Below are 57,671 nucleotides of genomic sequence, written 5' to 3'. Positions count from 1 at the left end.
TCTTGGAAAAAAATAATAAATAGAAAGATATTTTATATATTTTTCTTTAATATATGAGAAAGCATTGGATTCCTATTTGTTAATAACAACAGAAAAGTATTATTTATGGTAAAATATCGTTCTTTTTTATCTTTCGGGATAATTTTTCTCTTCATAACGATTGTACAAAACAGTGTAACAGTTGCTTTAGCGCGTGATCCCAAACCAGTGGCAACAACTGTTGATATGGCAGAGCTTCTCCAATCGGGTAAAGTAAAGGATCGCTTTGAGGGAGAGGCGGATGCACCAGTCGTCATTGTTGAGTATGCTTCGTTGACATGTACCCATTGTGCGCATTTTTATAATGATATACTTCCCCAAATTCGTAAAAAATATATCAAAACAGGAAAAGTAAAACTTATTTTCCGAGAATATGCTTTTGATCCTCGGGCAACAGCAGGTTTTATGTTGGCACGGTGTGCACCAGAAGATCGCTATTTTCCTTTGATAGAAGTTTTATTTCAAAAACAAAATGAATGGGCTTTCGGAAAAAATGCTCTAACACCATTGAAAAAAATTGGCTTAATGGCTGGTTTTACAGATGAAAGTTTTACTGCTTGTTTGAAAAATCAGTCCATTTTAGATGAAGTAAATGCATCTTTTGAACGCGGTAAAGAGCTTGGTGTCACAGCAACACCTACTTTCTTTATTAATGGTAGTAAATATGAAGGTGCCATGAAAGTAGAAGAATTTTTTTCGGTGATTGATAGTTTTCTTAAAAACTGAATCTTAATCTTCCAGAAGATGGATAGTGATACTTTTGGCCATTATCTCCTTTGGAAGGATTAATATTATGCATTTATGAAGCGATATTGTTTTTGAGCCAATTTTGAATCAAATTATTGCTTTTAAATGAGCCTCGGTTGAATGATGTTTTGATGCTGATATGGGAGGATTTGTACAGTGAAAAAATGGGTTTATAGTTTTGGAGATGGAAAGGCAGAAGGAAGTGCAAGTGAGCGTAACCTTCTCGGAGGTAAAGGGGCTAATTTGGCAGAAATGAGTAATCTTGGTTTGCCCGTACCGCCAGGATTTACGCTGACAACAGAAGTTTGTAATTTTTATTACGCCCATGACAAATCATATCCAGAAGAGCTACAGGAATCTGTTAAGCAAGCACTAAGACGTGTTGGTGAACAAACAGGACGTGAATTTGGGAGTGAGCAAAAGCCACTTTTGCTGTCTGTTCGTTCAGGGGCTAGGGCTTCTATGCCAGGGATGATGGATACAGTGCTTAACCTTGGCATGAATGATGAGACTGTAAAAGCCATTGCTTTACAAGCCAATAATGAACGTTTTGCTTATGATAGTTATCGGCGTTTTATCCAAATGTATTCTAACGTTGTTTTGGGGCTAGACCATTCGTATTTTGAAGAGATTCTTGATGAAGCAAAGGCATGCAATGGTTACACTATTGATACAGAAATGACAGCAGATGATTGGAAGAATGTTATTATTTCTTATAAAGCCTATGTTGAAGAAAAATTAGGAACCCCTTTTCCACAAGATCCTGAACAACAGTTATGGGGGGCAATTGGAGCCGTTTTTTCAAGTTGGATGACGGCACGCGCAGTTACTTATCGCCGTTTACATAGCATTCCTGAAAGTTGGGGAACGGCAGTTAATGTGCAAGCTATGGTTTTTGGTAACATGGGAGAAGATTCGGCAACAGGTGTTGCTTTTACACGCAATCCATCGACAGGGAAAAAAGAACTTTATGGTGAATTTTTAGTTAATGCGCAAGGGGAAGATGTTGTGGCGGGCATTCGAACGCCTCAAAATATTACAGAAAGTGCGCGTATTGTTGCTGGTTCAAATAGACCGTCGTTAGAAAAAATTATGCCTGAGGCTTTTTTGAAATTATGTCAGATTGCGCAGAAGCTTGAGCAGCATTATCGGGATATGCAAGATCTCGAATTTACCATTGAAAAAGGTAAATTATGGATGCTTCAGACTCGTTCAGGAAAACGCACGGCTCGTGCGGCTCTCAAGATGGCAATTGAAATGGTTGAGGAGGGGTTAATAAACCGTGAAGAGGCTGTGATGCGTATTGATGCAAAGTCGCTGGACCAACTTTTGCATCCAACACTTGATCCTAAAGCAGAACGTTTTGTTATAGGACGTGGTTTACCTGCTTCTCCTGGAGCCGCAACTGGTGAAATTGTTTTTACTTCAGAAGAGGCAGAAACTGTGTCGGCGGAAGGTCGCAAAGTTATTTTGGTCCGTGTAGAAACAAGCCCAGAAGATATTCATGGTATGCATGCTGCAGAAGGAATTTTAACAACGCGTGGCGGTATGACAAGTCACGCTGCTGTTGTTGCGCGGGGGATGGGAAAACCATGTATTTCTGGTGCTGGCAGTGTGCGGATTGATTATAACACAAATACGTTGTTTGCCTCAGGAGAAAGCTTAAAAAAAGGTGATGTTATCACAATTGATGGTGGAAGTGGAGAAATTTTCAAAGGGAAAGTTGCAATGTTGCAGCCTCAGCTTTGCGGAGACTTTGCAAAATTAATGGAATGGGCTGATGGGATGCGACGTATAAGAGTTCGCGCTAATGCTGATACACCATCTGATGCCCGTATGGGGCGATCTTTTGGGGCTGAAGGTATAGGTCTTTGCCGTACGGAGCACATGTTTTTTTCTGATGAACGTATCGTTGCTATGCGTGAAATGATTTTAAGTCATGATGAAAGTGGTCGTCGTAAAGCACTAGATAAGCTTTTGCCAATGCAGCGTTCAGATTTTAGTGAATTATTTGAAATTATGTGTGGTTTACCTGTTACTATCCGCTTGCTAGATCCACCATTACATGAATTTTTGCCTAAAACGAAAGCAGAAATTCTTGATGTTGCAACAGCTATGGGGGTTTCTGCTGAAGTTCTTGCTGAACGCGCTCAGCAGTTGCACGAATTTAATCCTATGCTTGGATTACGAGGATGCCGTTTAGCTATTACTTATCCTGAAATTGCAGAAATGCAAGCGCGGGCGATTTTTGAAGCAGCAGCAGAAGCTGCCCAAAAATCTGGATCTCCTGTTATGCTTGAAATTATGGTGCCACTGGTTGCGCTTAAATCTGAACTCGATTTTGTAAAAGCGCGTATTGATCAGGTTGCTGAAGAAGTGATGAAAGAAAAGGGAAGCACTATTCAATATATGGTTGGGACGATGATTGAACTTCCAAGGGCGGCGCTTCGAGCAGATGAAATTGCTGAAACTGCTGAATTTTTTTCATTTGGAACAAACGATTTGACACAAACTACTTTTGGGATTTCCCGTGATGATGCTGCTCCTTTTTTAGCAACCTATTTTCAAAAAGGTCTTTTAGAGCAAGATCCTTTCGTGTCTATTGACCGTGATGGAGTAGGGGAACTTATTACCATTGCTGCACAGCGTGGACGTTCAAAGCGTGCAAAAATAAAATTGGGAATTTGCGGTGAACATGGAGGCGATCCTGCTTCTATTACTTTATGCGAAGAAAATAACTTAGATTATGTTTCGTGTTCTCCTTTTCGAGTACCAATTGCTCGTTTAGCAGCAGCTCAGGCCGCAATAGCAAAAAGGATGTAATGGGTTAATATTTTTTGTTGTATCGTTATTACTGAAATAAATTTTTATATATTCTTTTATTTTCTTTAATAAAGGGAATAAAAATGCTTCTAAAATGCACGATAAGTTATGTTACGCGAGAAAGTGCTTTTTTTAGAAGTTTATAAGAAAAAATATAAAGCAGGATAGACAAAGATGTATTATTAATACACTTTCTATTGAAGAACCTCTTGATAGAGAGAAACGTGTTATTGTGCAGTCAATTTACGCGTTTGCTTTTTTATGGGGGAATGAGCTCCTCACGCAAAATAGAATGCTCCAAACAAATGTATTTTTTTTGCACATCATGCTGTTTGAGATAGACATCTCTCAGTGGATGTCCATTTCACATTGACATTCGTGGAATGGGGATTATGTAAACTCCCCGTAAGTTTATAAACTCCACTATACGCTACCATCTTTACCTTTATGAAGGAATATCAAAGTTATACAATATGTTGATTTATAATGATATTTTTTTATTTCTTATATTGAACAAAAGCTGTAAATATCATAAGATCTTCTCATTTCAACCTCTTTTATAATGAATCAATCAAAACCATGTTTTTTGCATGTTATAGGCGGGATGAGCGTCTGTGGATAAAAAATAAAGCAAGGATATGCCTCTTATGAATCGTCTCAAGTGTCAAGAGCTGTCACAAATTGAAGGTAGGTACAGTGTGTAATGGTGCTGGCTTGCTTTTTCACAAGTGTAAAAATGATAGCGCGCGCGCAGTAGGGGCTGCTATTATTCACGGGCGTTGTTGTGAAATGGTCTTGGGTGCTTTAAGAGATGTTTTTTTAAGAAAGCCCGTGAATGGCAATCCAAGTGTATTTCGTTTGGGACATTTTGTTTTGCGTGAGGGGGGGGGTGAGTTCAAAAAGACATGTGATAAATAAAAGCATGAGGCAATAGGTAATCTCCATTATTTTAAAGATATTGCTTTAGATGTCTTTGAAAGGCGTAAAGCTGAATTAAAAGGAAATGGCAAAGATGAAAACTGGTTTTTACCTTAAAATTTCATATTCTTCCCAAATTAGGCTGTCTCCCTGTTTTAAGAGATTATACAAACAGAGATGCGCAATATTCTTGCCTCCATTTGGCATACAAAAGCTATAACAGCTGAGAAAAGTACTAAACTGTCTTAACATTTGTTTCAAATATACTGCTGCGTTAAATTTAGATGTTGATTTATAGGCAATATTAAATACACACGCTATTTTAGGAAAACAATGTCATAAAACACATAATTTTCCAGCAATAGATTGGAGAGAAGTGCTGTTTTTTTCAGATACTTTGCAAAACAACAACCATAACACAACTAGCTTTACGTCTACTTATCCTTACAGGTGTTTGCATAAATTCTTTGCATCATATTTATAAAGATCAAATTGACGATAATATATGGACAATTCGTGGTTCGATAATATGAAAGGTTTACGTGATACTACAAAAATTTTGTGTCCTTTTATCATCAGAAGCAATAAAAATGCTAGAACAAGCGCGTTTTCTATTTTGCAATATTTCTTTTTTCTGCAATCGGTTGTGGTTTTCTTGCAGCAAATTATACGGCTCAATATGTAATGTGTAAGAAAACCATTCTGATTGATTGAATATAAGAGGGCTTGAGATGAAGGAATGTTTGAGGGGAGCATTAAACAAACGAAAGATGAATTATCATTATAAATTAAGAGATTATTTTTATAATGTAGATGATTAGCTTCAATTAAATAAACCAATTTCACGCATTTTCATTAAAATTGTGTGATTAATTTTACCTGTTACAGGAAGATCAAATATTTTTTGAAACTGTTTTAAAGCTTCTATCGTCTTTTGATCTTCTATTCCTGTGACAATAACCTCTTCATTCCCAAAAATATGTAAAGCTTTTTGCACTTGTATAATATCTTCAACAGAAGGTTCTAAAATAGCTTCTTTTAAGTGTGTCATATTTTTTGTATTGTTTGTTTCTATTTCGCTTTGCTTAATTAATATCGCGATTTCATCTGTTGCGGGATTAGATAGAACATTCTTTTGCATTCTCTGAGCAGTTTGCTGTTTCCATAAAGTGATGGCTCGGCGTGTTTTAGGTCCTTCCAATCCATCTAAGGGTCCATCATAAAGGCCTAATTTTGCTAGTTCTTTTTGCTTTTCCAGCATGCTTGCTGATTGAGAGGATAAAGATGAATTTGTGTGGTTATGATTTTGAGAATGTACAGAAGTTACACGGGAGAGTTCTTGTGATTTTTCTTCTTTTTCCGATAAAGTAGAGCTCTTACCTATACTTTGAACAGAGGAAAATTTCATTTGAGTTAAAATATTTTGATGCGTTGTCATTTGCGAAAATAAAGCATTAAATGAAATAAATAAAAAACTAATGCTAAAAAGAAGAGATCCAACAAAAAATAAAGTATTTTTTCGCGTATAGAAATAAAGAGTTTTTGCACTCCAAAAAATAAAATGAAAAATTATAAGAAGAAGTGTTATAACAATACTACTATAGTATTTACGGTGTTTTACAGTTTTTTTTCGGTATGTCTTTCGTTTTGTTGCCATTACTTTTATTTTCAGTTGCGTTTATTTTTTACAAAGAAACAAATATAAATTAGGAAACGAATATGAATCAGTTCTTACTTCCAGCCAGAGAGAAGTGCATTGATATTATTGATTTTTCCTTTCAAACTCCTAAAATGAGCAGCTTCATTATATCAATTTATAAGTTGATAAATCAACAAGAGTTCTTGGCAACTTTTATTCATTTCATTTTGACAAGTCTTTAATGTGTATAAAGAGAGCACCAAATGATTAGCATTCAAGATCATTTTGGTGTTTGCAAACTGCATTATCACATATAATTATCTAAACAATAATGCCACGTTATTCTTCATTTTGGGGCATATGTTTGCCTATTATTTAAAATAAAATTGAAAATATTTGCCTATAACACTAAACAGATGACAATCATTATCTATTCTTTATAATTTACATATAGATGGTTACTTATCCATAAACGGTTTGGTAAAATATAATTATCTCTTAATATAATTATATTTTAGTGTAAATAACTTCGTATCAATTAAATTGATTTACAATGTTATAGAAAAACTGGTCTTGAGATCTTTAGATGGAGTTGTAAGAGATGCATCTATTGTTTAATATTTTGATCGACATGTTGATCATGTTTATGATGTGCTAGTAAAAATTTTATAGATAATATAAATATTTTATCGACACTAGAGTCAGAATAACAGAATTTTACTCTTTTTAGCTTTTTCAACTAAGCTAAGATGGTGAGCTATTATCTAAAATAAGTATGTACACGACATAATTATATCTCTCATTTTTTACCATAGTATGTTCATTAACATGATCAGCCTGTAAGTGTATAATTTTGATGTTAATTTTTTACTGAATAGACAATGTATCCTATTTTATACGGCGGAATTGTGCCATATTTATAAAAAAGCCAATGATATAGACCCAATACATGAATACTCAATTTTATAAAAAGCACATTTTATAAATTGTTTATAAAGCAACAGTATATAAAATGCTTCTTTTATTGTATTTACCACTGCGCTACATTGATTATCCATGATACGTTTTTTAATCAAATTATTATTATTATTATTTTTTATTTTTGTCATTATTTCATTTTTTGTAGCAGATCCAAGCAGTAATCATTCTTCTAGCCCCAAAAATAATGAGACAACAACGAGCGATGTGATTATTGCTTTTAAGGAAGCCTTAAATGATTTAGGCGCATTTTGTGACCGTAATATAAAAACCTGTAAAGTAGGAAAATCTTTTTTAAGTTCACTTGGCGAACGCGCATATTACGGTGCAAGAGCTGCTTATGAATATTTAGGGAACATATTAGGGAACAAAAATAATATCAGAGACTTCCCCTAATGTTTCTTACAAAATAGAAATACAAGAGTTCTTACAAAACCATGAAATGTTATCTTGAAATAAGGATTTTTAACGTTCTTCGTGTTATTTATGTTAGGAAGAATAAATATTTATTTTTTATAAGTGTATTCAAGAATGATTATTCAAACGAAACAGGACTAAAATAATGGCGGAAAAAATCGGTACTATTATAGAGAACTTTTCGCTTTTGGATAATTGGGAAGATCGTTATCGTTATGTCATCGAGCTTGGCTATGAATTGCCACCTTTTCCGGAAAGCGCTCGAAATGATGCTCACAAAGTTCCTGGTTGTGTTAGCCAAGTGTGGCTTTTATCTTCACGTAATAACTCAGAAGATCCAATATTGACGTTTCAAGGTGATTCCGATGCTCATATTGTGCGTGGACTCATTTATATACTTCTTGCTTTTTATTCAGGCAAAAAAGCTTCTGAAATTCGCAATTCTGATGCTCAAGAGCTCTTTGAAAAACTTGGTTTAAATGAAAATCTTACACCACAACGATCAAATGGTTTGAAATCAATGATTAAACGGATTCGTAACGAAAGCTATATGTAATCCCCTTGATAGAAATTGCTATATATACAAAAGCTTCACACAACACATGTATACTAAAATCAACTTTATACACGAAACCATTTTTTCGCAAAATAAGATTATTTAGTTTTTTTCCGTTTGCTTTTGCGTCCAAGACCCATTTCTTTGGCCAAAGCCGATCGTGTTTTTGCATAATTAGGCGCCACCATAGGATAAGAACTATCTAACTGCCATTTTTCACGATATTCCTCTGGCAACATTCCATAATGTGTCATGAGATGACGCTTTAGAGATTTAAACTTCTTTCCATCTTCAAGGCAAATGAGATAATCAGGAAATACTGAACGTTTTGGATTAACGGCAGGCCTTTGTTTTTCAACTTCGACTTCTGTTAACTCTAGATTCCCTGCTTTACGAAAAGCAGCATGGACATCAGCAATTAAACTTGGCACTTCAGTCGGTCGAATAGAATTATTACTCACGTAGGCAGCAACAATATCAGCAACCAATGTAATAACTAAATTGCTTTCAGTCTCTAAGACTGCACGATGTTCCATTCTTGTTTCCTTTAATTTAAAATTGAGTAATTCAAAATCGAGATATAGTGCATATACTCATGATATAAAGATCTCATGCACATGAGTTTCATATTGTACAAAAATCTTTTTTGTCAATTCAATTATTCTATAAAATTGCCAAAACACAAAAAAATCAAATAAATACCCATTTTTTGTCATAATATACAATAAGAAAAACGAAATTATTACATGCTAAAATATATTTTTAGCCTATAATATATCATACATAATATATAATACATCACAAATATAAAAAGATATAGGATGAAATTTATTTATTTTTTTGAGAACGTAAAAATAAAATTACTAATTATAAAAATATAATATATAAATTATTATTTTATGTTTTGAATACTTATAATTTAGTAAGTTTATTTTTTAATAAATTTCAAATTTATTTTTATTATTTATATTTATTAAATTTAATAATAAAAAACAATATATATTACAAACATGACACAATAGCATTGTTTATAATATAAAACTATTCATTAAAACGACATAGAATATTTTTATTTTTTATAAAGTAATAATAATATTTATGATATATTTATTCATTTCTATAAAATTATGCGATTATACTGTTTCAAAAAAAATCAATTCTTTTTCTCATAGTTTAATTGTTTTACCAGTCACTTTCATTATAAAAGTGGTATTATATCCCCAGAAAACAATAGCTGTGATATGTAATGAACAGAAAGGTATTAGTTTAAAAATTATCATGGCACTATTTTTGCAAGTGAATAGAACTTATAGATTTGTACACTTGCATCAATAATTGTGATTCTAACATATAAATGAAGCTGTTAACATATTTTAATATAGGATTGTGTATGACTCGCACTTTTGCAATTCCTCCCAAAGCATCTAGAATCACTCATAAGGAAATATATCATGGTATTTTTCGTGATGATCCCTATCATTGGCTACGTGCGTCTAACTGGCAAGATGTTTTTAAAAATCCTAACTGTCTTGATCTCAATATTCGACATTATCTTGAAAAAGAAAATGCTTATCAATCAGCTCAAATGGCTGATACAAAACCACTACGAGATTTGCTTTTTACCGAAATGAAAAACAGGATCCAAGAGAATGATAGTTCTGTTCCTATAAAACATGGTCCTTTTGCTTACGGATTCTCTTATGTTACCGGAGGCCAACAACCACATTATTTTCGGACACCAAGGAATGGCGGAGAAAAAAACGTGTACCTTAATGGTGACGTCTTGGCAGAAGGCAAAGAATATTTCAAATTTGGTTCAGTTCAAGAATCTCCTGACCATACACATGTGGTATGGACCTATGATGACAAAGGATCAGAATTCTATACAGCTAAAATTCGTAATTTTGAGACATTGTCTGACTGTATGGACACAATTACTGATACATCTGGTCAAATTGTATGGGATGCTAGATCTGAAGGTTTTTTCTATACTAAGATGGATAAAAACCACCGACCTTCAGAGCTCTATTATCACCAATTAAACACAGATCAATCACAAGATAAGCTTATTTTTCGTGAAGACAATCCAGGTTTTTTCTTAGATGTAAGCGGTTCTAAGCTTAATGATGTTATTTATATTAATATTCATGATCATGAAACATCCGAGATCTGGTTAATTCCTGCTGAGGCGCCTTTTACTATTCCCCAATGTGTACGGAAACGACAAAAAGGTATTGAATATTCACTTACAGAAGGTGGTGATGTCTTTTATATTCTGACCAATTTAGATAATGCAAAAGATTTCAAAATTATGGTAGCGCCATATACATCTCCACAATCAGAAAATTGGTCTGAGTTTGTCCCACATCAGCTTGGGTGCCTAATATTATCCCATGATGCTTATCAAGATTTTCTTGTCTGGATCGAACGTTTTGAGGGGCTTCCACGTATAAAAGTAATGGAACGTACCACTAAACAAGTTAATTCCATTGCTTTTACTGAAGAGGCTTATTCTTTAGGTCTGCAAGGAGTTGCAGAATATAACAGTCCAACTATTCGTTTTTCCTATTCGTCTATGACAACACCTGATCAAGTGTTTGATTATGAGATGAAAAGTTGTAAACGGATGCTTTTAAAAACGCAAATAATTCCCTCTGGGCATAATAAAGATGCATATGTAACACGACGTATTACAGCAATAGCAGACGATGGTGAGAAGATTCCTATTTCACTTTTTTATCACAAAAATACTCCCCTTGATGGTGGTGCGCCTTGTCTGCTTTACGGTTATGGTGCTTATGGGATCTCTATACCTGCCAGTTTCAATAGTAATGTACTTTCTCTAGTAAACAGAGGTTTTATTTACGCTATTGCTCATATTCGCGGAGGAAAAGAAAAGGGAGTAGAATGGTATGAGAAAGGAAAACATCTCTTTAAGTACAATACATTTACAGATTTTATTGCTTGTGGGCGTTACCTTGTAAACAATAAATTCACTTCTCACGACCGGCTGATTGCTCATGGTGGTTCAGCAGGGGGGATGTTGATGGGAGCCATTGCCAATATAGCTCCACAGGATTTTGCTGGGATCGTAGCAAATGTGCCTTTTGTTGATGTCTTAGCAACAATGTTAGATGCTTCATTGCCACTCACTCCTCCAGAATGGGCCGAATGGGGGAATCCTCTTGAATCAGAAGAAGATTATAAGCTTATTGCTTCCTATTCCCCTTACGATAATGTCAAAGCTCAAAACTATCCCCCTATACTTGTGATGGCAGGATTAACAGATCCTCGTGTAACTTACTGGGAGCCTGCAAAATGGGTGGCAAAATTACGAGACCTAAAAACAGACGATAATGCAATTTTATTACGTATTAATATGGATTCAGGGCACGCTGGTGCAGCTGGACGTTTTTCAAAGCTAGAAGAAGTTGCCTATATCTATGCATATATTCTAAAGATAGCAGGAAAAGACTTTTGCTAATCCATAATACCTCTGTATGAAAGTCTCCGATAATTTATTGGATTATAGGGACTTTCATACACTAAAAAATTATTGAGACAGTTTAAAATTCACATTCTTCATAAAGTTTCAAAACATAGTCCCAATTAATTAAATGGTCTACAAAGGCTTCGAGGTACTTCGGTCGAGTATTGCGATAATCAATGTAATAGGAATGTTCCCACACATCGACACCCAAAATAGGTCGAGCATTGTGAATTAAGGGATTTTCGCCATTAGGCGTTTTCATAATTTCAAGCTTGCCATCTTTAACAGCAACCCACGCCCATCCAGAACCAAATTGGGCACTAGCAGCAGCAATAAAATCAGCGCGGAATTTGTCGTAACCACCTAGATCAGCGTCAATAGCTTTTGCTAACTTTTCAGGAAGTTTTTGGCCACCACCATTTTTTTTCATCCAAAGCCAAAAGTGGTTATGATTGTAATACTGCGCTGCATTATTAAACAAACCAATATTTTTTCCAAAACTTTTTTTAACAATATCTTCAAGGCTTTCATTTTCTAAGCCTAACTCTTTCACAAAATTATTGGTGTTGGTAAGATAAGCGAGGTGATGCTTATCATGATGATATTCAAGCGTTTCGCGTGACATATAAGGCGAAAGGGCATCGTAATCATAAGGCAACGGGGGCAATTCAAAAGCCATTTAAAAATCTCCTCGATTCTAATTGTTAAGCTTATTTCATAAGCCTAATTTGCCATTTACCGCATTTAAAAGCAAATGTTGAATACCTAGTTTGTATGAAATAGTTTTAATGTCTCTCTTTTTGTAAAAGAAGCTTTTAGGAAATGTATATTCATCAATCAAAAAGGGTATTGGTCTACATCAAGATTGCTTCTGAAGATTTTTTACATCTATGAGTGGGTAATAAATATCATTATCTTTTGAATAAAAAGTAAATGGAAATAGCTATTATTCCTTGTTTTTGTATCTCTATTTTTTCAAATACCATATAAAATGTTTTTAATTTTTGCAAAACTCTTCCAGTTTATGGGTGTATCATAATGTTTTCAACAGAATAATAAGTGTTATTTTTTAGGAAATATTTTTCAATGTGCTTGATTTTATTTTATGGTGCTACCCATGAATAATATAATGTAAAAATTAGTGGACATTACCATCTTTATGCTTAATGCAAGAGCACAGCAGCACTATCATACACTTACCGGTTGCCAATGTGGTGACAGCTTTTATCTTAATTGAGCAAGATGAGATTTTAGATATCAAGAAAAGTAAATCATATGCAAATTTATTAGAATGAGTAAACTGCAAGATTTTCATTTTCTGTTCCTAAAAAATCAATACAAAGAGTAAAATAATTGGTGGATAAATAGTTTCTACTTGTGTTAAAAGCACAACTGTATATCAGTTTCTGCTACGAATTTGTATTGATGCAATGCCATACAAGACTCAGAAATTTTATGATAAAAAAAGTAAGGTCTTTGATTTTCAGATATTGCGTCCAATCACAGGAATCGCTATAAGGTGCAAGAGTCGCTATAGAGCGTGTCTTTTTGGGGTATAGCCAAGCGGTAAGGCACCGGTTTTTGGTACCGGCATTCCCTGGTTCGAATCCAGGTACCCCAGCCAATTCTAGTGAAATTAGTTAATCAAAGTTCAGCTTGAGAGTGGATTAGCCCTCTTAACCATCTATTGCTATTCATAGCAAGTTTTGTAAGCTGAAAAATACCCATTTGTAGCGGGTTAGCTCTAAATATGGTAAGGTTTTCTTTTACTATAGCTATCGCTTAAAGAGCTCTTTTAAAAGATTCTTTTCTATAAGACGAGGGGTAAATGATTTATGCGCACTTGCTTTAGAAAAACTATTTGGCTGGATTTTGCGCTCTATAGCAACACCAGCGTGCAATTTTTCGTATTCCACCATCTTCATTACGTCGTACAGCATAACAATAACGCTGATCAGGAAATATATTTCGTTGCATATCGCGTACAATATGAGCATTATGGCCATAGGGTGCTACACAATCAATAAACCATACGTATTTTCCATTCTGCCAATTGACATCGGGTAAAAGCTCTCCCTTTTCAAGCATAGATTGATGATTTTTCTCATCTAAAAAAGCCCAAGTGATAAAGGCACAAAATTCTCCACGTTCATTTTTATAGAGTTTATATTGCCCAGTCTGTAAGGTGGGTCCTATGTTGCGTTCAATATCCCAGATTCGCCAGCGGCGGTATAAGGGAGATGTAAGCATTAAAACAACCATGGCACCCAAAGCCGTAAGAGGATCTATGAGTGATGGTGATGGATTTTCATTTACAGACATCATCTTTCCTTTAGAGATTGTTCTAAAATTTTGGTGATAGGTTCAAAGAAATAAGAAATGAGACGTCGTTTTGAGGTAATGACATCCGTTGTTACAGTCATGCCAGGGATAAATTTAAGTTGTTTGTTATTCAAAGTGATGTGATCTTGGTCAATTTTGATTAAAACAGCGTAGACACCATTAATTTCTTTATTATAGCGCGCTGTAGCGCCTACATTAACGACTGTACCGTGGATAACACCGAAACGTTCAGGAGGAAAGGCAGAAAACTTGATGTAAGCACGTTGGCCCTTTTCTAAAAAACCAATATCTCGATTATCAAAAAATGCTTCAATAATGAGACCACCCGCACCAGGGACAATGCGCATGAGAGTTTTACCAGCCTCTACAAAGCCGCCCAAAGTATGGATACTTAAATCATCGATACGTCCATCAACAGGTGCATAGAGTGATAAGTGGTCAAGATGGTATTGAGTGCTATCAAGCTTTGCTTTTAATCCTTGAAGATTCAGTTCTGTTTCACGCGAAAGTTGCCGATAGCGGGCGATTTCATCGGAAATGAGACTTTTCCGTTGTTGGCGGAGGGTGTTTATTTCGGCGGCATTTTCTTCCAAACGTCTTTGATTGGTTAAAATTTCATGCTCGACATTTTTAAAATCATGTAAACGCTCTAAATAAACGGCTTGGCTAATGACTTTTGTTTCCATTAGGCTTTTTGCAGCCTTTAATTTTCCTTGGCTTAATTGACGATCATCTTCCAACCTATCTAATTGCGCATGTTGTGTTGCACCGCTGCGCTCGACGCGGTCCGCTTGTGCTTTTAGCGCTCTTAATTTATCTTGGAGAGATTGAAGGGTAGCGCTAATGAGTTTTTCCCCTTCTATTCTTGCAGTCTGATTGCCAGAAGGAGGAACTGGCAGATAGGCAAGCCCTTTGGTCACAAAATCTTTATCCAAAGGATCACTTTCGTGCAAAGCTGTTAAAATAGCTGTTGCGATTTGTGCTTGAAGGGTTTGTTGCGCGATATCTGCTTGAACACGTGCGCACTCATTGAGGGCTTCACGAGGATCTAATTGAATAAGGAGATCACCTTGATGAACAAATTGCCCTTCTTTTACAAGGATTTTCTCAATGCGTCCTGTATTTTGCGCTTGGACCAGCTGAACGTAAGCGGTGGGAATAACACTTCCTTGCCCCCGTGCAACAATCTCTGTTTTTGCGATAAAGCTGCCGATCACAATAAAGAGAAATAAGGTGATCAAAACAGCAACAACCATATGAAGAGTTGGTGACAAAGGGCGCAAATAGGGAGCTTTATCTGCCATTTTTTGCCTCCAAATCAGTAAAGTTTAAGACGGTTGCATACTGAGGGAAGAGATCACGTTTGTGGGTAATAACAAGAACAATACGATCTTGTGAAAGTTTATATAAATGCTCAACAATTTGTGCACTGACAGTGTCATCCAATGCAGAAGTAGGTTCATCCAAAATAAGAAGGCTTGGATTTATCAGAAAGAAACAAGCCAAAGCCAAGCGTTGGCGCTGACCACCTGATAAAAAACCACCTTGCTCTCCTACTTGAGTATTGAGTCCTAGAGGCAACTGAGCAATCAAATCATGGCAAGCACTAACATATAGTGCAGAGTCGATTTCATCTTTAGTGGCATCTGGTTTAGCAAGAAGCATATTCTCAAGAATGGTTCCGGAAAAAAGGCAAGGATTTTGGGGAAAATACGCGATTGTGTCACGCACGCTACGGACATCAAAATTCTGTAAAGGTTGGGCGTTAATCAATATCTTTCCGCTTGTTGGGGGGTAGAGTCCACAAAGGAGCTTCGCCAAGGTTGTTTTTCCGCACCCTGAAGGACCAAGTAACATAATTGGTTGCCCAGGTTGTAAACAGACATCAAGATGATTGATAATGGACTTATCTCCATAAGAAAAACAGAGATCGTTGGCTTCAAGATGAGGAGGAGCGCTGAGTTGAAGAGGCGGCTTTTCTTCTTCCCATTCTGAAGGGGAGTTAAGAATATCGCCCAAACGAAGACGAGAGATTTTCAAATGCTGCCATTCTTCCCATAGGGATGCAAGGCTTAAGATAGGACCAGAAACATTTCCAGCGAGGAGATGAAAGGCAATAAGTTGCCCTAGCGTAATCTGGTTTTGAAGAACTGCCTGAGCACCAAAAAAGATAATAAAAATAGTGAAAAGATCACCAAAAATATGGCTCATGGCTCCATTGAGAAGATGCAATTTACTGGTTGTAAGGCTTTGATCTAAACTACGGGCTAAAGTTTCTTGCATGCGTATTGTATGGGCTGGCTCCTTTACATGCGCTTTAATGGCTTCAAGATTGGTAAAACTTTCAATAAGGCGCGATTGATGGGCAGCTTGCAGAGTGAAAGCACGGCGTAATTGGCGGCGCAAGAAGGGACCGACCAACGCTAAAGAGCCCATTTGCAAGGGTAAAATGATAAGGACAATGAAGGTCAGTTTCGGACTAATGGAAAAGAGTGCCGCAAGATAAATGATTGCGAACAGAACATTTAGCACAGTGGTGGCGATGGTTCCTGTTAGAAACCCGCGAATTGTATCAACCTCTCCGATTCGCGTGAACAGTTCCCCCACTTGCCAAGTGCGTAAAATAGGCAAGGAAAGGCTTAACACATGGGTGTAAATGCGCCGTCCAAATTCTAGCGTAAGCCGATTGGCTAAATAAGCTCCTAAGTAGCCTGATAGAGTGCTAAGAGCCGTGCTAAACAACATAATAGCAACCATCAAGACAACGATAGCATAGAGACTTTCAATACGCTGAAAAGGGAGAATACGGTCGATAATCGCTTGAAAAATAAAAGGATTCACCAAGCCAAGTAAGCGCAAAACGACAGCAACGCAACTAAGTTCGATGACATAATAGATATATTTCTTTGTTGTTCTTGTAAACCAAGAGAATGATACTAGTTTTTCTTGTGAATGACTCATTTGAATTTATGATTTTGTTTAAGAGAAAGAGCGATTGATGTCGCATATTTAAACAGTATTGTAAATAGTATTATATTCACACAAAATATACATTTTGTGTGAATGCAATATAAACATAATGTATTTATTGTTTATACAGTATTTTTATTGTTATTTATACAAATTATATTTGACATTTGCTAAAATGAACAATAATGAATTTTCCACTGTATCGTTGTGATACAGTTATTTTTAACAATAAAAGAGGTTTTATATGTTTCGTTCATTTGGTTCTAGTTTTTCTAATGGTTGGTCTCATGTTTCATCAATGAATTTTTCAAGCAGTGGATCACGACCTGGGTGTACTGTTGGAGATTATCTCTCAGCAGGATTTTCAATGGGACATAGGGGACATGATATGGGAGTGGTAATTGGTGGAGTTATGGGGTGGTCAGTTGGAGGACCAATAGGCGCTTTGGAAGGTCTATCATTAGGAGGAGGAGTTGGCTCTACAGTAGGATTTGGTACAGGTTTGGGATATACAGGCTATGAATGTTATCGCTAATATAAAAATTAGCAGATATTTCTAAAATGAACAAGCTTGTAGGCATAATTATGTGTCTACAAACTTGACAGGAAGGTTTAGGTGCATAATTTTACAAAATTATATATTTAATTTGGATTTTTTTTATGAATGAGCTTATTAGTATTATTGTAGAATTATTATTTTCTATAGGTGCTTTATTTATATTTTTCTATACATTGTTTTCATATTATAAATCTAAAGGTTATAGTAAAAAAGAAATTTGGAAAAAAATTTTGTTAAGAATATTTTTGTTCTTTATATTATTTTCTATGATATTTTTTATTTATATACGTTATTTCTATGAACAATGATTATTCATTATTAATTTATAATTATAGATTAATTTGGAAATTTTATTTGTTATCTATATTTTTAATATATTTTATGAATTGTTTTTTGCATTTTTTGTTTAATTATATTTATTTAAATTGTATTATGTATCTAAGGTATGTAATGAAAAAAATATTAAAATTAAATCATTAATTAAGAATAAATTCGTTTTTTATATTATTTTAAATTATTAAGTTTTATATGATATAATATATATTAATGTTTATTGTTTTTATATATTTTTAATTTGGATTTTTTATGAGTGATATTATTCGTATTATTGCAGAATTATTATCTTCTACATGTTTTTTATTTATATTTTTCTATGCAATGTTTTTACAGTATAAATTTAAAGGTTATAGTAACAAAGAAATTGTGAAAAAAATGTTTTTAAGCACATTTTTGTTCATTATATTTGTTATATTACTTTCTATAACAGTTTTTATTTGTATACGTTATTTATATGAAAAATGATTATTTATTATCTTTATATAATAATGTTTTTTATATGAGTTTTATAATAATTTATTTAATATTAAACTTTAAAAAATATTTACTGATTACAGTTATACAGAGACTTTAATATTATTATCAATATTTCTGTTTTTTATTTCCTATTTTTTTAATCTTTTTCATTATTTCAAGAATGGTTAGGTTTGAGAATATTATCCTTTTGTATAAGAATTTTTAGTTTATAGCTTTTGAAAAGTGATTGTTTGCTTATGTATCATGTTTATTGAAAAATAAGCAATTTTTGTGAAATAAAGTGTCTTCTCTCTCGCTCTTGATCGTTATTCATCGTCTTGTGAAAGAGGAAGGGAAGCGATTTCCGTATCAAGGGCATCCATAAAATCGATAATAAAAGCAGCATTTGTCCCCAAATCTCTTGGCAAATAACGAGAAGCAGAACGCATATCAACAAAAGTTGTATCCCCTTCATCAGTTAAGCGTATCACGATATCCGAAATAAACCCAAGGTAAAAAGTTTTAGCTCTCGTTTCAATATAAAGCGCATTTTCTTCACCTTTAAACTCTCGTTGAGCCACAACAGGCCAATCATAGGCTGCTAAAACATTGAGAACAGATTCGCGAATACGGTCAGGTGAACCATCATAACGGCGCCCCGATATTTCTGGCCATTGTGACATCTGTAATGTTGCTTGTTCAGTCAAAACACTTTTGAGCGGTAAAGCATCGCTGGGACGTATTGTGCGAAAAAAAGCCGGCGGGCTTTGTGTATCGGTAGAAATATCGTAAAGAGCCGGTAAGGTAAACCAAAGTCCAAAAAAGAGCATCAATGGTGTAGTCGTTATTACCGAATAAATGATCCCTTTTAAAGCTTTCATTCCCCCTAGGGCTCCATAGACCCATAAGCTGTAAAGTGCTTTTAAAGCAAGAAAAAGAGAAATAATCACACAGCCAGTAGAGATTCCGATCAAAATTATGAAGTCGGTTACGTTAATGACGGAAAAACGTTGTAAAATGACTGAAAATAATAAAACAAAGAACGACAATCCACCAAATCGAGGGGACCATACTGCTGCTCTTGAAATGAACCGAACATATCTCTTCTTCATGAAGTTTTTCCCCTCAATTGTAAACTATAAGCCAAGTTTTTCAGAGTGCATATCTTACAAAAAGCTTATGCTCATAAAACAAAAATAAAGCACTTATTTTGGAGGTCAAGGATGCATAATGTCTTATAAGTTTTCAGCGGTTATTTTAGCACTTCATTGAAGGTAATCAGTATTTCTTCTATAGTCTATCATGTTGTTGATGCGAACTTTATGGGAATGTTTGTAAATAAAAAGAAGTAAACTCAAATAACAAGTTTTACGGTTGTTAGCAGCATATTTTTCTAGAACTTTACTCTTGATTTTCTCTTCTGATTTCTGGGAGTTTTTTCTGTCAGATAATGCGTAATCAAATAGGATATGATGATGTGCAATAGAGATTTCATTCTATCTCAATAAAAAATTGAGGGATTTATAATCAGATAAATCTGAATTCGAAGATTCAATTAATAGAGAAAAAAGATAACCATTTTGATAGGCTTCATGTATTTTGTATAGAAAGTAAGGTATTGTACAAATGAGAGGTTACTCCGTTTTTATTCATAAAATATGCGGCAGGTCGCAGATGAAAGAAAAGCTTCATTTTCTTTTTTTGCAAGTGAAGAAGGGGCAAAAATACGTAAAATGACAAAACCTTCATTCAAATTTTTAGCAACCAAAACTGAATTGGCATTTTTTTTAGGTTTTGATTTTTTGAGTTCTATGATTTGTATTGGTTTTCCAATAATAAGATCGAGTGTATTATCAGGGGCTGTTCGGTCATTAAGGCTATAGAAAATAATTCCTTTGTGTGTGTAAGCTGCTAGTGACCAAAATTGTCGTGTTTTCAAAGCTTTTAAATGAACAGGTCCATTTTCAAGATTAAATCTGCAGACTTTAAGAAGAAAGAGGGGATCAGCAGATTGTTGAATAGGATTATCGGGAGTAAAAGCAACAAATTGATAAGGGGCTCCGGATTTTTTAAGTGCTGTCCATATATTATTTTGTGTCCAATAGGGGATCAGAAAGAGAACGCAAATATGAACGATAATAGCGCCAATGATTGCAAGAAGTGCGGTATGAATAAATCTAGTCACAATTTATTTGTCCTGATGGAATTTGTTCTATTGATGGCATTGTAAGCTTTTGTAATGCCGTTGCAGAGATGATTGAGGTATCGTATAAGGTAAGAATAAGCCCGAATTCTTTTTGACTAACTGTTGCAAGCCAATTGCCAGCTTGTGGTGTAGGTGAAATATTGATGCGCAATGAGCCATCATGCTCATAAATAATAGCATTCGTGTGGAGTTCAAAAGGTATTTCTTTGGATGAAGTATAGGGTTTTAGGGATTTGTCAGCTGTATAAAGGGTGAAAAGACGAGTTTCAGGGATGGTGCCTTTGAGTAAATAATGACAGTGGGGGTGGAGTGGACGCCCTTGGTTGTCTTGCCAAATCTGGAATTGAAGACCTTCAGTGCGTCCGAGTGAAACAATGCCTCGTTTGGTCGTGCGGGCGCGGGTATAAGGATCCATATTGGCGGTTCCCATTTTTGGATAAGCACTCCATTTTCCAATTCTAAAGCGTTCAAAATGAGGAAAGGAATTGAGCACATAATCGACACTCAGTTTTCCACATAAAATGGAAAAAGCGAAGATAAAAAAGAAAATGGTGATATTAAAAAACATCAGTGAATATCTTGAATTCAAAATGTTGAATCTCCAGTTGTTTTCACCTTCAAAGAAATTGCAGATGGTTTTTTCAGATCTTTGTTAATCAATCGCACAATATTCAATGTTTCAGGAGAAAGCGTAGAGGGTATTGGGGAAAAAAATTCAGAATCTGCATGGGAGGAAAGTATTGGGGGATGATAAGGAAGAAGAGAATCTTTAACACCATAGAGTTGTTTGAGCATAATATTTTGGTGTGCAGCAAGCATGATGCGTTGCCATATCATGGCAGGAACTCCACCCCCAAAAGCACGATTCATCGGTGAAAAGTTATCATTTCCCATCCATACCGCTCCAGTATAATTGCCAGTAAAGCCAACAAACCAAGCATCACGATAGGATTGTGATGTTCCAGTTTTCCCAGCGACGAGAGTCATGGGCAGAGCAGCACGCTTACCAGACCCTCGTGTTGTGACACCCACCATCATTTGGTTCATATAAGCAGCTGATTGTCTGCTGAGAACTCGGTGTAACTTATTTCCGTTATGCTCGAAATCCCATACCACATGCCCATCAATTGTTCTGATTTGCGTGAACCCATGACGATTACCAGCTATCCCACCATTCGCAAAGACATTAAAGCCAGTTGCTTGATCCATGGGGGTCATGTTGGAAGTGCCAAGAACCATCGTTTTGTGTGATAAAATATGCGCGTTAATCCCCATATTCTTGATGAGATCTATGATAGGTTGGGTATCGCGGTGAAGATATTGATAGGTGAGATACACAGGGACTGTATTAATAGAAAAAGCTAAAGCTGTTGCTAAATCAATTTTCCCCAAATAACGGCCCGAATTATTTTTTGGTGTCCAACCTCCCCAATTGATCGGAGCATCTAAAACGATTGTCGAGGGAGAAAGTCCGTGTTCCAGTGCGGTTGCGTAAACATAAGGTTTGAATGAAGAACCAGTTTGTCGTCCGCCTTGTGTTGCTCTGTTAAATTGGCTCTTTTTATAATCTTGTCCTCCAACAATTGCGCATACGGCACCGTTATTATCGAGTATAACAGTGGAAGCTTGTGTTACGCGATATTGTTGACCATACTGGTGTAAATGATATGCAATTGATTCTTCTGCTGCTTTTTGAATATTTGGATCAAGAGTCGTTTGAATAATTAAACTATGGCTTGGAAGTTGATTGCGCATTTTTTTGACTTCCTCGAATGCCCAATCAAGAAAATAATCAGGCTGATTATTTTCTATTTGGGGAAGTGCCCTAGCAGGGTGGCGATGCGCATTGATAATCTGGCTCTTCGTCATAAAGCCACTATTAACAAGATTAGAAAGGACGATATTGGCACGTGTTTGAGCCGCAAAGAGATGACTATGAGGAGCATATTTTGTTGGAGCTTTAAAGAGTCCTGCTAACATAGCAGATTCACTTAAAGAGACATGACGTATGTTTTTTCCAAAATAAAATTTTGCTGCTGCGGCAATACCAAAATTGTTTCCTCCCATATAGGCCCGGTCAAGGTAAAGTTGTAAAATCTGCTTTTTGCTAAAATTTGCTTCTAGCCAAAGAGCAAGATAAGCTTCTTTGATTTTACGTGTTATGGTTCTTTCGTTTGTTAAAAATAAATTTTTAGCCAATTGTTGTGTGAGAGTTGAACCACCTTGCACCACACCTTTAGCTTGCATATTTTGTGAAATTGCCCGTGTAAGTCCTTGAAAATCAATGCCCCAATGATCAAAAAAACGACGGTCTTCTGTAGCGAGAACCGCTTTAATAACAGTGTCAGGCATTTCTTCAACGGGGACAGAGATCGCCGGCAGTGCACCACGGTGCCCAATGGAATTTCCATAGCGATCTAGAAAAAGAATGGAAAAGTTTTTAGGAGAAGACCAATCTGTTTTGGTCACTTCAAAAACAGAAATGCCCAAAATAGTGAAAAGAGTAAATCCCATCAACCCTAATGTCAGTATTTCATCGAGAACTTCAACGATAAAACGTTTCCATCCTTGAAGATGAAAATTTTGTGAGACGATTTTTGCCTTTTTCCAGAAAAAACTGTTAGCAGAACGAATGTGATAAAGCGCTGTGTCTAATCGTGCGTCTAATTCAATGAGAGCAGGACTGTGAAATGGCTTACGATGTTGCCCTTTCTTTTTTTTAAAAAAATCAAACATTTAAAGAGAGCCTATGGCAAAGAAATACAACCAAACAAATCTACAATAATTATATGGAGTAGAAGTATTTTTTTGCTATAGTGCTAACAGAGAAAGAGTTTATTTTAGAATTATTCATTTTTCGTAAGATAGTGTATTAATATTTTATTATTTTATTGAATAAATTTTATTCTCATTATTAAAAATATTTTTTTGATTTTTTAAAAATTTGGAGTAATGTTAATATGTTCTTCTGTAAGATAGAGGATAAATTATTTCCATTTGTGATTTTTAAATCGACTAAAAAAAACCATTATTTCTTTTATCCTTTATCAAGGAGAAGAGATGGGTTATTGAAATATTTATGATGAAAAAAAAATTCTTGTTCGTAATAATAGCAGCTTTTTTAGGAGCAGATTCTGTTCTAGCTTCTGGGTGTGCTGAAGTAGGTAAGAAGGCTGCCGCGCAAGAGAGCGGGGTTCTCGTCCGTTCAAAACCGGTTGTTCAGGATGGAAAGGACATGTGTGCAATTGTAGTTGTTGTACCAGCCCGTAATGGTGAAAAGTTACGTCGTGTTGAGTTTTTTGTTCCTGCTGATTAGTTTTTGGCAGATGGTGTTGTGATGCGTATCTTAATCGTTGAAGATGATCGGAATCTTCACCATCAATTAGCAGAAGCTGTAAGACGTGCAGGATATGTTTCCGATAGTGCTTTCGATGGTGAAGAAGCTTATTTTTTAGGGAGCACAGAGTCTTACGACGCGGTGATACTTGATATAGGTTTACCGCAGATTGATGGTATTAGTGTTGTTGAAAAGTGGCGTCAAGAAGGGCTCTCCATGCCTGTTTTAATGCTAACGGCGCGAGACCGTTGGTCTGATAAGGTGCACGGTATTGATGCTGGAGCTGACGATTATGTTGTGAAGCCATTTCATTTGGAGGAAGTGATGGCGCGCTTGCGAGCATTAATTCGTCGCACTACGGGACATGCGACAAGTGCATTATGTTGCGGAAATGTTTTGTTGGATACAAAGACGTCTCGTGTTTTTGTAGATGGTCAATTGATTAAACTAACATCTTATGAATTCAGACTGCTTTCGTATCTCATGCATCATTGTGACAGGGTCATTTCAAGAACAGAGCTTACAGAACATCTTTATGATCAGGATTTTGATAAGGACTCGAATACGGTGGAAGTCTTTGTAGGTCGGTTACGGAAAAAGCTTGGAGTGGATTTGATTGAAACTATTCGAGGAATGGGGTATCGCGTGAGAATGCTAGGTGATTAATGAATGTTTTTGAAGAGAATAATTGGTGTAGGAGGTTCTTTTTTGTAATTACTCGATCTCTCAGTTTACGTGTTATGATCTTATCAACATTATGGGTTGTTATTTCTCTTTTATCGATTTCTGCAGTAAGTATTTTATTTTATAAGCGTTCAACTGAACAAAGCCTAGAGCGTATCCTTTCTGCTCAACTCTACAGTCTTATTGCAACAGTGACGGTGTCATCGGAAGGTACTTTGATAGGAGGGGCTGGGATTGATGATATTCGTTATTCTGATCCAACAACAGGATGGTATTGGGAAGTTGTTGCGATATCCCATAATTTAAAAGGAAGATTGACATCCCCCTCATTGGGAACAGGCGAGATATTTACACCAAGTGATGTTGATATACCTTTTGACAATAAATTCTTTCGCTCTTATCGGATAACGGGGAACAATGGTCAAAAGTTACAAGTGATTGAGAGTGATGTTGTTCTTGATAATAAAAATCATATTGCACGTTTTCGGCTTGTTGGGAATATCGATGAAGCTCATGCCCAGGTAAAGGAATTTACGCGAACTTTGCAAATTTTTCTTTGGAGTTTCGGTATCGGGAGTGTTCTTATTAATATTGCTATTATTTTCTTTAGTTTTCAACCGTTGAAGCTTATTCGACGCGCATTGAATGATATTCGCGAAGGAAGAGTTCATTATGTGAATACGGATTTAGTAAGCGAAGTGATGCCGCTTGTACAAGAGATGAATGCTCTCATTAATAATAATCAGCGTATTATTGAGCGATTTCGCACACAAGTTGGTAATCTCGCGCATTCATTGAAGACGCCTCTATCCGTGATTATGAATGAGACAGATAAGATGCGCGGAGAAAAGGCTTGTTTGTTGAGAGAGCAAACGCAAATAATGCAAGCTCAAATCAATCATTATCTTCAGCGTGCACGGATTGCAGCACAATGCGATAGTATTGTCTATCATACGTCTGTTCGCAGTGTGCTTGAACGTTTGGTGCGGGTTATGAAAAAGCTTAATCCTGAAAAACAAATTCAATTTATTATGGATGTTGATGATATTGTTTTTTCTGGAGAGAAGGAAGATTTAGAAGAAATTGTAGGGAATTTGATTGAAAATGCTACTCAGTGGTCTCGAGCAAAGGTTTTGATCTCTTGTTGTTTAGAAGAAAATGTTGAAGAAAAAGAATATTTTAGTATCTTTGTAGAAGATGATGGTCCTGGTTTAACAGAAGACAAAATTGATGAAGCATTAAAAAGAGGGCGGCGGTTTAATGAAAGTAAACTAGGGGCAGGCTTAGGGTTAGCAATTGTTTCAGATATGGTCAGTGAATATGGTGGCAATCTCTTTTTATCACGTTCTGATTTGGGTGGATTGTATGCAAAAGTTTTGTTACCTAAGATGGGAGAATAACATATTTTCTTCTTAAGCAAGAAATGTCTATAAAGTTTATAAAGCAGTATTTTAGACAATACATAAAGAGTAGGGAAACATTGTTTTTAGTTTCTTTGCTTAATTGATATATATGATAGATATTTATAATATTCTCCATGAAAAAATGAATTTTTATTAATTCACATCACTCTTCTTATGAAGAGGATAAAATGTAAGCGAGTTATTCTCTGTTCGTATTGGAAAAAAACGATATGCTCTTATTAATTTTTGCAGCATTTTTTCTGACTTTTCTGGCAAGTATTCTTTTTCTTTCACTACGTTTTGACGATGAGATAAAGAAAGAATGGACAGTTGAAACCGTAGATGGTTATAGAAGCCATAAGCGTATGATTGAGTTTAACAAGCTTTATATGAATTATAAAAAAAGAAATATTCTTAAGGCTTTGAGTATTTTGTTTGTTCTTCTGATGACATGGAGTATTTATGGGCTGACAGGCAATCCAGAAGTGAAAAGTTATTTTTTTAGCGAATTAATGGATAAGGATCCTAAAACTCTCAGTAAGCAAGAAAAGCTTATTCGTTTACAAGTGCTTTTTTTCCGTGCACCTCACGATGGCAAGCTAGCAGATGCGTTAGCGGTAGGGTATCTCGAAGAAAGCCTTTTTCAAGAAGCTGTGAATACTTATTTAGATGCACTTCGTTTGAATGGAGAAACAGCTCCAAGGCTTGTCGGATACGGTTTAGCATTGGTTGGTTATGAAGGGGGGGTGATAACGCAAGAAGCGCAAAATGCCTTTCAAAAAGCAGCAGATTTAGCCCCAACAGATTTTTATCCACGTTTGTTGTTGGCCGATGCATTGCATCAAGCAGGAAAAACTGCGCAGGCAGTGCAATTTTTACAAAGCTTTCTTGATACAATGCCTGAAAATTTTTCAGGACAATCACGTGTTAAAAAAATGATGATTCAGTTACGTGATTTATCGAGTGAGCATACAGAGAAAAGAAATCTTGCACCTATGTAGAAGATGTGCAAAGCTCTTAAAAAATAAAATATTGATACTTAATTATAACGTATTTAAACTTTTTTCGCAGAGTGTCTATGAACAGTCAATCTTTAAAGAGTTCTGCCTCATGGAAGGTTATTTTAGAGCAGCGAAAAAAAAGGCGCTTACTGATCATATTATTATGTTGTTTGGTTATGACAATTGCAGCAAGTCTCATAGTGTATGCAATGCGTCATGCGGTCAGTTTTTTTAGAATGCCCTCTGAAATTACAAGAGAAGATATTTTAACGGAGCGCCCTTTGCGTTTGGGTGGCTTTGTTGAAAAGGGAACCGTTCAATATGTTGGAGAGAGAGGCGTTATTTTTTTTGTAACGGATAACAAAAAACATGAAAAAGTGGTTTTCAATGGTGCCTTACCGGATCTTTTTCGTGAAGGTCAGGGGGTGATTGTAGAAGGGCATTTCGATAAACAGGGCTTTTTTATAGGGATGCGTATTTTAGCAAAACATGATGAAACTTATATGCCTAAAGAAACAGCTGATCGTTTGAAAAAACATTACATTATGGAGAAATAATTCGATTGTGCTTGTCGAACTGGGTCATATTTTTTTAGCTGCAGCATTTTCAGTAAGCTTATTAGGGGCGTTTTTACCTGCTTTAGGTTTTTGGTGGAGAGAGCGTTTGTTAATGCAAACAGCTGTTCCTCTAACATATATCACTTTTACATTACTACTTTTATCTTTTTTAGTGATAATTTATGCTTATGTCGTATCTGATTTTTCTGTTTTGAACGTTGTTGAGAATTCTCATTCAGAAAAACCGATGCTCTATAAAATTACAGGTGTTTGGGGAAATCACGAAGGCTCTATGTTGTTATGGGTTTTAAGTCTTGCTTTTTTTAGCGCATTGATGGCTTTTTTTAGCCAACATTTGCCAGAAGATTTTAAGACGCTTGTTTTAATTTGCCAAAGTTGGATTACAACTGCTTTTCTTTTATTTATTCTTTTTGTATCCAATCCATTTTTACGCGTGAATCCACCAGCATTGCAGGGAAATGGTCTCAATCCTCTTTTACAAGATATCGCATTAGCAATTCATCCACCGCTACTTTATTTAGGTTATGTTGGTTTTTCACTTTGTTTTTCTTTTGCCGTTGCGGCATTGATTATGGGACATGTTGATAGAATTTGGGCGCGTGGAATTCGTCCGTGGCTTTTACTTTCTTGGTGTTTTTTGACATTGGGTATTATGGTTGGCTCCTATTGGGCTTATTATGAGCTAGGATGGGGCGGCTATTGGTTTTGGGATCCTGTTGAAAATGTTTCGTTTATGCCTTGGCTTTCAGGAACGGCTCTTTTACATTCTGCTCTTGTTCTCGAAAAACGAGAAATATTGAAAAGTTGGACTTTGTTTTTAGCGCTGCTTACTTTTTCCCTTTCTCTGATGGGAACTTTTCTTGTGCGTTCTGGGCTTTTACTTTCTGTTCATAGTTTTGCTGTTGATCCAGCACGGGGGCAAGCAATGCTTGCGCTTTTCTTTTTTTTTACAGGAGCGGCTTTTTTTCTTTTTGCTTTGCGCACCCCTATTTTAAAAACAGAAAGATTTTTTCAACCAATTTCACGTGAAGGGTTTATTGTTTTAAATAATTTGTTACTTACAACAATAACAGCAACAGTATTGATTGGTACGCTTTATCCTTATTTTATTGAGATATTAACTGGGCAAAAAATTTCTGTAGGGGCTGCTTTTTTTAACCTTACCTGTGGACCGCTAATGGTTTTGCTGTTGTTGTTTGTTCCGTTTGGGACAATGATGGCATGGAAACGCGGTGATTTTCTTGCAGTTTTTGAACGGTTATGGTTTGTTTTTGTATTCGTTGGTATCGTCTGTTTTATAATATTCTATGCGGCATCTGTGCGTGATATTTTTGCAGTTTTAGGGATTGGGCTTTCAGCGTTTGTTTTTTTAGGCAGTTTAGCGGATCTATGGGGAAAGAGTGGATATGGCAAGAGAGCTTTTTCAGTACGCGTTAAGAGATTTCTTGGATTGCCATGGTCTACTTTTGGTGCAGCAATAGCACATATGGGATTAGGCGTTACACTATTTGGTATTGTTTGTGTGGCAAGTTTTGGGCAAGAACGTATTTTAATCATGAACATAGGGGATAGGGTGACGATAGCGGATAAAACGCTTCATTTTGATGCAGTGTATGATGGGGTTGGTTCGAATTATTCGACAATGGAGTTTTATTTTAAAATATATGAAAATAAAAACATTGTGGGTCATGTAACAGCCTCAAAGCGATTTTACTCAAGTCAAAATACATCAACAACAGAAGTTGGTCTGAAAAATCATGGCTTATCGCAGCTATATATTGTACCGGGACATATCGATAATCGTGGTCTTGTTGTGCACGTATGGTGGAAGCCTTATGTAATATGTATTTGGTTAGGGGCATTCATGATGGCTATGGGGGGATGTCTTTCTCTTCTGGGGTATTGGTTTCGCATTGGCATGTACAATAGGGTAGTGCTTGCTTTAAATTTTTGGAAAAGACATTGAGATGAAAAAAATTCTTTGGATTGTATTTTTTTTAATTGCAACGTTTCCTTTTCAATTAGCAATAGCAGTAGAGCCGGATGAGATTTTAAAGGATAAGATTCTTGAAGCGCGAGCACGCCATATTTCATCGCATTTACGTTGTCCGGTTTGTCAAAATCAATCAATTGATGATTCAGATGCTGCTTTAGCACGTGATTTACGGCTTTTAATTCGGGAAAGGCTAAAAATGGGCTATAGTAATCAGCAAGTCACTGACTTTCTTGTTGAGCGATATGGTGAATTTATTCTCTTGGAGCCACCATTGAATAAAATAACTTGGTTTTTATGGTTCTCGCCTTTGATCATTATTATCACTGGCATAAGTATCATATTTTTCCACTTCAAACGGAATAATCATGCGTTATGTGAATGAAAAAGAACAGTCAAAAATGTCATTGCATTAAAAAAGATGTTACATAAAAGAAATCAGATCATTTGCAATGAGCATACAATCTTATTGTAATTATATTAGGGAATACTGAAACCTTACAAAACTTTAATAATTTAGACAGAAAACGGTAAGGTCTGGTATTTTATAAGTGGTCGGAATTGGAATAAAGGTATGATTGAATAGGAGCATAGAGTAAATGGTTAAAAAGGCTTTCTTTAAAACATTTGTCGCAGTGAGTTTTTCTGCGATATTGGAAAGTGCACTGTTTTTTAGTGGATGTACATCAAGCTTGTGGATGACAAAGGCTCATGCAAGTTCTGTATTTACTTCGTTAATGCAACAACAGGGATTTGCCGATATTGTTGCTCAAGTGAAACCAGCCGTTGTAGCAGTACAAGTAAAGAGCAATAAAAAGAAAGAAGATAGGTTCTTTAGCAACTTTTTTAGTGGTCCAGGACTTGATCAATTACCAGATCAGCATCCTTTAAAAAGATTTTTTAAAGAGTTTTATGATTTTGATAAACCTAAAAATAAATTTCCGCACCAATCGCAGAGACTCCGTCCTGTTGCTTTTGGATCGGGTTTTTTTATTTCATCTGATGGTTACATTGTGACCAATGATCATGTGATTTCTGATGGAACAAGTTATACTGTTGTTCTTGATGATGGTACAGAATTGAATGCAAAGCTCATTGGGAAAGACCCCAAAACCGATCTTGCCGTACTAAAAGTGAATGATAAAAGAAAATTTTCCTATGTTGATTTTGGTGATGATTCAAAGCTTCGTGTTGGGGATTGGGTTGTTGCCATTGGGAATCCATTTGGTCTTGGTGGAACTGTGACAGCAGGTATTGTTTCTGCACGTGGACGTGATATTGGCACTGGTGTGTACGATGATTTTATTCAGATTGATGCTGCTGTTAATAGAGGAAACTCTGGTGGTCCAACGTTTGATCTTAATGGAAAGGTTGTTGGGGTTAATACAGCAATTTTTTCTCCTTCTGGAGGAAATGTTGGGATTGCTTTTGCTATTCCGGCTGCGACTGTAAAACAGGTTGTACAACAACTTATTGAAAAAGGTTCAGTTCAACGTGGTTGGTTAGGTGTTCAGATTCAGCCGGTAACAAAGGAGATTTCCGATTCAATAGGTTTGAAAGAAGCCAAAGGTGCTTTGGTTACTGATCCGTTAAAAGGACCGGCAGAAAAGGCTGGTATTAAAGCGGGTGATGTAATTATTTCAGTGAATAATGAAAAAATTGCTGATGCGCGTGAGCTGGCGAAACGTATTGCAAATATTAAACCAGGAGAAATGGTAACCATAGGGATTTGGAGATCAGGTAAGGAGGAGAGCATCAAGGTTAAACTCGCTTCAATGTCTGAAGATGAAAGTAAGAAAGAGACTTCAAAATATTCAAATGGACAGAGTGATTTAGATGAAACATTGGAAGATTATGGTCTGATTGTTATGCCTTCTGATGATGGTGTAGGGGTTGTCGTAACGGATGTCGATACCGATTCAGATGCTGCAGATAAAGGGATACGCCCTGGTGATGTCATTGTGACAGTAAATAATAAACCGGTTAAACGAGTCTCTGATATTATTAACACAATCAAAAATGCTCAGCAGTTAGGACGAAAGGCTATACTCTTACAAGTGCGGACAAATGATCAAAATCGTTTTGTTGCTCTTCCAATTTTCAAAAAGTAAGGCTTTAGTTTGTAGGACAAATGTTTATTAAATATTTGTCCTACAACATAATAAAATAATGGAGATACGTTTTATGAAGATACTCGTTATTGAAGATGATCATGAGACGGGGCATTATCTCGAAAAAGCTTTTTTGGAAGTAGGGCATTCCGTTGATGTTGCTTATGATGGGGATACGGGATATGCTTTAGCAACCACGGAAAATTATGACGTTATGGTTGTTGACCGAATGCTTTTACATCGTGATGGTCTTTCTATTATTGCTGAATTGCGCGCTAAAGGCAATGAAACACCGGTTCTTATCCTGTCTGCTTTAGGGCAAGTTAATGATCGTGTAACGGGGCTGCGTGCAGGGGGAGATGATTATTTGACAAAGCCTTATGCTTTTTCTGAACTTCTTGCGCGTGTTGAAGTTTTACAACGGCGGAAAAATCCTAAAGAAGCAGAAACTGTTTACTGTGTAGGTAATCTTGAGCTTGATCGGCTAGCACATACGGTAAAACGAGGTGATAGAAACATTCTATTGCAACCACGAGAGTTTCGTTTACTTGAATATTTGATGCGTTATGCCGGGCAGGTTGTTACACGCACTATGCTTTTGGAAAATGTTTGGAATTACCATTTTGATCCACAAACGAATGTCATTGATGTCCATATCTCCCGTTTGAGAGCCAAAATTGAAAAAGATTTTGATGTTCCCCTTCTCCATACAGTGCGTGGAGCTGGATATATGCTAAAAGTACCAGATAACAAAGCATGAATCGTTTGATTAATATAATGCGCACGACGGCGCTAAGGCTTTCAGCACTTTACATTTTATTGTTTGGATTGGTGGCAACAGGACTTTCTATTTATATGACGGCATTTTCTGCTTCATTGTTAACAGAGCAAACTGAACAGGCTTTACATGAAGAATTAAAGTATATTGAAAATGCTTATAATTATGGGGGATTATCCTTATTAATGCGCACTATTGATTATCGTTCAAGACAACCAGGAGCATTTCTTTATCTTGTCACGGATTCTATGGGGCGTATTTTAGCAGGAAATGTAGCACGTATTGAATTAGGTCTTTTGAATCAGAGTGGTTTTATTTCTACCTCTTTTTTATATTCCCGTTTTGGAGAACATGGCAAAACAAGTGAACATCGCGCTTTGGCGGTTATTGTTGATTTACCTAATGCTATGAAGATTCTTATAGGACGTGATTTGGATGAGCCAGAACGTTTTGCTGTTGTTATTCGCAAAGCTGTGATCATTGCACTTGCTGCAATGGTTGGAGGCGCTTTACTCATATGGTTTTTTGTTGGCAGGAGAGCTTTACAAAGGATTGATCATGTAACGGCTGCATCACAGCGCTTGATGGATGGTGACTTCAGTGGGCGTTTACCTGTCTCTGGAGTAGGGGATGAGTTTGATCGATTGTCAACCAATCTTAATGTTATGTTAGACCGCATTGAAGAGTTAAATATTGGTTTACGTCAAGTATCAGATAATATTGCTCATGACCTGAAAACGCCGTTAACGCGTCTTAGAAATCGTGCTGAAGAAGCACTTTCAGGAAATAAGACAAAGCTTGAATATCGTCAGGTCCTTGATAGGGTTATTGCAGAATCAGATCAACTTATTTGTACGTTCAATGCAATTTTAATGATTTCACGTATTGAGGCCAGCAGTGCAATTGAGCATCTTGAAATGATGAATATGAAACTGATCCTTGAGGATGCTGTTGAGATTTACGAACCTTTTGCTGAAGAGTCAGGTGTTTTACTTCGGTTGGGGAATATATTTGATAAAGAGCTTAAGTTGAATCGTGAGCTTGTTGCACAATCAATTTTTAATCTTATAGATAATGCCATTAAATATGCCTCTAAAGGTGAAAGGAAAGCGGAGGTTTGCTTATCAATGGAATATCGTGATGAACATTTATTAGTTGTTGTGAGCGATAATGGACCAGGAATAGCAGAGGATAAACGTGAAAAAGTGACAGAACGATTTGTTCGTCTTGAAGAAAGCCGCACACAACCTGGGTTTGGGATTGGGTTAAGTATAGCAAAAGCAGTTATGAAGCTTCACGGGGGTGAATTGTTACTTGAAAATGCAAATCCAGGGCTTAGGGCTATTTTGTTATTTCCTTAAAGATATTTTTCTTCACTTTTCTCTTTTCATACGTAACAACTATTTTAAAAGTATAAAGCAATAGAAAGGAAAGCAAAATGCTTTTCAAGGGAGCGCAGACGAAACAAGCTTTTTTAAAAACACAGCTTCTCCCTTTATGCCCTCTCGATAAAAGTAGTTCCCAATGGTTAAAAGACATGGAAGAACAAGCAAGGAAAGAAGGTTTAGAATCGCTTACTTCCATCATTTCAGAGAGTGGAACGCAGATTGATTTTATCAGTTCGGTTATGACCTTATCTCCTTTTTTGCGTGAGGTTTTAATTGCCAATCCATCATATCTTAGTGCTTTATTAAATGTTGATATAGAAACAAGGCTGAGCGAAATTATAGATGATATTACGGCTATCGATAAGGATGAAACTATAAATGAAACTTCATTGATGGCTGCTTTAAGGCGCAAAAAACGAGAAGCGCATGTTCTCATTGCTTTAGCTGATTTGGGAGGTGTTTTTACTTACGAAGTTTCATGTGCTTGGTTGACACGTTTGGGCGAAGCAGCATTAAGTGTAGCACTACGTTTTCTATTAAGAGAAGCGCATGATCATGGTAAGATCAATTTATTAAGCCGTGAGAATCCAGAAAAAGACTGTGGTTTAATTATTTTAGGGATGGGAAAGTTAGGAGCAGGGGAACTTAATTATTCTTCTGATATTGATCTTATTGTTTTCATTGATGAAACATCACCTCATATTGGTAATCTTTCTGAAAGTGTTGACGTATTTTCTAAAATGGTACGCCGATTAATCCGTATCATTCAAGAACGCACTGCGGAAGGATATGTTTTTCGTCTTGATTTTCGTCTTCGTCCAGATCCAGGTTCAACCCCTTTGGCCTTACCAGTAAGGACTGCATTGCGTTATTACGAAGGGCGTGGGCAAAATTGGGAACGAGCAGCCATGATTAAAGCACGTCCAGTTGCTGGTGATAAGAGGGCAGGTTTTAACTTTCTCAAAGAGCTGTTTCCCTATGTGTGGCGGAAATATTTAGATTATGCTGCTATTGCTGATATTCATTCGATCAAACGTCAAATTCATGCGCATAAAAATTACGGTCAAATTGCAGCTTATGGGCATAATATAAAGTTAGGTCGTGGTGGTATTCGTGAGATTGAGTTTTTTGTTCAGACACAGCAACTCATTGCTGGTGGACGTTTTCCTCAATTACGTGGACGTCAGACAGTTGCAATGTTAGCAGAACTTCACACGCTTGGTTGGATCAGTGAGAAAACGAGAAATAGCCTTATAAAAAGTTATGCTTTTCTTCGAAATGTGGAACATCGTATTCAAATGCTTTTCGATGAACAAACACATCTTCTTCCAAATGATACTGCTCAATTCACAAGTGTTGCCTATTTAATGGGTTATCAAGACAGTAGCAGTTTTATCCGTGATTTATTAAAAACACTTCAGGTTGTTGAAAAACATTATGCAGCACTGTTTGAGAATGAGCAAGAACTTGGTTTAGAAATTGGTAATTTAGTTTTTACCGGTGAAGAAGATGATCCGGAGACATTAATAACGTTAAGCCGTTTAGGCTTCGAAAGAGCAAGTGATATTTGTCGTATTATGCGCACGCTCCATTTTGGTCGTTATAAAGCAACGCAATCAGCCGAAGCACGCGAGAGATTAACGGAATTAACACCAGCTCTTTTGAAAGCTTTTGGTGGGACAAAACGAGCTGATGAGGCGATGTTGCGTTTTGATGGTTTTTTACAGGGCTTACCTTCAGGAATTCAGCTTTTTAGTCTTTTGCAGTCTAATCCCTCTCTTTTGGATATGCTTGTCCTTATTATGGGTGCTGCTCCACGTCTTGCAGAAATTATTACACGCAGATCCCACGTTTTTGATGGAATGTTAGACCCAAATATTCTTTCAGAATTACCAACAAAAACGTATTTAGAAAAACGGCTTGAATATTTTCTTGAAAATGTTCTTTCTTATGAGGAGATTCTTGACCATTTAAGGATTTTTGCAGATGAACAACGTTTTTTGATTGGTATTCGAATTTTGAATGGTGCAATTACAGGAGAAAGAGCGGGTTTTGCTTTTACTGCACTTGCTGATCTTATGATTACAAAAACATTTGCTACCGTTCAAGAGGAGTTTTCTCGTCTTCATGGTCGTATTAAAGGGGGGCGTGTTGGCATATTGGGTATGGGGAAACTTGGAAGTCGTGAATTAACAGCAGATTCCGATGTTGACCTCGTTTTGCTTTATGAACATGATGATGATGCAGAAATATCTGATGGAGAAAAGCCTCTTTATATTTCTCAATATTATACGCGTTTAGCACAGCGCCTCGTTTCTGCTTTATCCACTCTTACAAGCCAAGGTGTTCTTTATGTCGTTGATTTAAGGTTACGGCCGTTAGGCAATAAAGGACCTATTGCTGTTTCTTTTCCATTTTTTAAAAAGTATTATCGCCAAGAAGCATGGATATGGGAATATCTTGCTTTAACAAGGGCTCGAGGCATTGCAGGAGATCCTGATTTTTTACAAAAGCTAGAAAATGAAGTGTGTGCAATTATTGCTATTTCTCGTGATAAGAAGGAAGTTGCAAAAGAAGTGTGTGAAATGCGTTCCTTGATTGCAAAAGAAAAGCCGCCAAAAAATCAATGGGATTTAAAAACGATGTCTGGTGGCATTATGGATTTGGAGTTTATTGCTCAATTTTCTCTTATTACGCATGTCATTGAGTTTCAAATTGGAGCGACGACAGCGGATATTTTAGATCACTTACCAAACAGTTTTCTTAATCAGTCATGTATTGCTGATTTACATTATGCCTATCGTCTTTATACAAATTTGAGTCAAATTATACGGCTTTGCTTAAATGATTCTCTTGATCCCAATGACATGCCACCTGGATTAAGTGACCTTTTGTTAAATAGTGTTGGGGAACCTGATTTGCTTCGTGTTGAAAAATTAATTGCAGAAACTGGGCAATTGGTCTGTTCAGTTTTTACAAAAATCATGAAACATTAAAATAATTCTATAAGAATAATAAAAATTATTAATTCCATTTTTATATTAATTTTTGTCTTTTATTTCATTACACGCTTGAGAGGGTTAGAGTGAAGTTCTCTAGTGGTTTTTCAAGTGTGATGAAAAAATTTCTCTGTTAAATGTGCTATTCTAGGTATTATTCTTTATACAAAAAGCGATGAGTGACTAGTTTAGTGAATGATATGCTTTATGAGCCTTATCTCATTATTTTCAAAAAATTGATATTATAATTATTTATATAATTCTGGATAATAATGATCAATATGAAGCTATAAAAGCTACTATAGATTAATAGTTTTAGGAAATTATAAATAAGATTTTAATTTTTCAACTGTGTCATTTTTGCTATAGATTTTTTGAAAAAAGTGTGAAACGATTTATTATTATTTATGTATCACATTAGCTTTTAGGGGAGCAATTATGATTACAAAGTATTTAGCCTCAACATCTATATTTTCTTTAATTTCAATTTCTGTAGTACAGGCGTCGGATATCGCTATTCCTGAACAGCCTGTTCCTGTTATTGCAGCGCCTGCTTTTTCTTGGACAGGATTTTATCTTGGAGGACAGATTGGTAACTTTTCAGGTAAAACAACTGCAAGTTATTTAAAAGATGAGACAAGGATATGGAATCCAATTGGAAAGGAGAATTTACCTAAACTTTCTGGTTTTATAGGGGGAGTTTATGCAGGTTCCAATATTGATATCGATAATAGTTTTATTATAGGTATTGATACGGATATTATGTGGTCTGGTAAAAAGGATTCTAAAGATGTCGATCTACCGGAAAAAAGTCCAACTGAAGAAAAACCACAACCTACAGAAGAAAAAAGTCTAACAAGAGATTTGCATGAGAATGATTCAACAAGGCGTATTAAAGCTGTACGTCATACCTTAAAACAAAAATGGGCTGGTGCTACACGGGTGAGAGTTGGTTTTGCGATTGAGCGTATGATGCCTTATATTTCCGGAGGGGTTGCTTATACGCAGCTTCAGAATATTTTTGGGTTAGTTACTGATAGCAAAAATGGAGAAGTTGATTTTTCTGATTGGTTGCATGATGAAAAAAAGACCATGATTGGTTACACCCTTGGAGGTGGTATTGATTTTGCAATGACTGATAATGTTATTGTGCGTGCAGAATATCGTTATTCAGATTTTGGCAAAAAAAAGTTCATACAGGATAAATTTGAAATGGGCTACAAAACAAATGATTTCCGCGTGGGTGTAGCTTATAAATTTTAATTTTTTGCAGAATTAAACAATTCAAAAGTCTCATTTTCGAATGAGGCTTTTATTTTTCAGATATGCGCTGGAAAATATTCTTCACTCAAAAGAGCTACTATTTTATTCGAACAATACGTTGATTTATAAATATAATTTACTTTTTGTCATGTTGAGTGAGAGATCCAAGGATCATAAGATTTTCTCATTTTAAACCTATACCATGTTGACCAATCAAAACCGCGTCTTTTGTACGTCAAAAGGAGGGAGAGCAGTGAGATAAACAACATTAAAGAAAGAATAAAAATGCCTCTTATGAATCATCTTAAGTGCCAAAAGCTGTCGCTACATTGGGGATTGGCAAAGTCTGAGATTTGATACTAGCTTGCTTTTCCATAAACGTAAAGATGGTGATGCTAAATGGACTTATCATTACATCATTCATAGGTGCCGTCGGGAAATGAGTTTGGGTGCTGTAAAAGATGCTTTTTTAAACCAACACATAAATTGGCAACTTAATGGTGTTTTGTTTTATTTGAAAGACCTCTGATACAATCGACTTTTCTGTTTTGCGTTATCGTAAAATATTTTATTTAATAACAAAAAGATCGCAAAAAAATTCTAAAGCACATAAAACTACATCCGCAATATAACTCAATAATAATAAAAATTCATATTATAATTTTTATTATTAGATATTTTATGTGATATTATAAATAATAATTTATAATAATAAAATAATTATAAAGAGTATTATAAATTTATTTATAGAAAAAAATAGATAGCAAATTAGGAATTTATCGAGACATAAAAAACATTATTACCTATATCTGTTATCGAAATATAATCTATTATTTTTTATATTTTTTTAAATGTACGATAATAAATATCGAGTGAAATAGTAAGGGATTATTTCAAATCTATTTACGATAAATCAATCAACATTATTTGTTTATAAATCACAAGTAGGTTGGGTTATTTAAATTATATACTTTAGTTATTATTTGGCTTTTTTAGTCATCTATTTTCAGGTATAGAAGCTGAATGAGCTTCTCTATTATTCTATAAAATATCATCATTGTAATATTATAAGGATTTTACGCATTAGATGCTTTTGGAGGAGTGTATGATGAAATTTAAAGCAGGGTTTATGTGTAGAGCTTTGTGAAGTAAATCACATGCGCAATTAGCAGCTGGAACCCGTGCGACAAGAATCCGGATTATTTATAAATCAGATGGGGTAGAATTTTCGTCCTTTAGGGCGGGAAGGAAGAAAACCAATAAGCTTGTAAAAAGCTCGTTACATAAGTGGGGCAGCAGATGGAATTCTCTGAGAAAAATTGATCTATTAACAGAGAAGGTGAAACTTTGTCTTTTAAGGAGAAAAAGGGAAATAAGAATTATGATTTCCAAAGGGATATGAAATAAAAATATTTTCGTTTTTGGTTGTTTTGGCAACTATGAAGGTGTTTAAAGATTAATTGTTTCAGTACATGCAATCTCGTTTTTGGGGTTGATAATGCTATAACGTTGTAATTGGCAATGCCATTGATTTTGTAAGCGTTCAATGGAAAATAAATTAAAGCCTGCGGGTGGTTTTTTATCACCAAAAGCTTGTGATGCGGAAGGAACACCAACAATAGGAATTTTTTTAATTGGTCCTTCAATGTAATTCAATGTGGGTAAATGAGTATGTCCGTGAAGAATAAGTTCACAACCGTGATATTTGATAACGTTTAGAAAACGTTTTATATCCCGTAGTTTTTTATGCCAAGACGTTGCATTGGGAAAAGGGGGATGGTGAATCATGACGACACGAAAAAGGTTGCGCTGTGCTGCTTCTTTTAAAAAGAGCGGTAAAGTTTGCGCTTGCATTTTACCAAAATAACCAGAAGCTTGAAAAGGCAGTGTCGCAATGGCTGAAGAAGCTGCTATGATGGCAACATCTTTGCGAATGCGCATATAAGGAAAGACGCTTTTTTGAGGGATGTCACCTGTAATCCAAGGTTTAAAGAGAGTGCATGCTTTTTGGAAAGCGCCGCGGACATAGGCATCGTGATTTCCAAATGTCAAAGAAATATCTTGAGGTTGTCCTAAGTTAAGTAGCCAACGACGTGCTTGTTCAAATTCCTTATCGAGAGCAAGATTTACAAGATCACCAGAGATCACAAGGTGATCAGGTTTTGTTTTGTTCAAGGCATCTATTAAAGTTTCTAGGACGTCTGTTGCCATCTGACTCTTACGTTTTTTTTGCCAATTCAGATAACCGGTAAGACGTTTCCCAGAAAGTTCGAAGAGGGAAGGTTGCGGGAGAGGTGAAAGATGTACATCCGATATATGGGCAAGATAAAACATAAAAGCTCGTAGAGTATTAAAAACGATTTAAAGAATAAACATAAGATAAGTTAGTGCTTAAAGGCAAGAAAGATTGTAAAATAAAAATTAGCTTGCAAAAAAGAACGCCTCAAGCGGAATGTTCCAAATAGAATATCCCCAATAGAATATCCCCAATAGAATATCCCCAATAGAATATCCCCAATAGAATATCATTGTGTTGTACATTCACATATTTGTAAAAAAAAACATTTCTCAATGCGTTTGAGCTAATTTCACGACGGTATTCGATGCTATAATAGAAAGCTTCTGTGAAGTATATAGGGCTTACTGTACACTACCATCTCTACGCTTATACAAGGTGCAAATAAAAACCATCATACTATTTTCCCCCAATTTTGTGAAAATCCTTGCTTTAGAAGGATTCATAAGAGGTATTTCATTCTTTTCTTCGATGGTTTCTATCCATACAGCATCTCTTCTAATAATACGCAAGAGAATGTTTTTTATTTTTTTAATATGAGGATATTTGAAATAAGGAGAATTATACTGTATTTTTAGTTATAAATCAATACGTTATCTAATTATAAAAGACAAGTAAATACGTAAAAAGATAAGCTGAATTTTAAAACTATTATACGAAATCTCAAACCTTTTAACGTCCTTCATAATACCACATGCTGCTCAACAGTAAAAGGCAAGCAAGCAATGCAAAAAAACCAGAAAATATCGAAAAATAAAAGGTATTGATTAAACGGGTTTCTGTTGCTTCTTTCAGAACAATTGAATGTGCTGGGGAAGAGGACGGACTTGTTTTTGATTGAATCAGCTTGAATGGAGGAAGATGAATGTTTTCTTTTCCCTCAGGGTGTAAACGTCCGATGTAGCCGCCTGTGTGCTTAATAATGGGGGCTAGTTTTTCTTGTGTTGAAGTCAAGTCCAACAACTCAAGATTATCGAGCATCCCTACAGAAGAAAGTATTGTTAAATCGCCATTTTTAATGGTAAAAATTCCTGTCTCATCAGTGGTCACAGTTGCAGTAAAAAGGCCTTCTTGCTCTTTGGTCAGAGTAATATTTTCTTTTTTTCCAGAGGGAAAGATTATTTCAGCGGGTTCTAGATGGTCTTTTAGAGTTTGGCGGCGAATTGTTAAATGATGATGGCTGCTGGTCGCACTTAATTTTTCTTCTTCAAGTTCTGGTTCTTTCATGAGCCAATGAGCAATTCGTCGATAAAGAGCAGCATAAGGACCGCCGCCTTCGAAACCTCGAGCCCAAAGCCAACTTTCATCAGAAAGCAACATGCCTACACGTCCTTTATCAACATGAGAGAGAAGTAAAAGTGGTTGCTCATCGGCTCCTTTCATGAGGGCGATTCCGTTATTTATGTTTTGAATAGCAATTTGTCTCAACCATTGCCCCCATTGGGAATCTGGAAGGTTAAGTGTTGCAAGACCTCTTGTGACAGGATGGCGCTCACCTTCTTTGGTTAATGTGGGGCGAAAAGGTTTTTCAATAATAGTTCCATTAGGTAATGCCGGTAAAATGCTTATTAAAGGTGTTTTCGCAAGTGAGTTTTTTTGGGCAAATTCAGGTCCTGTTACCATCAACAATGCACCCCCCTTTTGTACATATTGGGCGATATAATCATAATAGATTAAGGGGAGAACAGTAGAGTGCTGGTAGCCATCAAGGATGATGAGATCAAAGTTATTAATTTCTTCAACAAAGAGTTTTCTTGTGGGAAAGACCACTAAGGATAATTGGCTTGAGGGCGTATTATCTGCTTTGGTGGGAGGACGCAAAATAGTAAAGTGAACAAGATCAATATTGGAGTCACCTTTCAAAAGGTCTCGCCATGTCCGTTCTCCATTATAAGGAGCACCTGAAATAAGAAGAACGCGTAAATTTTCTCTGATTCCTTCAATAATTGTTATGGCGCGGTTGTTTTCAAAGCTTAGTTCACCTTTGTGTGGATCGGTTATAACTTGGATAATATTTTTTTCAGCATGAGGAAGGGTAATTTCAGTTTGAAAAATCACGCCAGGAGTCACAGAATAATGGCCAATGTCTTGTCCATTGATGCTTAGTGTAATATTTGCTTTCTGTGGTATTGTTTTTTTGGTGGGGCCTTTATCTTCTACCAAAATGGAGAGCGTTTGTGGTTTGTTGACAAGGGCAAATCGTGGAGGAGAGATAAACTTAATTTGGCGATCAAATTCCTCTGAGTGCCCTGTAATCAGAGCATTGAGAGGTGCTTCATGATGAAGGTCTGATAGGTCAGGAATGTCATGCACTTGTCCATCGGTGATAAAAATGGTTCCTGCATAACGAGAGAGCGGTACATCAGATACTGCTTGTGTTAAAGCCTCAAACAAATTCGTTGAGGGCGCATACTGATTATCAGCAAGTTTTCCAGCTTCAATAAAGCGTGGTTCAAATTGTGGATAATGCGCCAATGCTTGAGTTAATTGCGCGCGCGCTTCATCACTGTCGTTTGTACGTGTTCCAAATGTTTGGCTTTTGCTGCGGTCAATAACAATTCCCACTGTGCTTTTCAGTGGTTCGCGCTGTTCTTTTATGATCATTGGATTGAGCAAAGCAAGGATGAGGGCGCTTAATGCCATCAGACGAAATAAAGAACCTTGCCGTTGCGTAACAAGACCAACAACGACAAAAAGAATCGATATTCCACTTAAGAACAGAATCCAAATGAGTGGTAAAAAAGGCTGAAAAGTGAAAAATGATATCATTGCCTTCTTTCTCTTTTAAAGCGTTCCAAGAGTGCTGGAACATGAACTTGATCCGCTTTATAGTTTCCTGTAAGAACATAAAGGACAATATTTAAACCTGCACGAAATGCCCATAGACGTTGCATGGGATCATTGGGAACAAGGGGATATTTCCATGTCCCTTTTTCATCGAGTGCCCAAGCACCGGCAAAGTTATTGGCAGTAATGAGAAGAGAACTTACATTATCGCCGCTGGCAAGAGAATTTTTATTTTTTTTGTTTGTTGAGGAGGATTCAATCCATAAAGGTGAACCACGGTAGAGACCAGGAAAATCTGGCATAATATAAAAAGAACGTGCAACAACATGATCTGTTGATGCTGGCTCAATGGATGGAATATTTAACTCTTTTAAGATATCTCGTAATCTTTGCGTTTCTGGAGTGGCATCTCCTTCAAGATTAAGATTGCTCTTTATCTGATCGCGCGTGTCAAATAAAATTGTTCCCCCATGTTTCATAAAGTTATTTATTTTTTCAAGGCTTTTGGGGGTTGGTATAGGACTTTTAATATCAATTGGCCAGTAAATAAGAGGATAAAAAGAGAGTTCATCTTTATCGAGATCAAGTGCTGTAACAGAGCCGAGGGTAAGCATTGTGCGCTCTGCGATAAATTGACTTAACGCTTCTAGACCACTTTTACTCGTTGTATCAATTTCATGATTATTGGTTATAACATAGGCAAGATGTGTTGCGCCGGCAGCTTGTACACTATCATGATGGTTTTCTTTCGTTTGTGCATGAAGAGTTGGATCATATGAAAACAAGGCAATAAGACTTATAAAGGGGAGGAGAAACATATTACGCCGTTTCATGAAAGAAAAAATATCTCCCATCCATAAAATGAGAAAATTGTCAAAGGCGAATAATAAGATGGCTAATCCTAAAAGTGGACCAATAAGATTTTTTTCTTTTGTATCGTAAGATAAAGGGCTTTTATTAAGAGAAGTTGGCAATGATGATTGTTTCATCAAGTGCGACGAATGAGTTAAGAGATTGAGTGCATAAAAATTGTTTTTGACACCATAAAGTCCTGGGGGAGTATGGTAGGAAGGATGGGGTGGATTTTGAGAGTCAAAGATCAAAGGAACAACATCAGAGGGTGGTACTTGTAATTGTCCGTCAACGGCTATAGTTCGCCAAGGGCTTTGTACCACGGTTCTTTTTTCTCTGTGTGTTAGGTTTGTGTTTTCGTTAGAACCTAATGTGATTAATTTTTGCAGCATTTGTGCAAAAAAGCCAGAAAGAGGAAGATTAGACCATGTTGGGTCAGGAGCAACATGAATAAGAATGAGGGTTCCTTTACCACGTTTTGCTGCGGTAATAAGAGGAGTTCCATCCGAAAGGCTAAGCCACGTTTTTTCAAAAAGATCTGGGGTTGGTTCTGCGAGGATTTGGCGCGAGACAGTGACATCTTTTGGAAAAGGAAGATCAAAGAAAAAGCTATTTTTTGCAAAAGGGGCAAGCTTTTGTGGTTTTGTCCAAGACATAATACTTCCAAGGGAACGTTGACCTGGGCGTAGTGGTATCGGAAGGAGGTTATCGTAATGTTCTGCACTACTGAGTTTTTCTCCTGCAAAGCGGATGAGTGTTCCCCCTTTATTCACAAAATCAGAAAGTTTTTTTTCTGCTTTTGGGGGTATGTTAACAATGTCACCCATAATCAAAACAGATGGATTTTGTTTAAGCAAATGATCAATATCCGTTGAAAGTTCTCTTCCACCGGCTGTTATAAGCTGTGTATGACCTTGTAAGGCTTTGATAATGTAATAAAATGGAGCAAGTAAAGGCTGTGCCATTTCATTGGTATCTGGTGAGAGAAGAGCAACACGGCTTATCCTGTTATGGCTGTCTACCAAGAAGGTTGCAGCAGCATGGTTTTGATTGTTTATTTTTATCCAAGCGATATCATTGCGTAGTTCAAGTGGTACATTAAAAGGAACAAGTGCTGTTGTTTCTCCTTCAGAGAAATTGTTCGTAAATTGACCGAGAAGTTGATTATTTGAATCGTAGAGGCTGAGTATAGCGGGAGTGTTGCTGTGTGTTGTTGAGCGGATAATACGCGCGCCCATGTTTCCATTGTTATTTTCTATGGATGTTATGCCGGTTAAATCGGAAATATCAGTCAAATACCACAAGAAGTTTCTAGGTTTTAATTCTTCAAGATGAGCAAAAGCTTGCTCATCTTCATTTGTTCGTAATCCATCACTCAAATAAGCAATATCAAGAGGTTTTCCTTTGGTTATTTCGCTGAGTTTTTTGAAGGCATGCACACGGTTGACAGGCCAAGGACGCGGTTGCAAATGCATTAAATGCTGTTTTATAATCTTGGCTGGTTGGGGCTCTATATTGGAGATATCATTTTCAGCCGTTGCAACAAGATAAATATTTTTTTGCTGTTTTTCTGCCTGTGCAAGAAGCATTTCAGTGATAGAGATGCGCTTTTTCCATTCTTTTACAGAAGCCCAACCATTATCAATAATGAGTGCAAGGGGTTGAGATCCAGAAAAGCTGATTGGTTTTTGATTCCAAGTGGGGCGTGCTAGAGCTATGATAACAAGTGCCGCTATGGTTAAACGCAACAAGAGCAACCACCAAGGTGTATGTTTTGCTGTTTCTTGTTGATGAGTTGGTTTGGGTAAGAAGCGAAAAGGGGGAAAAAGCTCTTTGCGCGGAGATGGAGGAGTTATCCGTAACAGCCACCAAATGACCGGTAGGAACAAAAGCCCTAGTAACAGAAAGGGAGCAGCAAAACTCAAAGTGCCCTCCTTTTTTGCAATGGAGAGTCGCTCATTGTATTTGCAAGATGAAAAATGGTCTCTGTTAAAGGTTGATCCGTTGTACTAACGTGATAAGACCATCCTTGGCGTGCGCAAAAATTTACCAATTCTTGTCGCCTTGCGTGATATAGTTTACAATAGCTCTTACGAAGATCTTCTGCTTTAGTGGAAACATGTTTCTCTTTCGTTTCAGGATCCAAAAATTCTGTGTGACCTGTGTAGGGAAAGTTTTCTTCTGCGGGATCAGAAATTTCAATTAAATGAGCTGTCACCTGTTTTGTAGTTAAAACGGTTAAATGTTGGATGATTTTTTCAGGATAGTCGAGAAAATCACTCATTATAACGACATGTGAAAAGCGTGTAATCGTTGAAAAATCCGGAAATGAATTTTCATCTGAATGATTTTCTAAAGCAAAGGCTATTCGTTCTACGACATTGGATGTCATTGTGGGGGACATTAAGTTGGGAATAGCAATATGTTCGCCACTGCGTGCAAGAAGGGATGCCAAGGTAAGGGTAAGAATAATGGCATGATTACCTTTAGAGATTTTAGAAAAGCGTGAACAGTAATGCATTGATGCGCTCTGATCAGGACAAAGCCAAACGGTTTGTGTCATTTGCCATTCGTTTTCGCGCAGATACGTATTTTCATCACGCGCTGAGCGACGCCAATCAATGCGGGTAATGGATTCTCCTTCCATATAGGGACGAAATTGCCAAAAGTTTTCCCCATTACCGCTTTTACGTTGTCTGTGCCATCCGGTTATCAGTGTATTAGCGATATGACGCGCTTGCAAAAGGAAATATGGCATTTTGCCAGTATCCTTATGCAGTTCATTTGCCAGAGACAATGGAGGTTTTTGTAAAACTTTTTTGCCAAGTGCCATTCAAAGAGCATCTTTCACAAGGTTATTGATAATATCTTTTACGGTTATATCTTCAGCACGGGCAGAAAAATTAAGAGCCATGCGGTGTTGTAATACGGGATAGGCTAATGCTTCAACATCATCAAGTGAAGGGGCTAAGCGTCCATAATAAAGAGCACGGGCGCGAACACAAAGTGAAAGGGCTTGTGATGCCCGTGGACCAGGTCCCCAAGAAACATAAGTATTAGCAAGGCTATTGTCTTTATGAGGGCGAGATGAGCGGACAATTTTTAAAATAGCTTCAATCACATTTTCTGAAAGAGGCATTTTGCGAACGATATTTTGAATTTTTTGCAATTTTTTGCCGGATAAAATTGGTTTTGCATTTGTTTTTTTTTCTTTTGTTGTTTCTAAAATAATCCGTCGCTCTGTTGTGAGGTCAGGATAGTCAATATCGATTTGCATCAAAAAGCGATCCAGTTGTGCTTCAGGAAGTGGATATGTCCCTTCTTGTTCGAGAGGATTTTGCGTTGCAAGAACATGAAAAGGTTGTGGCAAATCATAACGGGTACCTGCAACAGTAACATGATATTCTTGCATAGCTTGTAAAAGGGCTGACTGTGTCCGTGGGGAAGCACGATTGATTTCATCGGCCATGAGAAGTTGCGTAAAAATAGGACCTTGAATGTATCGAAAAGAACGTTTACCGTCTTTATCGGAATCCATAATTTCAGAACCAATAATATCCGATGGCATTAAGTCAGGAGTGAATTGGATGCGTTTTTCATCAAGCCCTAAGACTGTTCCCAATGTTTCAACAAGACGTGTTTTTGCAAGTCCTGGAGCACCGACAAGAAGGGCGTGACCACCAGCAAAAATAGCGATTAAAGCATATTCGATTACCTGATTTTGCCCAAAAATAACTTTGTCAATTTCTTGTTGTAAAATATCCAATTCTTTGTGTGCCGTATCAATATCATCAATAATGACTTGAGCCTCATGATTGATATTGACCTTTTTTATAGAATTGGATGATGGATCATGTTGACTCATATTTCTTCCTTAAGGCGTTTGTCGCAAAAATGGTAATTTTCTCTGCATGATAATGGATATCTTATTATTTGTAACAGAAAATGAGAAGAAAAGAAGTATCATATGCCGTTTTTTTCATATTCGTATATAGAAGAGAAAAGTTTCTTTGGAAGAATAGACGTGCTTTATAAGAGATGTCTTAAAAATTTTGTTTTATGAAGAGAGTCCTTTAAAGCAGTGAAGACAACTTTTTTGAAAGGTTAAAGAGTGAATATAAGACAGAACTTTAAACAGGTTGCGTGGTTACAACAAAGTGATATCCAAACACTTCTTCGCGTTTTGTCTTTGGAGGGGGAAGAAGCGCGTATTGTAGGGGGAGCAGTGCGTAATCAACTGCTAGAGCAGCCTATTAGTGATATTGATATTGCAACAACCTGTTTGCCGCAACAGGTTATTGCACGTGTAGAAGAAGCAGGATTTAAAGCTATTCCTACAGGGATTGCTTTTGGTACAATAACAGTAGTTGCTCATTCATGTTCTTATGAGGTTACAACGCTTCGCTGCGATATTGAAACAGATGGTCGTCATGCAAAAGTGGTATTTGGTCGTGATTGGAAAAAAGATGCTGAACGGCGGGATTTTACGATAAATGCGCTTTATTGTGATGCTGCTGGCAATCTTTATGATGATGTGGGAGGTTTGAGTGATATTGCTAGCCGAACAGTTCGTTTTATTGGGGTTGCAGAAGATCGTATTTGCGAAGATTATTTGCGTATTTTACGGTTTTTTCGCTTTTTTGCGTGGTATGGAGCAGGGCGACCTGATGTGCAAGGATTGAAGGCATGTGTTCGTTTAAAACACGGTTTAAAAAAACTTTCTTCTGAACGTATTTGGGCAGAAATGAAAAAGCTTCTTGCGGCGTTTGATCCAACGCGTGCTCTTTTATGGATGCGACAAAGCAGAGTTTTGGCACTCATTTTTCCTGAAACAGAACGATGGGGCATTGATGCAATTCACGCATTGGTGAAGACAGAACAGACTCTTGGTTGGAAAGTTGATCCATTATTACGGCTAGAAAGCCTTCTTCCTCCTGACCCCATACGTCTTCATGAAATGGCACAGCGCTTGCATTTTTCCCATAAAGAAAGAACGCGATTAAAAGAATGGGCAGAGTTAGAAATAATAAACCAAAACTGTTCTGATCATTTTGTGCAAAAACTGATTTATTTTCATGGACGACAGCCAGTTTTAGATCAATTATCGTTGTCTGTCGCTGCATCACATCTTAATCATCTGGAAAAAAGTGATGCTTTGCAAAAAGCAGAGGGTTATGTCAAGCTTCATCAGCTTGCCAAAAAATGGCAGATTCCAACTTTTCCCATTAATGGTAACGATTTAATAAAGAAAGGTTTTGCTAAAGGTGTACTTTTAGGAAAAAAGCTTAAAGAGTTAGAAATGATATGGGTTGAAAGCGGATTTTTAATGGATCGTCATGTATTATTAGAAAAAATTGATTTATAACATTTCTGTTTATATTTTTTAAGTCAACATATTAATTTATAATAGTAATTTTTCATGTGAAACAAGAGCTCCAAATATTGTAAGGTTATTTCAAACCTGTTCATATTACATCAATCAAAATTATTGCCTTAGATGTCACAAGTGAGGAAAAATGATTACAGAGAGGAAAAATGTCTCTTATGAACCATCTCAAAGATAAGGATTCTCGAAAATGAGAACGAATAAAGAGAATAGTGATAGCTGTTTGTACTTTGTATGAGCATGAAGAGGGGGATGTCTAATGGATTTTTACTAGGAGGAGTATTTAATCATTTATAGGTGGTGATATGAAATGGATATGATGGGCACTAAGAAATGTTTATTTTATCAGCACTTAATTGTTGGAAAATGATAGGCATTATACGCTCTAACTGTTTTTTATATATTGTATATTGTTTTTCGTAATAATTTATGTTTTTTTACAGGAATTCTGTAAGTTATTCCAAAAGTATTATTGAAACGTATGCGCTTTTAATTACTTATTATACGCTATAAAAAATATTTTTTAATTATTTAAAACCATATTTTATGTATTTTTATCGTTCTATTAAAAATTTTAGTGGAATTGTTGTGTTTTTATAGATTACAGGTTCTTTCATGATAACCAATTTGGCGTAATGCTTCTCCTGTTGTTATGGCTACGCTCATGGCGAGATTTAGAGAGCGTGCCTGTGGTTGCATGGGAATTTTCAATGTGTAATCGGCCGCTTCATGAACATAATCGGGAACGCCAGCTGTTTCACGACCAAAAAGTAAAACATCATTTCTTTGATAGCATATCTGCGTATAGCATGTTTTTGCTTTTGTACTTAAAAGCAACAGGCGGCGGTTTAAGTGTTTCATGGAGCTTATAAAATGTTGCCAATCAATGTGTCGTTCTAAGGAAGCATATTCGAGATAATCCAATCCTGCGCGTTTGAGATTACGATCCGACAGATTAAAGCCTGCAGGTTCAATAATGTGCACATGTAAACCAAAGCAAGCGCTAAGACGTAAAATCGTTCCAGTATTACCAGCAATATCAGGTTGGAAAAGAGCTATATGAAGTGTCATGTTCTCTGTAATATGATTTTTCTTTCGACTTTGTAAAGAAGCACCACAATTTATTCGAAAAATATGCTTTGAGAAATACATGTTTTTACGGTTAATTTTTATTCCCTTTAAATTTCAGGGAAAAAGTTATGTATACAGGTCTGTTTGGGATAAGAGAGAAGCTCCCTATTAGAGACTTCCTTTTATTGAGCGATCCATGAAATGGATTGGCTCATTATGTTGAAAAGTGGGGTATTTAATGCGGTTAGATCATCCATTTTAATTAAAATCAACAAAATATGCTTTTTATGCAAAAACAGAAGCGAAAAAAATACTCATGCAACCAGTTGGAATTGAGGAAGGGAGAGATGCTGTAAATGTGTTAAAGAAATAACCGATAAGCTCAACTTATTTACTGAGATATGGTCATAACAAGACAATGTTTCTTTCTTTAGAAGTGTTTATTTACATGCTATCTCTGATTTTCACGGGTGGGGGAGTAATTTTGATTGATTAATATGAATAGGTTTGAAATGAAAGAAACTTACGGTGTTTCAGGATTTCATTCACTCTGTAAAACGATGAATTATCATTATAAAACAGTTTTTGTATAAACCATACAAATGGCAGGAGTTTTTTACGGGGATGTTTTCATGGTTGAGGTAACTGAATGATCAAGCATTGTACAATGGGAGAGGGTATGGTAAAAGAATGTTTTAGCAAAGTGTCTCTTTAAGTTAAGTCCATGGGTGAGCAAACGAGGCGGGATTTTCTGTTTTTGGTAACAGCTGTTGCAGGAGCAGTTGGAATGGGAGCGGTTGCGTGGCCTTTTATCCGTCAGTTGCGTCCAGATGAAGCTGTTTTGGCATCTTCCTCTGTTGAGGTTGATCTTTCTGGTATTGAAGAGGGGATGTCGGTAACGGTAAAGTGGCGAGGACAGCCTGTTGTTATTCGAAATCGTACGGCAAAAGAAATTGCTGATGCGCGCGCTACTGAATTGAGACTTCTAAAAGATCGTCAAGCGCGCAATCCTAATCTTGAAGGTGAAAAAGAAGCAACAGATTTTGCGCGTTCAGCAGGTAAAGGACGTGAAAATTGGCTGATTGTTATTAATCTTTGTACGCATCTAGGCTGTGTAACACTTGGGCAATCGGGTAAATTTGGAGGATGGTTGTGTCCCTGTCATGGGTCTGTTTATGATACCGCTGGAAGAGTGCGGTCAGGCCCCGCTAACTATAATTTGGCTATTCCACCTTACCAATTTCTTTCTGATACTTTGCTCAAAATAGGATAAGGTTATGACAAGGTTTCCTCCTTATTGTCCTAAAAATGCTCTTGCTCGTTGGTTTGATAAGCGTTTTCCTCTTCCTCGTTTTTTTTATAATACATTTGTGACTTTTCCTGTTCCGCGTAATCTTAATTACTTTTACACATTTGGCGGTATTTTGACCATTATGCTTTTATCACAGCTCTTGACTGGTATTGTCTTGGCTATGCATTATGTTCCAGATATTCATTTGGCTTTTGAAACTAGTGAACGATTTCGGCGTGAAGGGCAGTTTGGTTGGCTTTTTCGTCCATGGCATTGTGTAGGCTCTTCGTTTTTTTTTATTGCTGTTTATATCCATTTGGCACGTGGACTTTATTATGGTTCTTATAAAAACATGCGAGAAATGGTATGGGTTACAGGTATTTTTATTTATATCATCATGATGGCAATAGCATTTTTTGGTTATGTGCTTGTTTGGGGGATGATGTCTATTTCAGCGGCTTCAGTGATTGCAGGGCTTTTTAAAACGATACCTTTGGTGGGGACATGGTTGCATGAGACACTTCTGGGTGGTTATGGCGTAGGACAACCAACGTTGAATCGTTTTTATGTTTTCCATTATGTTTTATCATTTATTTTGCTTCTTTTTGTGGGGCTGCATATTTGGGCAATCCATTGTGTTGGGCAAGGTAATCCAACGGGTCTTGCTATACAATCAGATAAGGAAACAGTTCCATTTTCGCCTTATGCGCTTATCAAAGATATTTTTGCTATTACTGTTTTTCTGATCTTCTTTGCCTGGTTTTTGTTTTATATGCCCGATTATATGGGGCAGGCTGAAAATTATAGTGTGGCAGATCCTTTAAAGGTACCTCTTCGTGTGGTTCCAGAATGGTATTTTTTGCCTTTTTATGCGATGCTTCGTGCTATAACTTTTGATATTGGTATTTTCCCTTCAACTTTTGTGGGCTTTGTTTTATTCGTCAGTTCGATTTGCATTTTAATTTTTGTGCCATGGTTAGACCGTTCTAAAATATGTTCAGCAAGATATCGACCTGTTTATAAAATTTTCTTTTGGGCGTTGGTTATTGATGTCGTTTTTCTTGGTTGGTTGGGGTCAAGAGAAATAAGTGATAAAATTCTTTTATGGACACAATTGGCTACTGTTTATTATTTTATATTTTTTTTGGTTATTTTGCCGATTTTGCCAGCGTTTGAAAAAAATTGTTCTCTTCCTTCTTCAATTATGCAAGATTTAAAACAGAAAAAGAGACTATGGTAAATGTTTTTGTCGGACTGATTTTTATTGTTGCTATGAGCTTTTCTGCTCAGAGTTTAGCGAGTGATGACTCTGATCAGGAAGAGGGATTTATTTCTTTTCCTTTACAAGTTCCTAAAAAACAAGAATGGAGTTTTTCAGGTCCATTTGGGCTTTATGATAAGGCGCAATTGAGGCGCGGATTAAAGGTTTATAAACAAGTTTGTTCCAGCTGCCATGGGCTAAAATATGTGGCTTTTCGCAATTTAAAAGCTCTAGGGTATGATCAAGAACAGATTAAAGCTTTGGCGGGGCAATATGAAGTGCGCGATGGCCCTAATCGAGAAGGAAAATTTTTTAAACGTGCTGGGGTTGCAACGGATTATTTTCCTTCTCCCTTTTCACATGAAGAAGAAGAAAGATTTATTTTGAATAGTGCTTATCCTCCAGATTTGTCATTGATGGCACGTGCACGTGGGGTATCTTTGCCGTTTCCTGCTTTAATTACTGATGTATTAACTCATTATGATACAGCTGGTCCAGATTATATTACAGCTCTTTTAACAGGATATCAGAAGGCACCGAAGGAGATAAAAATTGCGAATGGTTATTGGTATAATCCTTATTTTATTGCCGGTAATTCTTTAACGATGGCTCCTCCTTTGAGTAATGGTATGGTTGCTTATGAAGATGGAACTCCAGAAATCATTGAACATTATGCGCGCGATGTTTCTGCTTTTTTGATGTGGGCTGCCGATCCTCATATGGAAATTCGTAAAAAAACCGGTTTTCGTGTTATTTTATTTTTAATCATTTTTGCAGGGCTTGTTTATATTTTTAAAAATCGTATTTGGTGTGGTTTAGAAAAAGAGTTAGAGAAAGAAATAAAAGACGAAATAAAGAGAAAAGGGTAAAGCGACAAGACTCGAAAGAGTATAGAGTATAAAGAGCATAAGGAACAAATCTTTTTATGATGCATTGAGGTTTTATAAAGTAAAAGCAAAGTAAAAATGGAGATGTTAAAATGAAAAAAATTGCATGTACTACTCTTATGTCAATTTTGATGGTTTCTAGTACTTATGCTCAGTCTTTTGAAGTGCCTTCAAAACCTGAAATGATCTCTTCGACGGGTATTGTACAGGTGGGGATAGATAAGTCTGTGCGTTATGTGACACCTTTAGCAACGGATTTTGTAGCTTCCAGTCTTATAGGCGCCAATGTATATAATATAGAAGATGAAAATATTGGTGAAGTAAAAGATATTATTTTACGTGAAAATAATATTGCAGGATTTGTTATTGCTGTTGGTGGTTTTCTTGGCATAGGCGAGAGTTATGTGGTCGTTTCTCCAGAAACAATCCAGATGACAAATGATTATGGTAAATGGAAACTCATTACAAATGCGACAAAAGATTCTTTAAAGGACGCTCCAACATTTAAATACGAAGGGCGTTGGACACGCTAATTTTATATTTTCATTCTTTAATGGATAAAACTGTTGCTATCATAATCATATGCTAGCAACAGTCTTTTTGTTCTAAAAACTCTTGAGAGCTTTTGCGACAAGATTCCAGGGAGCTATTACCAAAGTTTTCAAGATAAACTATTAAGACAGAGTGAAGATTTAAGTATTATGTTTAAATAACATGATATCGCCATCTTGCACAATGTATTCTTTTCCTTCATCGCGGGCTTTTCCTGCTTCTTTTGCACCGCTTTCTCCACCCAGAGCAATATAGTCATTGTAGCTGATGGTTTGGGCACGAATGAAACCGCGCTCAAAATCTGAGTGAATAACGCCAGCTGCTTGGGGAGCTTTTGTACCACGCGTAATTGTCCATGCTCGTGTTTCCTTAGGCCCACAGGTGAAGTAAGTAATGAGATCAAGTAAATGGTAACCAGCGCGAATGAGGCGATTGAGACTCGGTTCAAAGAGTCCTAAAGCATTGAGATATTCTGATGCTTCAGCATCACTCAGTTGTGTGATTTCCGCTTCGATAGAAGCAGAAATGATAATGCTTTGCGCATTTTGCTCTGTTGCCATTTTTTCAACTGTTTGGGTAAAGCTATTTCCATGAGCGGCGTCATTTTCGCTTACATTACAAACATAAAGTACAGGCTTGGAGGTTAAAAGATTCAAGCTTTTAAGAATGTGGTGTTCATCGGAAGAGATATCTTTGAGCAATAACCGGACAGGGTTTCCCTGTTGCAGTATGTTTAATGCTTTTTCCATAATAGGCAAAATTGTGAGAGCTTCTTTGTCTTTTCCGGTTGCTCGTTTACGAATTTGTATGATTCGTCTCTCAAGACTTTCAAGATCCGCAAGCATGAGTTCGGTTTCAACCGTTGTTGCATCACTAACAGGATCAATACGTCCCTCTACATGGGTAATATCTTCATTTTGAAAACAGCGTAAAACGTGGACAATGGCATCGACTTCGCGAATATTGGCTAAAAATTTGTTTCCTAAACCTTCGCCTTTTGAAGCTCCTCGCACAAGCCCCGCAATATCGACGAAGTTAATGCGTGTAGGAATCATTTCTTTTGAACCAGCGATTGATGCAATTTTTTCCATTCGTAAATCTGGAACAGCAACTTCACCGGTATTGGGTTCAATGGTACAGAAAGGATAATTGGCAGCCTGTGCAGTGGCTGTTTTTGTTAATGCATTAAAAAGAGTTGATTTCCCAACATTAGGTAATCCGACAATACCGCATTTAAAGCCCATGAGAGTCTTTCTTTTCGTTTGATTTTATAGTCAAGATAAAGCTTCTTTTTTATAGCATATTTTCATAAGAGTTATAGTCCTTGCCTTGCGATAAGTGAGAAAAAAGTATAAAGTAGCAGGTATCTGCTTTTTTTACCTTAGTTCTTCTTATCTTAATTCTCTCCTTAGTTTCAAGGATAAGAAAACTTCGAATTAATGTTAATATTGTGCTAAGTTTTTCATGGTATGCAAATCTGCATAAATAATTAATCGGAGAAAATAGAAGAGTGTTATCTCGTTGTGCCTTTTTAATTGCAGCACTTTTGGCTTTGGCTGGATGTGCTACACATCAGTCAGATATGTCATCGGTTTCTTTTCAACAAGTTCGATACATTCCACCAGAAATACAGGCTTTGTATGGTCCTGTAACGAATGAGACTTATTCGTTACCTGCTGTTGATCTTGCGACAATTGATCCAAAATATTGGCGACAAGAAGTGATTTATTATACATCTTATCCAGCTGGAACATTGGTTGTAGATACGCAAGAGTGTTTTCTTTACCTTATTGGTGAAAATGGAAAAGCTTTGCGTTATGGGATTGGGGTCGGTAAGGAAGGTTTAGCATTTGAAGGTGAGGGGGTTATACAGCGCAAGCGTCGGTGGCCAAATTGGGCTCCTACTGCAGCTATGATGGCTCGAGAACCAGAACGTTATGGACATCTTGGGAAAGGCATGCCACCAGGACCCGATAATCCATTAGGTGCGCGGGCACTTTATTTGTTCAAAAATGGGAAAGATACACTTTTCCGTATTCATGGTTCACACGAATCGTGGTCAATTGGGCGTGCTATTTCAAGTGGGTGCATTCGTTTGCTTAATCAAGATATTATCGATCTTTATGATCGTGTTCCCGTTGGTTCGCGTGTTGTGGTATTGCAAAACAATAGGAGTATTCCTACAGTTTATAGTCAACAATCAAATGGCTATGATCCGCTACAGTCGACCATTCAGCCAAATGAATTTTTTTAATTTTGGGGAGAAGATTGGAGAGAGCTGTTTAAGTATTTTGGTTTTCTGTTCAATCTTCTCTTTTTCTTAAAAGAGAAAATAAGCCTTTCTTTTTCAAAAGTGCATACAAGCTTGTATTCTGATTCTATTTTTTAGCTTCTCACGTTGCCAACAGATTTTTCCTTTGAGAAAGTTTATAAGAGGATTTTTTTTAAGAGTTCTTATCCATATTCTTCACGCGACTGGGACACTCAAGCCAATGGTTTTGATTGTTTTTTATCGTTTGTGAAACTTCATTCATAAAGAGGGATTTCTCATCTTTTATAAGGAGAGCAATATTTTTTGCAATTGCCTCTAAGAGAGGGGATAACCATTCTTGATCAGATTTGGTGAAATTTCCCAGAACATGCTGATGAACAAGTTCTTTGCTTCCAGGATGACCAATTCCTATGCGTATCCGACAATAGTCAGTACCACAATGGGCATCAATAGACTTAATGCCATTATGCCCATTATTTCCTCCACCAATTTTTATACGAACTTTTCCCGGTGACAGGTCTAACTCATCATAAATGATGATCAAATTCTTCAAATCTAATTTATAAAATCGCAAAGCTTCGCCAATAGCTTGACCAGAAAGATTCATGAAAGTTTGTGGTTTTATAAGAAAAATTTTCTCATTACTTATGAAACCATTGGAGATTTCTGCTTGAAACTTCTTTGACCATGGAGAAAAAGAGAAGGACTGATAAATGGCATCAACAGCCATAAAACCGATATTATGGCGGTTATTTTGATATTGTAAACCAGGATTGCCAAGACCAGCAATAAGCCACATGTGTATCTTCAGTCAAAGTATGAGTAAGGGTAATGTCTCATAAATTAAGGCGGAAAAAATTCCCGCCTTTTGAGTTTTATGAAGTTTCCGTGTTTTCTTCATCATTTTCTTGTTCAGAAGTTTCATCGCTGACATCCATGCCAGCAGGAGCTGCAATGGTTGCAATGGTAAAGTCTCGATCTTGGATGATGGGAGTCACATCTTT

44 protein-coding genes, 1 tRNA gene and 1 pseudogene (2 of these 46 running past the window's edge) are annotated in these 57,671 nt (G+C 36.5%); 27 read left to right on the top strand and 19 right to left on the bottom strand.

What is annotated here, in order from left to right; all coding sequences use genetic code 11:
• From ACFIKN_RS00705 to ACFIKN_RS00690, 4 genes are all read left to right on the top strand, one after another.
• Positions 1-23: the 3' portion of a DUF721 domain-containing protein gene (locus ACFIKN_RS00705; RefSeq protein WP_273791561.1), read on the top strand. The gene continues 478 nt to the left of window position 1, outside the view; only the last 23 of its 501 coding nucleotides appear in the window; the start codon falls outside the window, past its left edge; the stop codon is at positions 21-23.
• Between the two features lie 82 nt (positions 24-105).
• Positions 106-765, top strand: a complete 660-nt coding sequence (locus tag ACFIKN_RS00700) for a DsbA family protein (protein WP_273791562.1) — start codon at positions 106-108, stop codon at positions 763-765.
• A gap of 177 nt (positions 766-942) precedes the next feature.
• Complete coding sequence (gene ppdK / locus ACFIKN_RS00695; protein ID WP_375631392.1) at positions 943-3,609, top strand: pyruvate, phosphate dikinase; 2,667 nt, start codon at positions 943-945, stop codon at positions 3,607-3,609.
• A 696-nt stretch (positions 3,610-4,305) separates the two neighbouring features.
• Positions 4,306-4,527, top strand: coding sequence for a hypothetical protein (locus tag ACFIKN_RS00690; protein ID WP_375637423.1), 222 nt, complete (start codon positions 4,306-4,308; stop codon positions 4,525-4,527).
• Positions 4,528-5,350: 823 nt separating this feature from the next.
• On the opposite strand, the gene ACFIKN_RS00685 is transcribed toward ACFIKN_RS00690, so the two are convergent.
• Positions 5,351-6,184 (bottom strand): peptidoglycan-binding domain-containing protein, encoded by an 834-nt coding sequence (locus ACFIKN_RS00685; protein WP_375643145.1) that lies wholly within the window; start codon positions 6,182-6,184, stop codon positions 5,351-5,353.
• A 1,038-nt stretch (positions 6,185-7,222) separates the two neighbouring features.
• On the opposite strand from ACFIKN_RS00685, the pseudogene ACFIKN_RS00680 reads away from it, so the two are divergent.
• Positions 7,223-7,598, top strand: a pseudogene (locus ACFIKN_RS00680) (DUF5330 domain-containing protein).
• A gap of 108 nt (positions 7,599-7,706) precedes the next feature.
• Entirely contained in the window at positions 7,707-8,117 is a 411-nt protein-coding gene (locus ACFIKN_RS00675; RefSeq protein WP_375637421.1) for a SufE family protein, read from the top strand.
• Positions 8,118-8,215: 98 nt separating this feature from the next.
• Here ACFIKN_RS00675 and ACFIKN_RS00670 read toward each other — a convergent pair whose 3' ends face one another.
• On the bottom strand, positions 8,216-8,653 hold the full coding sequence (locus ACFIKN_RS00670) for a MucR family transcriptional regulator (RefSeq protein WP_012754848.1): 438 nt from the start codon (positions 8,651-8,653) through the stop codon (positions 8,216-8,218).
• 854 nt (positions 8,654-9,507) lie between these two features.
• Between ACFIKN_RS00670 and ACFIKN_RS00665 the strand changes: the two genes are divergently transcribed.
• Positions 9,508-11,601, top strand: a complete 2,094-nt coding sequence (locus tag ACFIKN_RS00665) for a S9 family peptidase (protein WP_375657752.1) — start codon at positions 9,508-9,510, stop codon at positions 11,599-11,601.
• An 82-nt stretch (positions 11,602-11,683) separates the two neighbouring features.
• On the opposite strand, the gene ACFIKN_RS00660 is transcribed toward ACFIKN_RS00665, so the two are convergent.
• Positions 11,684-12,286, bottom strand: coding sequence for a superoxide dismutase (locus tag ACFIKN_RS00660; RefSeq protein WP_375657751.1), 603 nt, complete (start codon positions 12,284-12,286; stop codon positions 11,684-11,686).
• An 870-nt stretch (positions 12,287-13,156) separates the two neighbouring features.
• Here ACFIKN_RS00660 and ACFIKN_RS00655 point away from each other — a divergent pair.
• Positions 13,157-13,231, top strand: a tRNA-Gln gene (locus ACFIKN_RS00655).
• A gap of 233 nt (positions 13,232-13,464) precedes the next feature.
• Here ACFIKN_RS00655 and ACFIKN_RS00650 read toward each other — a convergent pair.
• From ACFIKN_RS00650 to ACFIKN_RS00640, 3 genes are read right to left on the bottom strand one after another with little or no spacing between them, the layout of a single operon-like run.
• Complete coding sequence (locus ACFIKN_RS00650; RefSeq protein WP_375657750.1) at positions 13,465-13,929, bottom strand: toxin-activating lysine-acyltransferase; 465 nt, start codon at positions 13,927-13,929, stop codon at positions 13,465-13,467.
• Positions 13,929-15,254 carry an HlyD family type I secretion periplasmic adaptor subunit gene (locus tag ACFIKN_RS00645; RefSeq protein ID WP_375657749.1) on the bottom strand — a complete coding sequence of 442 codons (1,326 nt, stop codon included), beginning with the start codon at positions 15,252-15,254 and terminating at the stop codon, positions 13,929-13,931. The genes ACFIKN_RS00650 and ACFIKN_RS00645 overlap by 1 nt, the downstream gene beginning before the upstream one ends.
• A complete protein-coding gene (locus tag ACFIKN_RS00640; RefSeq protein WP_375645727.1) occupies positions 15,244-16,911 on the bottom strand; it encodes a peptidase domain-containing ABC transporter in 1,668 nt (555 codons plus the stop codon). The genes ACFIKN_RS00645 and ACFIKN_RS00640 overlap by 11 nt, the downstream gene beginning before the upstream one ends.
• Before the next feature lie 253 nt (positions 16,912-17,164).
• Here ACFIKN_RS00640 and ACFIKN_RS00635 point away from each other — a divergent pair, with 253 nt between their 5' ends.
• The gene (locus ACFIKN_RS00635; protein ID WP_375645728.1) at positions 17,165-17,455 is read left to right on the top strand and encodes a hypothetical protein; all 291 of its coding nucleotides are present in this window, start codon (positions 17,165-17,167) and stop codon (positions 17,453-17,455) included.
• A 1,142-nt stretch (positions 17,456-18,597) separates the two neighbouring features.
• Here ACFIKN_RS00635 and ACFIKN_RS00630 read toward each other — a convergent pair.
• The 4 genes from ACFIKN_RS00630 to ACFIKN_RS00615 form a co-directional block, all read right to left on the bottom strand.
• Positions 18,598-19,383, bottom strand: a complete 786-nt coding sequence (locus tag ACFIKN_RS00630; protein WP_375645729.1) for a DUF1499 domain-containing protein — start codon at positions 19,381-19,383, stop codon at positions 18,598-18,600.
• Positions 19,384-19,916: 533 nt separating this feature from the next.
• On the bottom strand, positions 19,917-20,456 hold the full coding sequence (locus ACFIKN_RS00625; protein ID WP_273791543.1) for a hypothetical protein: 540 nt from the start codon (positions 20,454-20,456) through the stop codon (positions 19,917-19,919).
• On the bottom strand, positions 20,449-21,045 hold the full coding sequence (locus ACFIKN_RS00620) for a DUF1214 domain-containing protein (protein ID WP_273791544.1): 597 nt from the start codon (positions 21,043-21,045) through the stop codon (positions 20,449-20,451). Before ACFIKN_RS00620 ends, ACFIKN_RS00625 begins: the two co-directional genes overlap by 8 nt.
• A 17-nt stretch (positions 21,046-21,062) precedes the next feature.
• The gene (locus tag ACFIKN_RS00615) at positions 21,063-23,213 is read right to left on the bottom strand and encodes a transglycosylase domain-containing protein (RefSeq protein WP_375630862.1); all 2,151 of its coding nucleotides are present in this window, start codon (positions 23,211-23,213) and stop codon (positions 21,063-21,065) included.
• A gap of 343 nt (positions 23,214-23,556) precedes the next feature.
• Between ACFIKN_RS00615 and ACFIKN_RS00610 the strand changes: the two genes are divergently transcribed.
• From ACFIKN_RS00610 to ACFIKN_RS00555, 12 genes are all read left to right on the top strand, one after another.
• Positions 23,557-23,793, top strand: a complete 237-nt coding sequence (locus ACFIKN_RS00610; protein ID WP_273723886.1) for a hypothetical protein — start codon at positions 23,557-23,559, stop codon at positions 23,791-23,793.
• Positions 23,794-23,814: 21 nt separating this feature from the next.
• The gene (locus ACFIKN_RS00605; protein WP_375630861.1) at positions 23,815-24,480 is read left to right on the top strand and encodes a response regulator transcription factor; all 666 of its coding nucleotides are present in this window, start codon (positions 23,815-23,817) and stop codon (positions 24,478-24,480) included.
• Positions 24,480-25,898 (top strand): ATP-binding protein, encoded by a 1,419-nt coding sequence (locus tag ACFIKN_RS00600; protein ID WP_375637412.1) that lies wholly within the window; start codon positions 24,480-24,482, stop codon positions 25,896-25,898. The genes ACFIKN_RS00605 and ACFIKN_RS00600 overlap by 1 nt, the downstream gene beginning before the upstream one ends.
• 233 nt (positions 25,899-26,131) lie before the next feature.
• Positions 26,132-26,902 carry a tetratricopeptide repeat protein gene (locus ACFIKN_RS00595; RefSeq protein ID WP_273791547.1) on the top strand — a complete coding sequence of 257 codons (771 nt, stop codon included), beginning with the start codon at positions 26,132-26,134 and terminating at the stop codon, positions 26,900-26,902.
• A gap of 77 nt (positions 26,903-26,979) precedes the next feature.
• Complete coding sequence (gene ccmE, locus ACFIKN_RS00590; protein WP_273791548.1) at positions 26,980-27,459, top strand: cytochrome c maturation protein CcmE; 480 nt, start codon at positions 26,980-26,982, stop codon at positions 27,457-27,459.
• 7 nt (positions 27,460-27,466) lie between these two features.
• Positions 27,467-29,446 carry a heme lyase CcmF/NrfE family subunit gene (locus ACFIKN_RS00585; protein ID WP_375657748.1) on the top strand — a complete coding sequence of 660 codons (1,980 nt, stop codon included), beginning with the start codon at positions 27,467-27,469 and terminating at the stop codon, positions 29,444-29,446.
• A gap of 1 nt (position 29,447) precedes the next feature.
• The gene (locus tag ACFIKN_RS00580; RefSeq protein ID WP_375637410.1) at positions 29,448-29,858 is read left to right on the top strand and encodes a cytochrome c-type biogenesis protein CcmH; all 411 of its coding nucleotides are present in this window, start codon (positions 29,448-29,450) and stop codon (positions 29,856-29,858) included.
• Between the two features lie 214 nt (positions 29,859-30,072).
• The gene (locus tag ACFIKN_RS00575; protein WP_273791551.1) at positions 30,073-31,584 is read left to right on the top strand and encodes a Do family serine endopeptidase; all 1,512 of its coding nucleotides are present in this window, start codon (positions 30,073-30,075) and stop codon (positions 31,582-31,584) included.
• A gap of 73 nt (positions 31,585-31,657) precedes the next feature.
• Positions 31,658-32,344 carry a response regulator transcription factor gene (locus tag ACFIKN_RS00570; RefSeq protein ID WP_273791552.1) on the top strand — a complete coding sequence of 229 codons (687 nt, stop codon included), beginning with the start codon at positions 31,658-31,660 and terminating at the stop codon, positions 32,342-32,344.
• Positions 32,341-33,723 carry an ATP-binding protein gene (locus tag ACFIKN_RS00565; protein WP_375637409.1) on the top strand — a complete coding sequence of 461 codons (1,383 nt, stop codon included), beginning with the start codon at positions 32,341-32,343 and terminating at the stop codon, positions 33,721-33,723. Before ACFIKN_RS00570 ends, ACFIKN_RS00565 begins: the two co-directional genes overlap by 4 nt.
• A 77-nt stretch (positions 33,724-33,800) precedes the next feature.
• Positions 33,801-36,746, top strand: a complete 2,946-nt coding sequence (locus tag ACFIKN_RS00560) for a bifunctional [glutamine synthetase] adenylyltransferase/[glutamine synthetase]-adenylyl-L-tyrosine phosphorylase (RefSeq protein WP_375657747.1) — start codon at positions 33,801-33,803, stop codon at positions 36,744-36,746.
• A 441-nt stretch (positions 36,747-37,187) separates the two neighbouring features.
• The gene (locus ACFIKN_RS00555) at positions 37,188-38,012 is read left to right on the top strand and encodes an outer membrane protein (RefSeq protein ID WP_273791555.1); all 825 of its coding nucleotides are present in this window, start codon (positions 37,188-37,190) and stop codon (positions 38,010-38,012) included.
• A 1,449-nt stretch (positions 38,013-39,461) separates the two neighbouring features.
• Here ACFIKN_RS00555 and ACFIKN_RS00550 read toward each other — a convergent pair.
• From ACFIKN_RS00550 to ACFIKN_RS00530, 5 genes are all read right to left on the bottom strand, one after another.
• Positions 39,462-40,346: a metallophosphoesterase family protein gene (locus tag ACFIKN_RS00550; RefSeq protein ID WP_375630853.1), complete on the bottom strand. Its 885-nt coding sequence runs from the start codon at positions 40,344-40,346 to the stop codon at positions 39,462-39,464.
• Between the two features lie 634 nt (positions 40,347-40,980).
• Positions 40,981-43,077 (bottom strand): glutamine amidotransferase, encoded by a 2,097-nt coding sequence (locus ACFIKN_RS00545; RefSeq protein WP_375657746.1) that lies wholly within the window; start codon positions 43,075-43,077, stop codon positions 40,981-40,983.
• Complete coding sequence (locus tag ACFIKN_RS00540; RefSeq protein ID WP_375657745.1) at positions 43,074-45,872, bottom strand: DUF4159 domain-containing protein; 2,799 nt, start codon at positions 45,870-45,872, stop codon at positions 43,074-43,076. The genes ACFIKN_RS00545 and ACFIKN_RS00540 overlap by 4 nt, the downstream gene beginning before the upstream one ends.
• Complete coding sequence (locus tag ACFIKN_RS00535; protein WP_375657744.1) at positions 45,869-46,780, bottom strand: DUF58 domain-containing protein; 912 nt, start codon at positions 46,778-46,780, stop codon at positions 45,869-45,871. Before ACFIKN_RS00535 ends, ACFIKN_RS00540 begins: the two co-directional genes overlap by 4 nt.
• Entirely contained in the window at positions 46,781-47,812 is a 1,032-nt protein-coding gene (locus tag ACFIKN_RS00530) for an AAA family ATPase (RefSeq protein WP_375637406.1), read from the bottom strand.
• A gap of 246 nt (positions 47,813-48,058) precedes the next feature.
• Between ACFIKN_RS00530 and ACFIKN_RS00525 the strand changes: the two genes are divergently transcribed.
• A complete protein-coding gene (locus ACFIKN_RS00525; protein WP_375657743.1) occupies positions 48,059-49,312 on the top strand; it encodes a CCA tRNA nucleotidyltransferase in 1,254 nt (417 codons plus the stop codon).
• A gap of 615 nt (positions 49,313-49,927) precedes the next feature.
• On the opposite strand, the gene ACFIKN_RS00520 is transcribed toward ACFIKN_RS00525, so the two are convergent.
• On the bottom strand, positions 49,928-50,404 hold the full coding sequence (locus tag ACFIKN_RS00520) for a tRNA (cytidine(34)-2'-O)-methyltransferase (RefSeq protein ID WP_273791242.1): 477 nt from the start codon (positions 50,402-50,404) through the stop codon (positions 49,928-49,930).
• Between the two features lie 724 nt (positions 50,405-51,128).
• Here ACFIKN_RS00520 and petA point away from each other — a divergent pair.
• The 4 genes from petA (at position 51,129) to ACFIKN_RS00500 (ending at position 54,376) form a co-directional block, all read left to right on the top strand.
• A complete protein-coding gene (gene petA, locus ACFIKN_RS00515; protein ID WP_273791241.1) occupies positions 51,129-51,677 on the top strand; it encodes a ubiquinol-cytochrome c reductase iron-sulfur subunit in 549 nt (182 codons plus the stop codon).
• A gap of 4 nt (positions 51,678-51,681) precedes the next feature.
• A complete protein-coding gene (locus tag ACFIKN_RS00510; protein ID WP_375657742.1) occupies positions 51,682-52,935 on the top strand; it encodes a cytochrome bc complex cytochrome b subunit in 1,254 nt (417 codons plus the stop codon).
• Positions 52,929-53,825, top strand: a complete 897-nt coding sequence (locus ACFIKN_RS00505) for a cytochrome c1 (protein WP_375657741.1) — start codon at positions 52,929-52,931, stop codon at positions 53,823-53,825. The genes ACFIKN_RS00510 and ACFIKN_RS00505 overlap by 7 nt, the downstream gene beginning before the upstream one ends.
• A 110-nt stretch (positions 53,826-53,935) precedes the next feature.
• Positions 53,936-54,376, top strand: a complete 441-nt coding sequence (locus ACFIKN_RS00500; protein ID WP_273791238.1) for a PRC-barrel domain-containing protein — start codon at positions 53,936-53,938, stop codon at positions 54,374-54,376.
• A gap of 159 nt (positions 54,377-54,535) precedes the next feature.
• Here the strand turns inward: ACFIKN_RS00500 and ychF are convergent, their stop codons facing one another.
• On the bottom strand, positions 54,536-55,639 hold the full coding sequence (gene ychF, locus ACFIKN_RS00495; protein ID WP_375630839.1) for a redox-regulated ATPase YchF: 1,104 nt from the start codon (positions 55,637-55,639) through the stop codon (positions 54,536-54,538).
• Between the two features lie 266 nt (positions 55,640-55,905).
• On the opposite strand from ychF, the gene ACFIKN_RS00490 reads away from it, so the two are divergent.
• Positions 55,906-56,649 carry a L,D-transpeptidase gene (locus ACFIKN_RS00490; protein ID WP_273791236.1) on the top strand — a complete coding sequence of 248 codons (744 nt, stop codon included), beginning with the start codon at positions 55,906-55,908 and terminating at the stop codon, positions 56,647-56,649.
• Between the two features lie 190 nt (positions 56,650-56,839).
• Here ACFIKN_RS00490 and pth read toward each other — a convergent pair whose 3' ends face one another.
• Positions 56,840-57,466, bottom strand: a complete 627-nt coding sequence (gene pth / locus ACFIKN_RS00485) for an aminoacyl-tRNA hydrolase (protein ID WP_375630837.1) — start codon at positions 57,464-57,466, stop codon at positions 56,840-56,842.
• Between the two features lie 76 nt (positions 57,467-57,542).
• Positions 57,543-57,671: the end of a 50S ribosomal protein L25/general stress protein Ctc gene (locus tag ACFIKN_RS00480; protein ID WP_273791234.1), read on the bottom strand. The gene runs 501 nt beyond the window's last position; only the last 129 of its 630 coding nucleotides appear in the window; its start codon lies off the right edge, out of view; it ends in the stop codon at positions 57,543-57,545.

It is taken from the genome of Bartonella sp. CL436QHHD, assembly GCF_042195105.1.
Taxonomy (GTDB): domain Bacteria; phylum Pseudomonadota; class Alphaproteobacteria; order Rhizobiales; family Rhizobiaceae; genus Bartonella.
The sequence above is the reverse complement of the archived record's forward strand: the minus strand, read 5'-3'. Positions and strand labels throughout refer to the sequence as shown.

Coding starts and splice junctions, on each gene's coding strand:
- ACFIKN_RS00700 (WP_273791562.1), top strand. CDS start 106: ATGGTAAAATATCGTTCTTTTTTATCTTTCGGGATAATTTTTCTCTTC.
- ACFIKN_RS00685 (WP_375643145.1), bottom strand. CDS start 6,184: ATGGCAACAAAACGAAAGACATACCGAAAAAAAACTGTAAAACACCGT.
- ACFIKN_RS00675 (WP_375637421.1), top strand. CDS start 7,707: ATGGCGGAAAAAATCGGTACTATTATAGAGAACTTTTCGCTTTTGGAT.
- ACFIKN_RS00670 (WP_012754848.1), bottom strand. CDS start 8,653: ATGGAACATCGTGCAGTCTTAGAGACTGAAAGCAATTTAGTTATTACA.
- ACFIKN_RS00665 (WP_375657752.1), top strand. CDS start 9,508: ATGACTCGCACTTTTGCAATTCCTCCCAAAGCATCTAGAATCACTCAT.
- ACFIKN_RS00660 (WP_375657751.1), bottom strand. CDS start 12,286: ATGGCTTTTGAATTGCCCCCGTTGCCTTATGATTACGATGCCCTTTCG.
- ACFIKN_RS00650 (WP_375657750.1), bottom strand. CDS start 13,929: ATGTCTGTAAATGAAAATCCATCACCATCACTCATAGATCCTCTTACG.
- ACFIKN_RS00645 (WP_375657749.1), bottom strand. CDS start 15,254: ATGGCAGATAAAGCTCCCTATTTGCGCCCTTTGTCACCAACTCTTCAT.
- ACFIKN_RS00640 (WP_375645727.1), bottom strand. CDS start 16,911: ATGAGTCATTCACAAGAAAAACTAGTATCATTCTCTTGGTTTACAAGA.
- ACFIKN_RS00635 (WP_375645728.1), top strand. CDS start 17,165: ATGTTTCGTTCATTTGGTTCTAGTTTTTCTAATGGTTGGTCTCATGTT.
- ACFIKN_RS00630 (WP_375645729.1), bottom strand. CDS start 19,383: ATGAAGAAGAGATATGTTCGGTTCATTTCAAGAGCAGCAGTATGGTCC.
- ACFIKN_RS00620 (WP_273791544.1), bottom strand. CDS start 21,045: ATGTTTTTTAATATCACCATTTTCTTTTTTATCTTCGCTTTTTCCATT.
- ACFIKN_RS00615 (WP_375630862.1), bottom strand. CDS start 23,213: ATGTTTGATTTTTTTAAAAAAAAGAAAGGGCAACATCGTAAGCCATTT.
- ACFIKN_RS00610 (WP_273723886.1), top strand. CDS start 23,557: ATGATGAAAAAAAAATTCTTGTTCGTAATAATAGCAGCTTTTTTAGGA.
- ACFIKN_RS00605 (WP_375630861.1), top strand. CDS start 23,815: ATGCGTATCTTAATCGTTGAAGATGATCGGAATCTTCACCATCAATTA.
- ACFIKN_RS00600 (WP_375637412.1), top strand. CDS start 24,480: ATGAATGTTTTTGAAGAGAATAATTGGTGTAGGAGGTTCTTTTTTGTA.
- ACFIKN_RS00595 (WP_273791547.1), top strand. CDS start 26,132: ATGCTCTTATTAATTTTTGCAGCATTTTTTCTGACTTTTCTGGCAAGT.
- ccmE (WP_273791548.1), top strand. CDS start 26,980: ATGAACAGTCAATCTTTAAAGAGTTCTGCCTCATGGAAGGTTATTTTA.
- ACFIKN_RS00580 (WP_375637410.1), top strand. CDS start 29,448: ATGAAAAAAATTCTTTGGATTGTATTTTTTTTAATTGCAACGTTTCCT.
- ACFIKN_RS00575 (WP_273791551.1), top strand. CDS start 30,073: ATGGTTAAAAAGGCTTTCTTTAAAACATTTGTCGCAGTGAGTTTTTCT.
- ACFIKN_RS00570 (WP_273791552.1), top strand. CDS start 31,658: ATGAAGATACTCGTTATTGAAGATGATCATGAGACGGGGCATTATCTC.
- ACFIKN_RS00565 (WP_375637409.1), top strand. CDS start 32,341: ATGAATCGTTTGATTAATATAATGCGCACGACGGCGCTAAGGCTTTCA.
- ACFIKN_RS00560 (WP_375657747.1), top strand. CDS start 33,801: ATGCTTTTCAAGGGAGCGCAGACGAAACAAGCTTTTTTAAAAACACAG.
- ACFIKN_RS00555 (WP_273791555.1), top strand. CDS start 37,188: ATGATTACAAAGTATTTAGCCTCAACATCTATATTTTCTTTAATTTCA.
- ACFIKN_RS00550 (WP_375630853.1), bottom strand. CDS start 40,346: ATGTTTTATCTTGCCCATATATCGGATGTACATCTTTCACCTCTCCCG.
- ACFIKN_RS00545 (WP_375657746.1), bottom strand. CDS start 43,077: ATGATATCATTTTTCACTTTTCAGCCTTTTTTACCACTCATTTGGATT.
- ACFIKN_RS00535 (WP_375657744.1), bottom strand. CDS start 46,780: ATGGCACTTGGCAAAAAAGTTTTACAAAAACCTCCATTGTCTCTGGCA.
- ACFIKN_RS00530 (WP_375637406.1), bottom strand. CDS start 47,812: ATGAGTCAACATGATCCATCATCCAATTCTATAAAAAAGGTCAATATC.
- ACFIKN_RS00520 (WP_273791242.1), bottom strand. CDS start 50,404: ATGACACTTCATATAGCTCTTTTCCAACCTGATATTGCTGGTAATACT.
- petA (WP_273791241.1), top strand. CDS start 51,129: ATGGGTGAGCAAACGAGGCGGGATTTTCTGTTTTTGGTAACAGCTGTT.
- ACFIKN_RS00510 (WP_375657742.1), top strand. CDS start 51,682: ATGACAAGGTTTCCTCCTTATTGTCCTAAAAATGCTCTTGCTCGTTGG.
- ACFIKN_RS00505 (WP_375657741.1), top strand. CDS start 52,929: ATGGTAAATGTTTTTGTCGGACTGATTTTTATTGTTGCTATGAGCTTT.
- ACFIKN_RS00500 (WP_273791238.1), top strand. CDS start 53,936: ATGAAAAAAATTGCATGTACTACTCTTATGTCAATTTTGATGGTTTCT.
- ychF (WP_375630839.1), bottom strand. CDS start 55,639: ATGGGCTTTAAATGCGGTATTGTCGGATTACCTAATGTTGGGAAATCA.
- pth (WP_375630837.1), bottom strand. CDS start 57,466: ATGTGGCTTATTGCTGGTCTTGGCAATCCTGGTTTACAATATCAAAAT.